Origin of the sequence: Citrobacter sp. Cpo045 (assembly GCF_030332875.1) — a bacterium.
In the GTDB taxonomy this organism is placed as follows: Bacteria; Pseudomonadota; Gammaproteobacteria; order Enterobacterales; family Enterobacteriaceae; genus Citrobacter; species Citrobacter portucalensis.
On sequence record NZ_JAOWGZ010000103.1, the window covers coordinates 115,344 to 171,446 of the forward strand.

At 51.6% G+C, this 56,103-nt stretch carries 63 protein-coding genes (2 of these 63 running past the window's edge); 18 read left to right on the plus strand and 45 right to left on the minus strand.

What is annotated here, in order from left to right; translation table 11 throughout:
* The 4 genes from fadD to yoaA all read right to left on the minus strand — a co-directional run.
* Nucleotides 1-358, minus strand: the 5' portion of a protein-coding gene (gene fadD / locus OGY13_RS16420) for a long-chain-fatty-acid--CoA ligase FadD (RefSeq protein WP_213752354.1). It extends 1,328 nt beyond the left edge of the window; the window shows 358 of its 1,686 coding nt (coding positions 1-358); the start codon lies at nucleotides 356-358; its stop codon lies off the left edge, out of view.
* A 204-nt stretch (nucleotides 359-562) separates the two neighbouring features.
* Nucleotides 563-1,147 (minus strand): Slp family lipoprotein, encoded by a 585-nt coding sequence (locus OGY13_RS16425; RefSeq protein WP_003020975.1) that lies wholly within the window; start codon nucleotides 1,145-1,147, stop codon nucleotides 563-565.
* A gap of 94 nt (nucleotides 1,148-1,241) precedes the next feature.
* On the minus strand, nucleotides 1,242-1,937 hold the full coding sequence (gene tsaB / locus OGY13_RS16430; protein WP_032943756.1) for a tRNA (adenosine(37)-N6)-threonylcarbamoyltransferase complex dimerization subunit type 1 TsaB: 696 nt from the start codon (nucleotides 1,935-1,937) through the stop codon (nucleotides 1,242-1,244).
* Between the two features lie 58 nt (nucleotides 1,938-1,995).
* Complete coding sequence (gene yoaA, locus OGY13_RS16435) at nucleotides 1,996-3,906, minus strand: DNA repair helicase YoaA (protein WP_003020980.1); 1,911 nt, start codon at nucleotides 3,904-3,906, stop codon at nucleotides 1,996-1,998.
* Nucleotides 3,907-4,047: 141 nt separating this feature from the next.
* Between yoaA and OGY13_RS16440 the strand changes: the two genes are divergently transcribed.
* Complete coding sequence (locus OGY13_RS16440; RefSeq protein ID WP_003020984.1) at nucleotides 4,048-4,392, plus strand: RidA family protein; 345 nt, start codon at nucleotides 4,048-4,050, stop codon at nucleotides 4,390-4,392.
* Between the two features lie 6 nt (nucleotides 4,393-4,398).
* On the opposite strand, the gene OGY13_RS16445 is transcribed toward OGY13_RS16440, so the two are convergent.
* Complete coding sequence (locus OGY13_RS16445; protein WP_003020986.1) at nucleotides 4,399-4,578, minus strand: YoaH family protein; 180 nt, start codon at nucleotides 4,576-4,578, stop codon at nucleotides 4,399-4,401.
* A gap of 83 nt (nucleotides 4,579-4,661) precedes the next feature.
* Here OGY13_RS16445 and pabB point away from each other — a divergent pair, with 83 nt between their 5' ends.
* From pabB to pdeD, 4 genes are all read left to right on the plus strand, one after another.
* Nucleotides 4,662-6,023: an aminodeoxychorismate synthase component 1 gene (gene pabB / locus OGY13_RS16450; RefSeq protein ID WP_213752355.1), complete on the plus strand. Its 1,362-nt coding sequence runs from the start codon at nucleotides 4,662-4,664 to the stop codon at nucleotides 6,021-6,023.
* Between the two features lie 3 nt (nucleotides 6,024-6,026).
* Entirely contained in the window at nucleotides 6,027-6,605 is a 579-nt protein-coding gene (locus tag OGY13_RS16455) for a CoA pyrophosphatase (RefSeq protein WP_213752356.1), read from the plus strand.
* A gap of 183 nt (nucleotides 6,606-6,788) precedes the next feature.
* A complete protein-coding gene (gene sdaA / locus OGY13_RS16460; RefSeq protein ID WP_003833765.1) occupies nucleotides 6,789-8,153 on the plus strand; it encodes an L-serine ammonia-lyase in 1,365 nt (454 codons plus the stop codon).
* Nucleotides 8,154-8,283: 130 nt separating this feature from the next.
* The gene (gene pdeD / locus OGY13_RS16465; RefSeq protein WP_008785025.1) at nucleotides 8,284-9,885 is read left to right on the plus strand and encodes a cyclic di-3',5'-guanosine monophosphate phosphodiesterase PdeD; all 1,602 of its coding nucleotides are present in this window, start codon (nucleotides 8,284-8,286) and stop codon (nucleotides 9,883-9,885) included.
* 6 nt (nucleotides 9,886-9,891) lie between these two features.
* Here the strand turns inward: pdeD and yoaE are convergent, their stop codons facing one another.
* Both yoaE and OGY13_RS25165 read right to left on the minus strand, forming a co-directional pair.
* Nucleotides 9,892-11,451 (minus strand): CNNM family cation transport protein YoaE, encoded by a 1,560-nt coding sequence (gene yoaE / locus OGY13_RS16470; RefSeq protein ID WP_008785026.1) that lies wholly within the window; start codon nucleotides 11,449-11,451, stop codon nucleotides 9,892-9,894.
* Nucleotides 11,439-11,648 carry a protein YoaL gene (locus tag OGY13_RS25165; RefSeq protein ID WP_008785027.1) on the minus strand — a complete coding sequence of 70 codons (210 nt, stop codon included), beginning with the start codon at nucleotides 11,646-11,648 and terminating at the stop codon, nucleotides 11,439-11,441. The genes yoaE and OGY13_RS25165 overlap by 13 nt, the downstream gene beginning before the upstream one ends.
* A gap of 262 nt (nucleotides 11,649-11,910) precedes the next feature.
* Here OGY13_RS25165 and manX point away from each other — a divergent pair, with 262 nt between their 5' ends.
* The 5 genes from manX (at nucleotide 11,911) to mntP (ending at nucleotide 16,114) form a co-directional block, all read left to right on the plus strand.
* Nucleotides 11,911-12,873: a PTS mannose transporter subunit IIAB gene (gene manX, locus OGY13_RS16475; RefSeq protein ID WP_003833768.1), complete on the plus strand. Its 963-nt coding sequence runs from the start codon at nucleotides 11,911-11,913 to the stop codon at nucleotides 12,871-12,873.
* A gap of 58 nt (nucleotides 12,874-12,931) precedes the next feature.
* Nucleotides 12,932-13,732 (plus strand): PTS mannose/fructose/sorbose transporter subunit IIC, encoded by an 801-nt coding sequence (locus tag OGY13_RS16480; RefSeq protein WP_003021004.1) that lies wholly within the window; start codon nucleotides 12,932-12,934, stop codon nucleotides 13,730-13,732.
* A gap of 12 nt (nucleotides 13,733-13,744) precedes the next feature.
* Nucleotides 13,745-14,596, plus strand: a complete 852-nt coding sequence (locus tag OGY13_RS16485) for a PTS mannose transporter subunit IID (RefSeq protein WP_003833769.1) — start codon at nucleotides 13,745-13,747, stop codon at nucleotides 14,594-14,596.
* 60 nt (nucleotides 14,597-14,656) lie between these two features.
* On the plus strand, nucleotides 14,657-15,115 hold the full coding sequence (locus tag OGY13_RS16490; protein WP_032943762.1) for a DUF986 family protein: 459 nt from the start codon (nucleotides 14,657-14,659) through the stop codon (nucleotides 15,113-15,115).
* 432 nt (nucleotides 15,116-15,547) lie between these two features.
* Nucleotides 15,548-16,114 (plus strand): manganese efflux pump MntP, encoded by a 567-nt coding sequence (gene mntP / locus OGY13_RS16495; protein ID WP_020996621.1) that lies wholly within the window; start codon nucleotides 15,548-15,550, stop codon nucleotides 16,112-16,114.
* Here mntP and rlmA read toward each other — a convergent pair.
* From rlmA to mgrB, 6 genes are all read right to left on the minus strand, one after another.
* Entirely contained in the window at nucleotides 16,111-16,920 is an 810-nt protein-coding gene (gene rlmA / locus OGY13_RS16500; protein ID WP_008785031.1) for a 23S rRNA (guanine(745)-N(1))-methyltransferase, read from the minus strand. The two genes, mntP and rlmA, sit on opposite strands and share 4 nt — an antisense overlap.
* A 63-nt stretch (nucleotides 16,921-16,983) precedes the next feature.
* Entirely contained in the window at nucleotides 16,984-18,729 is a 1,746-nt protein-coding gene (ftsI2, locus tag OGY13_RS16505; RefSeq protein ID WP_003833773.1) for a peptidoglycan DD-transpeptidase FtsI2/PBP3(PARA), read from the minus strand.
* A 219-nt stretch (nucleotides 18,730-18,948) separates the two neighbouring features.
* Nucleotides 18,949-19,158, minus strand: coding sequence for a transcription antiterminator/RNA stability regulator CspE (cspE, locus tag OGY13_RS16510; protein ID WP_001062678.1), 210 nt, complete (start codon nucleotides 19,156-19,158; stop codon nucleotides 18,949-18,951).
* Between the two features lie 12 nt (nucleotides 19,159-19,170).
* Entirely contained in the window at nucleotides 19,171-19,314 is a 144-nt protein-coding gene (locus tag OGY13_RS16515; protein ID WP_003034983.1) for a DUF2627 domain-containing protein, read from the minus strand.
* A gap of 636 nt (nucleotides 19,315-19,950) precedes the next feature.
* The gene (locus OGY13_RS16520; RefSeq protein ID WP_003833774.1) at nucleotides 19,951-20,235 is read right to left on the minus strand and encodes a YebO family protein; all 285 of its coding nucleotides are present in this window, start codon (nucleotides 20,233-20,235) and stop codon (nucleotides 19,951-19,953) included.
* 74 nt (nucleotides 20,236-20,309) lie between these two features.
* Complete coding sequence (gene mgrB, locus OGY13_RS16525; RefSeq protein WP_003034977.1) at nucleotides 20,310-20,453, minus strand: PhoP/PhoQ regulatory lipoprotein MgrB; 144 nt, start codon at nucleotides 20,451-20,453, stop codon at nucleotides 20,310-20,312.
* 164 nt (nucleotides 20,454-20,617) lie between these two features.
* Here mgrB and OGY13_RS16530 point away from each other — a divergent pair, with 164 nt between their 5' ends.
* On the plus strand, nucleotides 20,618-20,857 hold the full coding sequence (locus OGY13_RS16530) for a YobH family protein (protein WP_003034975.1): 240 nt from the start codon (nucleotides 20,618-20,620) through the stop codon (nucleotides 20,855-20,857).
* Nucleotides 20,858-20,971: 114 nt separating this feature from the next.
* On the opposite strand, the gene kdgR is transcribed toward OGY13_RS16530, so the two are convergent.
* Nucleotides 20,972-21,763, minus strand: a complete 792-nt coding sequence (gene kdgR, locus OGY13_RS16535; RefSeq protein ID WP_003833778.1) for a DNA-binding transcriptional regulator KdgR — start codon at nucleotides 21,761-21,763, stop codon at nucleotides 20,972-20,974.
* A 174-nt stretch (nucleotides 21,764-21,937) separates the two neighbouring features.
* Here kdgR and OGY13_RS16540 point away from each other — a divergent pair, with 174 nt between their 5' ends.
* Nucleotides 21,938-23,311, plus strand: a complete 1,374-nt coding sequence (locus tag OGY13_RS16540) for an MFS transporter (protein WP_148361872.1) — start codon at nucleotides 21,938-21,940, stop codon at nucleotides 23,309-23,311.
* 47 nt (nucleotides 23,312-23,358) lie between these two features.
* On the opposite strand, the gene htpX is transcribed toward OGY13_RS16540, so the two are convergent.
* From htpX to msrC, 4 genes are all read right to left on the minus strand, one after another.
* Nucleotides 23,359-24,240 (minus strand): protease HtpX, encoded by an 882-nt coding sequence (gene htpX, locus OGY13_RS16545; RefSeq protein WP_003034964.1) that lies wholly within the window; start codon nucleotides 24,238-24,240, stop codon nucleotides 23,359-23,361.
* A 192-nt stretch (nucleotides 24,241-24,432) separates the two neighbouring features.
* A complete protein-coding gene (prc, locus tag OGY13_RS16550; RefSeq protein ID WP_048235216.1) occupies nucleotides 24,433-26,481 on the minus strand; it encodes a carboxy terminal-processing peptidase in 2,049 nt (682 codons plus the stop codon).
* A 19-nt stretch (nucleotides 26,482-26,500) separates the two neighbouring features.
* Nucleotides 26,501-27,187, minus strand: coding sequence for an RNA chaperone ProQ (proQ, locus tag OGY13_RS16555; protein WP_003833781.1), 687 nt, complete (start codon nucleotides 27,185-27,187; stop codon nucleotides 26,501-26,503).
* 96 nt (nucleotides 27,188-27,283) lie between these two features.
* Entirely contained in the window at nucleotides 27,284-27,781 is a 498-nt protein-coding gene (msrC, locus tag OGY13_RS16560) for a free L-methionine (R)-S-oxide reductase MsrC (RefSeq protein WP_003833782.1), read from the minus strand.
* A gap of 128 nt (nucleotides 27,782-27,909) precedes the next feature.
* On the opposite strand from msrC, the gene yebS reads away from it, so the two are divergent.
* From yebS to OGY13_RS16585, 5 genes are all read left to right on the plus strand, one after another.
* Entirely contained in the window at nucleotides 27,910-29,193 is a 1,284-nt protein-coding gene (gene yebS / locus OGY13_RS16565) for a membrane integrity lipid transport subunit YebS (protein WP_048216185.1), read from the plus strand.
* A complete protein-coding gene (locus tag OGY13_RS16570; protein WP_048216184.1) occupies nucleotides 29,162-31,795 on the plus strand; it encodes a PqiB family protein in 2,634 nt (877 codons plus the stop codon). Before yebS ends, OGY13_RS16570 begins: the two co-directional genes overlap by 32 nt.
* A 79-nt stretch (nucleotides 31,796-31,874) precedes the next feature.
* Complete coding sequence (gene rsmF / locus OGY13_RS16575) at nucleotides 31,875-33,296, plus strand: 16S rRNA (cytosine(1407)-C(5))-methyltransferase RsmF (RefSeq protein WP_286593564.1); 1,422 nt, start codon at nucleotides 31,875-31,877, stop codon at nucleotides 33,294-33,296.
* A 100-nt stretch (nucleotides 33,297-33,396) separates the two neighbouring features.
* The gene (locus OGY13_RS16580) at nucleotides 33,397-33,633 is read left to right on the plus strand and encodes a YebV family protein (protein WP_165612495.1); all 237 of its coding nucleotides are present in this window, start codon (nucleotides 33,397-33,399) and stop codon (nucleotides 33,631-33,633) included.
* A gap of 102 nt (nucleotides 33,634-33,735) precedes the next feature.
* Nucleotides 33,736-33,927: a YdfD/YebW family protein gene (locus OGY13_RS16585; RefSeq protein ID WP_003034941.1), complete on the plus strand. Its 192-nt coding sequence runs from the start codon at nucleotides 33,736-33,738 to the stop codon at nucleotides 33,925-33,927.
* On the opposite strand, the gene pphA is transcribed toward OGY13_RS16585, so the two are convergent.
* A complete protein-coding gene (gene pphA, locus OGY13_RS16590; protein ID WP_213752357.1) occupies nucleotides 33,928-34,569 on the minus strand; it encodes a protein-serine/threonine phosphatase in 642 nt (213 codons plus the stop codon). It abuts the gene before it with no gap.
* 484 nt (nucleotides 34,570-35,053) lie between these two features.
* On the opposite strand from pphA, the gene OGY13_RS16595 reads away from it, so the two are divergent.
* The gene (locus OGY13_RS16595; protein WP_213752358.1) at nucleotides 35,054-35,722 is read left to right on the plus strand and encodes an SOS response-associated peptidase; all 669 of its coding nucleotides are present in this window, start codon (nucleotides 35,054-35,056) and stop codon (nucleotides 35,720-35,722) included.
* 29 nt (nucleotides 35,723-35,751) lie between these two features.
* Here OGY13_RS16595 and OGY13_RS16600 read toward each other — a convergent pair whose 3' ends face one another.
* The 26 genes from OGY13_RS16600 to OGY13_RS16725 form a co-directional block, all read right to left on the minus strand.
* Nucleotides 35,752-36,330 (minus strand): tail fiber assembly protein, encoded by a 579-nt coding sequence (locus OGY13_RS16600; protein ID WP_286637720.1) that lies wholly within the window; start codon nucleotides 36,328-36,330, stop codon nucleotides 35,752-35,754.
* Nucleotides 36,330-37,592: a hypothetical protein gene (locus tag OGY13_RS16605; RefSeq protein ID WP_286637722.1), complete on the minus strand. Its 1,263-nt coding sequence runs from the start codon at nucleotides 37,590-37,592 to the stop codon at nucleotides 36,330-36,332. Before OGY13_RS16605 ends, OGY13_RS16600 begins: the two co-directional genes overlap by 1 nt.
* Before the next feature lies 1 nt (nucleotide 37,593).
* Nucleotides 37,594-38,247, minus strand: coding sequence for a baseplate wedge 1 family protein (locus tag OGY13_RS16610; protein ID WP_286593571.1), 654 nt, complete (start codon nucleotides 38,245-38,247; stop codon nucleotides 37,594-37,596).
* Nucleotides 38,244-39,452 carry a baseplate J/gp47 family protein gene (locus tag OGY13_RS16615; RefSeq protein WP_286593573.1) on the minus strand — a complete coding sequence of 403 codons (1,209 nt, stop codon included), beginning with the start codon at nucleotides 39,450-39,452 and terminating at the stop codon, nucleotides 38,244-38,246. Before OGY13_RS16615 ends, OGY13_RS16610 begins: the two co-directional genes overlap by 4 nt.
* Nucleotides 39,439-39,789: a contractile injection system sheath initiator gene (locus tag OGY13_RS16620; RefSeq protein WP_286593575.1), complete on the minus strand. Its 351-nt coding sequence runs from the start codon at nucleotides 39,787-39,789 to the stop codon at nucleotides 39,439-39,441. The genes OGY13_RS16615 and OGY13_RS16620 overlap by 14 nt, the downstream gene beginning before the upstream one ends.
* On the minus strand, nucleotides 39,786-40,436 hold the full coding sequence (locus OGY13_RS16625) for a Gp138 family membrane-puncturing spike protein (RefSeq protein WP_286593577.1): 651 nt from the start codon (nucleotides 40,434-40,436) through the stop codon (nucleotides 39,786-39,788). Before OGY13_RS16625 ends, OGY13_RS16620 begins: the two co-directional genes overlap by 4 nt.
* Complete coding sequence (locus tag OGY13_RS16630) at nucleotides 40,396-41,295, minus strand: baseplate hub protein (protein ID WP_286593579.1); 900 nt, start codon at nucleotides 41,293-41,295, stop codon at nucleotides 40,396-40,398. The genes OGY13_RS16625 and OGY13_RS16630 overlap by 41 nt, the downstream gene beginning before the upstream one ends.
* A complete protein-coding gene (locus tag OGY13_RS16635; RefSeq protein ID WP_286593581.1) occupies nucleotides 41,288-41,590 on the minus strand; it encodes a phage baseplate plug family protein in 303 nt (100 codons plus the stop codon). Before OGY13_RS16635 ends, OGY13_RS16630 begins: the two co-directional genes overlap by 8 nt.
* Entirely contained in the window at nucleotides 41,590-42,219 is a 630-nt protein-coding gene (locus OGY13_RS16640) for a phage baseplate protein (RefSeq protein WP_286593583.1), read from the minus strand. Before OGY13_RS16640 ends, OGY13_RS16635 begins: the two co-directional genes overlap by 1 nt.
* The gene (locus tag OGY13_RS16645) at nucleotides 42,219-43,937 is read right to left on the minus strand and encodes a phage tail tape measure protein (protein ID WP_286637724.1); all 1,719 of its coding nucleotides are present in this window, start codon (nucleotides 43,935-43,937) and stop codon (nucleotides 42,219-42,221) included. Before OGY13_RS16645 ends, OGY13_RS16640 begins: the two co-directional genes overlap by 1 nt.
* A 55-nt stretch (nucleotides 43,938-43,992) precedes the next feature.
* Nucleotides 43,993-44,508, minus strand: coding sequence for a hypothetical protein (locus tag OGY13_RS16650; RefSeq protein ID WP_286637727.1), 516 nt, complete (start codon nucleotides 44,506-44,508; stop codon nucleotides 43,993-43,995).
* A complete protein-coding gene (locus OGY13_RS16655) occupies nucleotides 44,505-44,966 on the minus strand; it encodes a hypothetical protein (protein WP_193134082.1) in 462 nt (153 codons plus the stop codon). Before OGY13_RS16655 ends, OGY13_RS16650 begins: the two co-directional genes overlap by 4 nt.
* A gap of 190 nt (nucleotides 44,967-45,156) precedes the next feature.
* The gene (locus tag OGY13_RS16660; RefSeq protein WP_286637731.1) at nucleotides 45,157-45,609 is read right to left on the minus strand and encodes a hypothetical protein; all 453 of its coding nucleotides are present in this window, start codon (nucleotides 45,607-45,609) and stop codon (nucleotides 45,157-45,159) included.
* A 1-nt stretch (nucleotide 45,610) separates the two neighbouring features.
* The gene (locus OGY13_RS16665; protein ID WP_107164427.1) at nucleotides 45,611-46,060 is read right to left on the minus strand and encodes a phage tail fiber protein; all 450 of its coding nucleotides are present in this window, start codon (nucleotides 46,058-46,060) and stop codon (nucleotides 45,611-45,613) included.
* 48 nt (nucleotides 46,061-46,108) lie between these two features.
* Complete coding sequence (locus OGY13_RS16670) at nucleotides 46,109-47,635, minus strand: DUF3383 family protein (protein ID WP_286637733.1); 1,527 nt, start codon at nucleotides 47,633-47,635, stop codon at nucleotides 46,109-46,111.
* Between the two features lie 12 nt (nucleotides 47,636-47,647).
* The gene (locus OGY13_RS16675; RefSeq protein WP_286593594.1) at nucleotides 47,648-48,181 is read right to left on the minus strand and encodes a phage gateway protein; all 534 of its coding nucleotides are present in this window, start codon (nucleotides 48,179-48,181) and stop codon (nucleotides 47,648-47,650) included.
* On the minus strand, nucleotides 48,178-48,549 hold the full coding sequence (locus tag OGY13_RS16680; RefSeq protein ID WP_286593596.1) for a phage collar protein: 372 nt from the start codon (nucleotides 48,547-48,549) through the stop codon (nucleotides 48,178-48,180). The genes OGY13_RS16675 and OGY13_RS16680 overlap by 4 nt, the downstream gene beginning before the upstream one ends.
* Nucleotides 48,546-49,001, minus strand: coding sequence for a hypothetical protein (locus OGY13_RS16685; protein ID WP_286593597.1), 456 nt, complete (start codon nucleotides 48,999-49,001; stop codon nucleotides 48,546-48,548). Before OGY13_RS16685 ends, OGY13_RS16680 begins: the two co-directional genes overlap by 4 nt.
* Nucleotides 49,001-49,432, minus strand: coding sequence for a DUF4054 domain-containing protein (locus OGY13_RS16690; RefSeq protein ID WP_107164422.1), 432 nt, complete (start codon nucleotides 49,430-49,432; stop codon nucleotides 49,001-49,003). Before OGY13_RS16690 ends, OGY13_RS16685 begins: the two co-directional genes overlap by 1 nt.
* 3 nt (nucleotides 49,433-49,435) lie before the next feature.
* Nucleotides 49,436-49,801 (minus strand): hypothetical protein, encoded by a 366-nt coding sequence (locus tag OGY13_RS16695; protein ID WP_165407734.1) that lies wholly within the window; start codon nucleotides 49,799-49,801, stop codon nucleotides 49,436-49,438.
* 40 nt (nucleotides 49,802-49,841) lie between these two features.
* A complete protein-coding gene (locus OGY13_RS16700) occupies nucleotides 49,842-50,981 on the minus strand; it encodes a major capsid family protein (RefSeq protein WP_107164420.1) in 1,140 nt (379 codons plus the stop codon).
* Nucleotides 50,982-50,997: 16 nt separating this feature from the next.
* On the minus strand, nucleotides 50,998-51,519 hold the full coding sequence (locus OGY13_RS16705; protein ID WP_165407735.1) for a structural cement protein Gp24: 522 nt from the start codon (nucleotides 51,517-51,519) through the stop codon (nucleotides 50,998-51,000).
* 10 nt (nucleotides 51,520-51,529) lie between these two features.
* The gene (locus OGY13_RS16710; RefSeq protein ID WP_286593601.1) at nucleotides 51,530-52,699 is read right to left on the minus strand and encodes a DUF2213 domain-containing protein; all 1,170 of its coding nucleotides are present in this window, start codon (nucleotides 52,697-52,699) and stop codon (nucleotides 51,530-51,532) included.
* Nucleotides 52,696-53,334, minus strand: a complete 639-nt coding sequence (locus OGY13_RS16715) for a phage minor head protein (RefSeq protein WP_286593603.1) — start codon at nucleotides 53,332-53,334, stop codon at nucleotides 52,696-52,698. The genes OGY13_RS16710 and OGY13_RS16715 overlap by 4 nt, the downstream gene beginning before the upstream one ends.
* Nucleotides 53,315-54,880, minus strand: a complete 1,566-nt coding sequence (locus OGY13_RS16720; RefSeq protein WP_286637736.1) for a phage portal protein — start codon at nucleotides 54,878-54,880, stop codon at nucleotides 53,315-53,317. Before OGY13_RS16720 ends, OGY13_RS16715 begins: the two co-directional genes overlap by 20 nt.
* A protein-coding gene (locus tag OGY13_RS16725; protein WP_286637738.1) for a PBSX family phage terminase large subunit crosses the window boundary here: on the minus strand, nucleotides 54,877-56,103 show its 3' portion. It continues 66 nt past the right edge of the window; the window shows 1,227 of its 1,293 coding nt (coding positions 67-1,293); its start codon lies off the right edge, out of view; its stop codon occupies nucleotides 54,877-54,879. Before OGY13_RS16725 ends, OGY13_RS16720 begins: the two co-directional genes overlap by 4 nt.

Genomic DNA, 56,103 nt, shown 5'->3' on the forward strand with positions numbered 1-56,103 from the left:
TGTCGTTGAGCTGATGTTCCAGCTCGCGAGGCGTATACAACGGGTTCACGTTCACGACGATCATGCCGGCACGTAAAATCCCAAACAGTGCGACCGGATATTGCAGCAGATTCGGCATCATCAGCGCGACGCGATCGCCCTTTTTCAGCCCGAGTCCCTGTTGCAAATAAGCGGCAAACGCACGGCTACGCTCTTCAAGCTTGCGGAAGGTCATCACCTCCCCCATGTTTACAAACGCGGGCTGATCGGCATAGCGTCTTACTGAGTGTTCAAAGAGTTCCACCAGGGATTGATAACGGTCAGGATTGATCTCCGCAGGAACACCAGCGGGATAACGGTTAAGCCAAACCTTTTTCAATACATCACCTCTAAAATGCGTATTCGTCGTCATCACAACCCCAGGCAATAAACAAACTGTTAACATAATATTAACTCAGCGTACCAGTTTGTTTATTACACAACGACAAGGTTGCGAAGCACGTCACTATTTATTTTTCTTATATCCACGTTAATGCAGAAACAGCGGACGAGCCGCTGTTTCTTTTACCAATAAAACAAAGAGTTACTCTGTTACTATGGTCTGAACCTGTGCCGGGCCGGGATTGTACCAGCCCCATCCGCCGTAGCCACCGTAAGGCCAGCCACGCGCACCGTAGAACCAGGGGTCGATAGGCTGAGGCGGCATGACAATCTGCTGAGTAATATGCCAGCGTTTATAACCAGTTACCTGCATCAGCATGAATTTATACGGCGTATTACCGATTTTTCCGTCCACTGTACCGCTTATCGGGCCGACGACAGTGACCAGTTGCCCGCGAAAGTCCACCGGGTCAAGGAAGCCATTTACATCAGCATATATCCGCCCACGAGAGGCTTCACCCAGCACGGGGCGTGCACCGCTATCGAGCGGAACGGTGGCAATTTCCAGACGGGATTTTCCCTGCTGGTTCTGAATATCCACCACTTTGCCGCCGAAACGCGCTTCCTGTCCGACATACAGCTGCGGCGCATTCATCACCCGCACCAGATCCTGCTGCGGCATCGGGCTCGAACCTTTAATCGCATCCGGGATGGTGACGCAGCCGCTAAGCATTAACGCTAAGGCCCCCGCCAACACACCTTTCAATAACTGCTTTTGCACCGCCATATTGTGACTCCCTTTTCTTAGCTTCTGCCCCGGCCTGTTCACAATGCTGTGCACTGACGACTGTACGTCTTAGCCGGGGTTCTACTACTAAGATTCATTCTTTACCGGGAAGTTTCTTCCACGCCACGGTGTTACGTAAATAAACCGGTTCAGCGTGTTCGACCGCTACGGTCTCACCCGCAGCCAGCATTTGCGTGGCGACGGGCAGCATGTCTTCAGCCGCTGGAAGCAGCACGTCACCATCGCTGAGCGTCAGCCCGCTGTCTTTACCAAGCTCAGGCCATGCCGGCCAGCCCGTCCCGACCGTCACCCAGTCGCCAGACAGCTGCAATAAACGCTCATGTACCTGCTCGGGGGTTAACACCGCTTCGGTTTCTTCACCGTGCCAGTTACCGTTGTCATCACGCTGGTATTCGGCCCAGTAGACTTCGCCCATTCGCGCGTCAATCGCCGCCAGCACGCGAGTCGCGCCCGACTTACGCCAGGCGCCCTGCGCCATGGTAGCCAGGGTGGAGACGCCGATCATCGGTAAGTTTGCGCCTAACGCCAGCCCCTGAGCAATGCCAATACCGATACGCACGCCGGTGAAACTGCCGGGACCGCGACCAAACGCCAGGGCGTCGATATCGGTTAACGTGAGATCGCCAGCGGCCAGGATTTCCTGAACCATCGGTAAAATTCGTTGGGTGTGTTCTCGTGGGCAAAGCTCAAAGTGAGCCTTGATAGTACCGTCATTCCACAGGGCAACAGAGCACGCCTCTGTGGCGGTATCGATAGCCAGAATTCGCATGGGTGTTTGTGATCAGATCAATAAATTTGGCGCGCATCTTACCACACTCCGTAACAAATTACTCAGTCGTTGGTATGGCAAGAAAGCGAACCGCGCGAGCGATGTCACGCGTCCGCGGCGCAGGAGGAAGACTCGCCAGGAAGGTGGCGCCGTATGGCCGCATAACCAGACGATTGTCGCAAATCACCAGCACGCCGCGATCGTCAGCATCACGTATCAGACGCCCTACCCCCTGCTTCAGGGTGATTACCGCATCCGGCAACTGGACGTCTTCAAACGGATCGCCGCCGCGCAGTCGACAATCCTCCATTCGGGCTTTTAACAGCGGGTCGTCCGGCGAGGTAAACGGCAGTTTATCGATTATTACCAGCGACAGGGTATCACCGCGCACGTCCACGCCTTCCCAGAAGCTGCTGGTGGCAACCAGTAGCGCATTACCTGCGCTGACAAACTGCTGTAGCAGTTGTCCTTTGCTGGTTTCGCCCTGCAGCAGTACGGGAAGCGTCATAGTAGCGCGGAATTGTTCCGCCAGATCGCGCATCATCGCGTGCGAAGTGCACAGCATAAAACAGCGACCGTTGTTCGCTTCGATAATAGGTCGCAGCATGGATGCCAGCTGACGCGCAGCCCCCGGCTGGTTGGTTTGCGGGAGATTACGCGGTACGCACAGCAGCGCCTGACGCGTGTAATCAAATGGGCTTGGCAGCAGCATCGACTCGGCATCTTCAATACCCAGTCGTGCAGTGAAATGATGAAGGTCATCGTTTACCGACAGCGTCGCGGAAGTAAAAATCCAGCAGCCCGGCTTTTGTTCCATCACTTCTTTGAATTTATCCGCCACCGTAAGCGGCGTCAGCGCGAGGGTGAAATGGCGGGAGGTGCATTCATACCAGTAGCTGAAGCCTGGCTGGTTGATCTCTTTCAGGCGCTTCAGACGCGCACGATAAAGCGTGGCGCGCTCAAACGCGGCATCCAGCAATGCCGAACGTCCGAGAGACAGCTTCGCCACGTCATAACACAGCTCCAGCGTGTCATCGAGCAGCAAAAACGCGCGCTGTACGCGCTGGTCGGCCAGCAGTTCCCGCAGGTTTCCGCGATAGCCCGGCTCACCAAGCTGCAAGCGGAAGTCCTGAGCGCTTTGTGCAAGGCGATCGGCGCACTTTTGCAGCTGCTGAGTGTCTTTCAGCTCGGTGCGATAGGCAATGGTGATGTCTTTCGCCAGGTCTAACAGCTGGCGACTGGAGAGCGATTGACCAAAGTACTGGCTGGCGATATCCGGTAACTGATGCGCTTCATCGAAGATCATCACATCAGCTTCCGGGATCAGTTCGCCAAACCCGCTCTCTTTTACCACCATATCGGCGAGAAACAGATGATGGTTAACCACGACGACATCCGCATCCATCGCTTTTTTACGCGCTTTAACGACAAAACACTCTTTATACAGCGGGCAGTCGCTGCCCAGACAGTTGTCATTAGTGCTGGTCACCAGCGGCCAGGCCTGAGAGTCTTCCGCCACGCTGACGCAGGTGCTGATGTCCCCATCAAGGGTTTGATTTGACCAGGAGCGCAGCAGAATGACGTCGCTTAACGTTTGTACCGGCAAGTCGCCACCCGCCAGCGCCTGCTGTTCGAGACGCTCAAGGCACAGATAGTTTGAACGCCCTTTCAGCAGCGCCAGTTTACCGGTGAACTTCAGTGCTTTCGCGACGGTCGGGAGGTCGCGGCTGTATAGCTGATCCTGCAACGCCTTCGAGCCCGTGGAGACAATGACCTTCTTTCCGGCACGCAGCGCTGGGGCAAGATAAGCGTAGGTTTTACCCGTTCCGGTTCCGGCTTCTACCACCAGCGGTTGTGATTTTTCGATGGCATGACTGACAGCGATGGCCATCTGCCGCTGTGGTTCTCGCGGTTTAAAACCCGGTATCGCTTTAGCCAACTGACCGTCTGCTGCAAAATCGTCCGTCACACTGCCCCCTGTTCATTTGAACAGGGATTATGTCAGGCCAGCGGGTCTTTCGCCAGTTGAAGAGGTGACGTGGGCACAACATTATGGCAGTCTTGGCGCAACCCAAAGCTATTATGAAAAAACGTAAACGAGGAATGATTTATGACGATTGTGCGCATTGATGCCGAAGCGCGTTGGTCCGACGTGGTAATCCACAACAACACGCTGTATTACACCGGCGTGCCGGAAAATCTGGATGCAGACGCCTTTGAGCAGACGGCAAATACGCTGGCGCAAATTGATGCGGTGCTGGAAAAACAAGGCAGCAACAAGTCACGTATTCTTGATGCCACCCTGTTTTTGGCAGACAAAAACGATTTTGCCGCCATGAACAAAGCCTGGGACGCGTGGGTCGTTGCTGGCCACGCGCCGGTACGTTGTACCGTTCAGGCCGGATTGATGAACCCGAAATACAAAGTTGAGATTAAGATAATCGCTGCAGTTTAAGCGGCGTTATTCGTCTTCATCTTCAAAACGCGCCACGATCCGCTCGCCGGTATGACTGGCGCGTAACTCTTCAGCAACCAGAGCAATGGCTTGTCCGCTGCTCATCCCCTGCGACATCAGCTCCTGAATACGCTCTACCGCTTTTTGCTGCTGCTCATGACTGAGTGAAGGTAAACCTGCAAACATTGTTAACTCCTGCTAAATTGTCTGCGCTAATTATTTCATGCTACCGGGCAGTTAGCCAGTAGAGTAGCAACGAGTCAGGACTGATGAAGACGTTATCTCCCGCAGTAATCACATTACCCTGGCGTCAGGACGCCGCTGAACGCTATTTTTCGACATTAAGCCATCTGCCCTGGGCGATGCTGCTGCATTCAGGTCAAGCCGACCATCCGCATAACCGCTTTGATATTCTGGTGGCGGATCCCGTCACCACGTTGGTTACACGTGCTGAAGAGACCGTAGTGCAGGACGGGCACGCAATCACGCGCTCGCTTGATGATCCAATGACGGTATTACATTCCGCGCTAGCTGCACACAAGATTCACCCCGACTATCACCCGGATCTGCCGTTTCAGGGCGGCGCGTTAGGTCTGTTTGGCTACGACCTTGGCCGACGCTTTGAATCTCTGCCGACTATTGCTGAGCGCGATATTACGCTACCGGATATGGCCGTTGGCATTTACGACTGGGCGCTGATTGTTGACCACCAGTTGCAGACCGTATCGCTGCTCAGCCATACCGATGTCGAGGCTCGCCTGAAATGGCTCGACGCGCAACAACCGCCAACGCGTGAGCCGTTTACATTGACCTCGGCGTGGCAGTCCAATATGAGCCGCGCCCGGTATGGCGAAAAATTCCGCCAGGTACAGGGCTATCTGCACAGCGGCGATTGTTACCAGGTCAACCTCGCGCAGCGTTTTCAAGCGCATTACGAGGGGGATGAGTGGCAGGCATTTGTCAAACTCAATCACGCTAACCGCGCCCCGTTCAGCGCGTTTATTCGTCTTGAGGAAGGCGTTATCCTCAGCCTTTCGCCAGAACGTTTTATTCTGCTGGAGAACCAGCATATCCAGACCCGTCCTATTAAAGGTACGTTGCCCAGGCTTGAAGATGCCGATGCCGATCGTGAGCAGGCCCGGCGGCTGGCGAATTCGCCGAAGGATCGTGCGGAGAACCTGATGATCGTCGATTTGATGCGTAATGATATTGGCCGCGTTGCCGTACCGGGTTCGGTACAGGTTCCGGAGCTGTTTGTCGTCGAACCGTTCCCTGCCGTTCATCATTTGGTCAGCACCATTACCGCACGTCTGCCAGAGTCATTACACGCCACCGATCTGCTACGCGCAGCCTTCCCCGGCGGCTCTATTACCGGTGCGCCGAAAGTGCGGGCGATGGAAATTATTGACGAACTGGAGCCACAAAGACGTAATGCCTGGTGCGGCAGCATCGGTTATCTGAGTTTCTGCGGCAATATGGATACCAGCATCACCATTCGCACACTGACAGCCACAAACGGACAAATTTATTGTTCCGCTGGCGGCGGCATAGTGGCGGACAGTCAGGAAGAAGCTGAATATCAGGAAACATTTGATAAAGTGAATCGTATTTTGCACCAACTGGAGAACTGAGACGTGGAATACAGCAGCCTGACGCTTGATGATTTTTTATCGCGCTTTCAACTCCTGCGCCCGCAGGTCAATCATGCCGCGTTAAACCAGCGCCAGGCCGCCGTACTGATCCCCGTCGTGCGTCGTCCACAGCCCGGGTTGTTGTTAACCCAGCGTTCCGTTCACCTGCGCAAGCACGCCGGACAGGTCGCCTTCCCCGGTGGGGCGGTGGATAGCAGTGATGCCTCGTTAATTGCCGCCGCCCTTCGCGAGGCACGGGAAGAGGTAGCGATCCCACCTTCATGCGTAGAAGTGATCGGCGTTCTGCCGCCGGTCGACAGCGTGACCGGTTTCCAGGTCACCCCAGTGGTAGGCATTATCCCGCCTAATCTGCCGTATCGCGCCAGTGAAGATGAAGTTTCAGCAGTGTTCGAAATGCCGCTGGCCCAGGCCCTGCATTTAGGTCGTTACCACCCGTTGGATATTTACCGTCGTGGCGATTCACATCGCGTATGGCTTTCCTGGTATGAGCAATATTTCGTCTGGGGAATGACTGCCGGAATAATTCGTGAGCTGGCGCTGCAAATTGGCGTCAAGGCCTGACTATACTTATCTTTACGCGCGCCATAGACAACTTGAAACTCAGGTCACAACATTAGTAAAACCGCGGTTATCTATTAGTTTAATTCATGTGAATAGTTAAGCCGATCGCCGCGTTCCCTCTTACACTATGCGCAGTTATAACATCGTTACTGGAAAGCCCAGTCGCCCTGTAGGAGTATTATCGTGATTAGTCTATTCGACATGTTTAAGGTGGGGATTGGTCCCTCATCTTCCCATACCGTAGGGCCTATGAAGGCGGGTAAACAGTTCGTCGATGACCTGGTCGAAAAAGGATTACTGGACAGCGTTACTCGTGTCGCCGTCGACGTGTATGGTTCACTGTCGCTCACGGGTAAAGGTCACCACACCGATATCGCCATTATTATGGGTCTGGCGGGCAATGAGCCTGCTACCGTGGATATTGATAGCATCCCCGGATTTATCCGCGACGTAGAAACGCGTGGACGCCTGCTGCTTGCACAGGGTCAGCACGAAGTGGATTTCCCGCAGAATGACGGGATGCGTTTTCACAACGGCAACCTGCCGCTGCATGAAAACGGAATGCAGATCCATGCGTACAATGGCGAAACCGTCATTTATAGCAAAACCTACTACTCAATCGGCGGTGGATTCATCGTTGATGAAGAACATTTTGGTCAGGATGCCGCGGGCGAGGTCAGCGTGCCTTATCCGTTCAAATCCGCGACTGAAATGCTGGAGTACTGCAACAGCACCGGCCTGTCTCTCTCTGGCATGGCGATGCAGAACGAACTTGCTCTGCACAGCAAAAAAGAGATTGAAGAGTACTTTGGCCACGTCTGGCAAACCATGCAGGCCTGTATCGATCGTGGCATGAACACCGAAGGTGTGTTGCCGGGTCCGCTGCGCGTTCCTCGTCGTGCTTCAGCTCTGCGTCGTATGCTGGTTTCCAGCGATAAGCTGTCCAACGATCCGATGAACGTGATCGACTGGGTGAACATGTTCGCGCTGGCCGTTAACGAAGAAAACGCCGCGGGCGGTCGCGTGGTGACAGCGCCAACCAACGGTGCCTGCGGTATCGTGCCTGCGGTACTGGCCTATTACGATCATTTCATCGAGTCCGTCAGCCCGGATATCTATACCCGCTATTTCCTGGCGGCCGGTGCAATTGGCGCGTTGTACAAAATGAACGCCTCAATCTCTGGTGCAGAAGTAGGTTGTCAGGGTGAAGTGGGCGTAGCCTGCTCCATGGCTGCCGCTGGTCTGGCTGAACTGTTGGGCGCGAGCCCTGAGCAGGTGTGTGTTGCTGCCGAAATCGGCATGGAACATAACCTCGGCTTAACCTGCGATCCGGTTGCCGGTCAGGTACAGGTTCCGTGCATTGAGCGTAACGCCATTGCTTCAGTGAAGGCGATCAACGCTGCGCGTATGGCAATGCGCCGTACCAGCGCGCCGCGCGTCTCGCTGGATAAAGTCATTGAGACCATGTACGAAACAGGTAAAGACATGAACGCCAAATACCGCGAAACGTCACGCGGTGGCCTGGCAATCAAAGTTCAATGTGACTAATACTTAATTTTCGCCCATCTGCGACGGATGGGCGAATTTGCCCCCTCTCCCTCGTCTACTGTAATTTTCCCCACTACACTTGCTCTGTTGCTGTTGGCTTCTGTGACCAACGGCTTATCGGGCGGCCCGCATGCAAACAGCACAACGGATCATTAAAAATTATCGCCGGAATCGCTTAATCGTCTGCACAGTATGTGCACTACTGACGCTCATCCTCACATTAACTGTTCGATTTATTTCGGAGCGTAATTTAAATCACCGAAATATCGTCACCTTTGCCAACCATGCTGTAGAAGAACTGGATGACGTGCTTTTACCCTTGCAGACCGGACGTGATGTATTGCTGCCGTTAATTGGCCTCCCCTGCTCAGTGGCACGTTTACCGTTAAGCAAACATGCCGCAAGACTGCAAACGGTGCGTTCTATTAATCTGATTCAAAGCGGGATCCTCTATTGCTCCAGCATTTTTGGGTATCGCAATGTCCCCATTCGTCAACTACAGCCCGAATTACCCAGCCGGGAACCGCAACTGCTGCTGTCTACTGACCATTCGCTGATTAAAGGCAGCCCGATTCTGACGCAATGGTACCCGTCCTCTGCCGATGGTGAAGATGGCGTGCTGGAAATCGTCAATATTGATTTATTGTCGTCTATGTTGCTTGAACCCCAGCCGCCGCAGATCACCGATGCCAGCTTAACCGTTGGTAATCGGCATCTACTGTATGATCAAGGTGTGGTCGATACTCTGCCTAAGCTAAATGATGAAAAACGCTACCAGCTGTCATCTCAACATTTCCCGTTTACCATTAGCGTCACCGGCCCCGGTCCCAGTGAACTGGCGATTAAACATCTGCCAACACAGCTGCCGCTGGCGGTGATCCTAAGTTTATTAGTAGGTTACCTGGCATGGCTGGCGACTGCCAGCAGAATGAGTTTTTCCTGGGAGATTAATCTGGCCCTTGCTGCTCGGGAATTCGAGCTGTTTTGCCAGCCGCTGCTTAATGCGCAAACCCAGCAATGCATGGGCGTGGAGATTCTTCTACGCTGGAATAACCCACGCCAGGGTTGGATCTCTCCGGAAGTGTTTATTCCCATCGCTGAGGAGCACAACCTGATTGTGCCGCTAACCCGTCATGTCATCGCAGAAACCATTCAGCAAAGACACGTTTTCCCGATGAGCAGTCAGTTTCATATTGGGATTAATGTCGCCGCCAGCCATTTTCGTAACGGCACGCTGCTAAAAGATCTTAATCAGTACTGGTTCAGTCAGCACCCAATCCAGCAGTTGGTTATCGAACTGACCGAACGAGATGCGTTACTGGATGTGGATTATCGGGTCGTACGCGAATTAAATCGTCTTGGCGTAAAACTGGCAATTGATGATTTCGGTACCGGTAACAGCTCGCTCTCCTGGCTGGAAAAACTCCGCCCGGATGTGCTGAAGATCGATAAATCATTTACTTCGGCAATAGGAACAGACGCCGTGAACTCAACCGTCACAGACATCATTATCGCTTTGGGGAAAAAATTGAATATAGAACTGGTGGCGGAAGGCGTTGAAACCCAAGCGCAGGCTCAGCATTTGCGCCGACACGGCGTACATTTGTTGCAAGGTTTTTTGTACGCAAAGCCAATGCCGCTGCGTGATTTCCCAAAATGGCTGGCGGGCAGCACGCCGCCGCCCACCCGACATAACGGGCGACACAGTATGCCCGTCATGCCGTTTCGCTAAACCCAGTTACTCATCTTCGTCGTGAGCGGGTTGTTCTTTAACAATGCGAACTAAATCCACACGATAGTCATTCGCTTCGACAATCGTAATGCTCAGCGGTGCAACCTCGATAACATCACCTACGCGTGGAATATGGCCGTTAGCCGCAATGACTAAACCTGCCACCGTGGCGATATCTTCGTCTTCATTCACTAACGTATCCACGTCCAGCGCCTGTTGCAACGCATGCAGATCGGTACCGCCTTTGACCAACCAACCACCTGCATCAGCAATAATTTCAGGTGTTTCATCGGCATCAGGGAATTCACCGGCAATGGCTTCTAATACGTCCAGCGGCGTGACCAGACCCTGTACTACGCCAAACTCGTTAGTGACGATAACGAAGCTACCGCGGGCACGACGCAGTACGCCTAACAGATTGATCGGGTCCAGCGTCTCCGGAACAACAATAGCCGGAGAAGCAGAGGCAATCGCCGCCACATCCACACCGTCTTCCAGCGCCACCAGCAGCTCTTTAGCACGCACGATACCGATGATTTCATCCAGTTCCCCACGACACACCGGGAACAGGCTGTGAGGTGATGAGAGCAACTGCTCGCGAATTTCTGCCACGCTCAGGTCGGCATCAACCCAGCTGATTTCACCACGAGGCGTCATAATGCCGCGTAACGAACGCGACGCCAGGGAGAGGACGCCGTTGATCATATAGCGTTCTTCTTCCACAAACGCGCCTTCCGGGACAGGAACCGGCACCGGGTTATCGGATTCCATCTGCACGCTGGCCTGACGTTTACCGCCCATCAGACGCAGGATTGCATCGGCAGTACGTGCACGCAGCGGCAGCGTCGACTGGTGGCGAATAAAGTTACGACGGGCAATCTGGTTAAACAACTCGATGATGATCGAGAAACCAATCGCCGCATACAGATAACCTTTCGGAATATGGAAGCCAAACCCTTCGGCAACCAGGCTCAGACCAATCATCAACAGGAAGCTCAGACACAGCACCACCACCGTCGGGTGTTGGTTCACAAATCGTGTCAGCGGCTTAGAGGCCAGCAGCATCACGGCCATGGCAATCACTACTGCCGCCATCATCACTGGCAGATGGTTGACCATACCGACCGCTGTAATCACGGCATCCAGCGAGAACACCGCGTCGAGGATGACAATCTGCGTTACGACAACCCAAAAGCTCGCATACCCTTTCGTCTGCCCGGTATCATGTTCACGGTTTTCCAGCCGCTCATGCAGCTCTGTCGTAGCCTTGAACAAGAGGAAGATACCCCCCAGCAGCATAATCAGATCGCGCCCCGAGAACGCATAGTCCATTACCGTGAACAGCGGCTTTGTCAGCGTCACCATCCACGAAATCACGGACAACAAGCCCAGACGCATAATCAGTGCCAGTGACAAACCGATTAAACGCGCTTTATCACGCTGTTTCGGCGGCAGCTTATCAGCCAGGATCGCAATGAAGACCAGGTTATCAATACCCAGAACAATTTCGAGAACGACAAGCGTGAGCAAACCCACCCAAATCTGCGGGTCCATTAATAATTCCATGACAAGCTCCTGCTTAAGGAATGACCAAACTGCGCGCTGAGGATCTCAGGCGTTAAAGCGATATGCAGAGAAAATTTGTGGCAAAAAGTGCCAATCTGACAGGCTTGATACGGCCTGAAGGTGAAATGACGTCGGTGACGATCCATATGGTGGGCTACTGCCCTATACTCCTGAGTAATTAAACAGATGCTAAACATAACAGAGAGAAGCTGTTTTTAGCAAAGATTTACCTTCCTTTGCAATAAGTTGTTTCGGAGATATTTTACCCTTCGAAATTTCTTTTTATCGGAAGTTAAATTACGGATCTTCATCACATAAAATATTTTTTTCGATATCTAAAATAATTCACGAAAATCATAGGTTTTTCTTTGTAACCCTTATCTGAATCGATTCGATTGCGGACGACGATTCAAATACATCTTCACGTTGATGTGTTAACGATAATAAAGGAGGTAGCAAGTGACCATTGCTATTGTAATAGGCACACATGGTTGGGCTGCAGAGCAGTTACTTAAGACGGCAGAGATGCTGTTAGGCGAGCAGGAAAACGTCGGCTGGATCGATTTCGTTCCAGGCGAAAATGCTGAAACGCTGATCGAAAAGTACAACGCTCAGTTGGCAAAACTCGATACCAGTAAAGGCGTGCTGTTTCTCGTTGACACATGGGGAGGCAGCCCGTTTAACGCTGCGAGCCGCATTGTCGTCGATAAAGAGCATTACGAAGTAATCGCCGGTGTGAACATTCCCATGCTGGTTGAGACCTTCATGGCGCGTGATGACAACCCAAGCTTTGATGAATTAGTGGCACTGGCCGTTGAAACCGGTAGCGAAGGCGTGAAAGCGCTGAAAGCAAAACCGGTGGAAAAAGCCGCTCCTGCCCCCGTCGCGGCACCGAAAGCAGCAACCCCCGCGAAACCGATGGGTCCGAACGATTATATGCAGATCGGCCTGGCGCGTATTGATGACCGCTTAATCCATGGTCAGGTGGCAACTCGCTGGACCAAAGAAACCAACGTAACGCGCATTATCGTCGTCAGTGATGAAGTTGCCGCCGATACCGTGCGTAAAACGCTGCTGACTCAGGTAGCACCTCCGGGTGTGACGGCGCATGTGGTTGATGTCGCGAAAATGATCCGCGTCTACAACAACCCGAAATATGCAGGTGAGCGTGTGATGCTGTTGTTCACCAACCCAACCGACGTAGAACGTATCGTTGAAGGTGGTGTGAAAATTACCTCCGTGAACATTGGCGGTATGGCTTTCCGTCAGGGTAAAACGCAGGTAAACAACGCAATTTCTGTCGATGACAAAGACATCGAAGCCTTCAAGAAACTCAACGAACGCGGTATTGAGCTTGAGGCCCGTAAGGTTTCTACCGATCAGAAACTGAAAATGATGGATTTGATTGCCAAGGTGAAATAATTCCCTGGCATTTACTTAGTTTTCACACTTAAGTCTGTATAGCAATAGGAGAAGTACAATGGAGATTACCACTCTTCAGATTGTGCTGGTGTTCATCGTCGCATGTATCGCGGGTATGGAGTCGGTACTCGATGAATTTCAGTTCCACCGTCCGTTGGTGGCCTGTACGCTGATTGGTGCCGTTCTTGGGGATATGAAAACCGGTATTATCATCGGTGGTACCCTGGAAATGATCGCCCTGGGCTGGATGAACATCGGTGCTGCGGTTGCACCAGATGCCGCACTGGCCTCAATTATCTCTACCGTTCTGGTTATCGCGGGTCATCAAAGCATTGGTGCCGGTATCGCGCTGGCTATCCCACTGGCAGCAGCAGGCCAGGTACTGACCATTATCGTTCGTACAATCACCGTAGCATTCCAGCACGCAGCGGATAAGGCAGCCGAAAACGGTAACCTGACTGCGCTCTCCTGGCTGCACGTATCCTCGCTGTTCCTGCAGGCTATGCGTATCGCTATCCCGGCGGTAATCGTAGCGATTTCTGTTGGTACCAGTGAAGTTCAGAGCATGCTTAACGCCATTCCGGAAGTCGTAACCGGTGGTCTGAACATCGCAGGCGGTATGATCGTAGTGGTTGGTTATGCGATGGTCATCAACATGATGCGCGCAGGCTATCTGATGCCATTCTTCTACCTCGGCTTCGTCACCGCGGCATTTACTAACTTCAACCTGGTTGCTCTGGGTGTGATTGGCGCAGTCATGGCCATCCTCTACATTCAGCTGAGCCCGAAATATAACCGCGTAGCCGGTGCACCTGCTGCGGCGGCTGGCAATAACGATCTCGATAACGAACTGGACTAGCAGGTGAGCGAAATGGTTGATATGACTAAAACTACCACCGAGAAAAAACTCACTCCGAGTGACATTCGTGGCGTGTTCATTCGTTCTAACCTGTTTCAGGGTTCATGGAACTTCGAACGTATGCAGGCGCTGGGTTTCTGTTTCTCCATGGTACCGGCTATCCGCCGCTTGTACCCGGAAAACAACGATGCACGTAAGCAAGCGATTAAGCGTCACCTGGAATTCTTTAACACCCATCCGTACGTAGCGGCTCCAGTACTGGGCGTTACGCTGGCAATGGAAGAACAGCGTGCAAACGGCGCAGAGATTGACGATGGTGCCATCAACGGTATCAAAGTTGGTCTGATGGGTCCGCTGGCAGGCGTCGGTGACCCGATCTTCTGGGGTACCGTACGTCCGGTCTTCGCCGCACTCGGCGCAGGTATCGCGATGAGCGGCAGCCTGCTGGGGCCACTGCTGTTCTTCATCCTGTTTAACCTGGTTCGTCTGGCAACCCGTTATTACGGTGTGGCATATGGCTACCGTAAAGGTGTCGATATCGTTAAAGATATGGGCGGCGGCTTCCTGCAGAAACTGACCGAGGGGGCGTCAATCCTCGGCCTGTTTGTCATGGGGGCATTGGTTAACAAGTGGACGCACGTAAACATCCCGCTGGTGGTTTCCACTATCACCGGTCAGGATGGCCAGACTCGTGTTACCACCGTGCAGACTATCCTTGACCAGCTGATGCCGGGTCTGGTTCCTCTGCTGCTGACATTCGCCTGTATGTGGCTGCTGCGTAAGAAAGTGAACCCGCTGTGGATCATCGTTGGCTTCTTCGTCATCGGTATCGCGGGCTACGCTGTCGGACTGCTCGGCCTGTAAGACTGTTGTACATCACCGGGGGCTTGCCCCCGGTTTTTCTATTTAGAGGGTTGAGGATTCATGACTATCACGGACCTGGTGCTGGTTCTATTTATCTTTTCGCTGCTGGCGTATGCCATTTACGATCAGTTCATCATGCCCCGCCGTAATGGCCCTACTCTGCTTACTGTCTCCCTGCTTCCCCGCAGCAGAGTTGACAGCGTTATCTTCCTTGGCTTGGTAGCTATTCTTATCTACAACAACATCACCAGCCACGGCGCGCAATTTACCACATGGTTATTATGTGCACTGGTATTGATGGGGTTGTATCTGTTCTGGATCCGTACGCCAAAAATCATCTTCAAGCAGAAAGGTTTTTTCTTCGCCAACGTCTGGATTGAATATAACCGCATTAAAGAGATGAATTTATCTGAAGACGGTGTATTAGTGATGCAATTAGAACATCGAAGATTGTTGATCCGCGTACGAAATATAGACGATCTTGAGAAGATATATAAACTTTTAATTTCAAATCAATAGTTTATAAATATAGCCTGAACTATGTTTTTTATATATCAGTATAAAACCAACATAGCCAAGGCTATATTTAACTGTCCACAATGTTATTTATTTTAACGTTTTATTTATAAATAAATCTAAATGAAAATCGTTTTCAATTAGAAGTCAAATATTATTTCTGCGTTTCTTGTTTTATATTCTCAAAATATGTTAAGGTTGCGCCCGTCGTTGGGGAGTAGCCGATTTCCAGACTCCGGAAATGTACGTGTCAACATACTCGTTGAAAAACGTGGCGCGTACGGACTGAATTTACAGGTTCAGTCAGGCGAGACCATAGGCACATCAACTGCAATGCATATCTGAATGGCGCTGTATTTACAGTGATTCCGGCCTGTATGCATGGTTACTGGGGGCAGTGATGTGTTTTATGGATACCCCGGTCAGGACGCTGTTATGAATCTCACCGCTACCGTTCTTCTCGCTTTTGGCATGTCGATGGATGCTTTCGCTGCATCAATTGGCAAAGGTGCCACCCTGCATAAACCCAAATTTTCTGAAGCATTGCGCACAGGTCTGATATTCGGCGCAGTTGAAACGCTTACGCCGCTGATTGGTTGGGGCATGGGTATGTTGGCCAGCAAATTCGTGCTGGAGTGGAACCACTGGATCGCCTTCATTCTGCTGATCTTTTTAGGCGGGCGAATGATAATCGAAGGTTTTCGCGATAACGGTGATGAGGATGAAGAACCGCAGCGCCGTCATGGTTTCTGGCTGCTGGTTACCACCGCCATTGCCACCAGTCTCGACGCAATGGCCGTCGGGGTAGGTCTGGCTTTCCTGCAGGTCAATATTATTGCCACTGCGCTGGCCATCGGCTGCGCCACATTGATTATGTCCACGCTCGGCATGATGATTGGTCGTTTCATTGGCCCGATGCTGGGCAAACGAGCAGAAATTTTGGGTGGGGTGGTGCTGATTGGTATCGGTGCCCAGATCCTCTGGGCACACTTCCACGGTTAATTCAGACGCTGCCAGACATGAATACTAAAGTCGGTCTGGCAGTCAAACGTCTTTTTCTCCGCTAACGTTTCCCACACCTCCGGCTTTGCCCGCCAGGCGAACGGCGTCATTTGCAGTAACGCAACGGCCTCGCTGCCCTGAAGCTGCATCTGATACCCCAGCGCAATACTCTGTTGCAGAACAAAACCGTCCAGTTGCTCTGTGTGCGGCGCATGCAAACGCACCTCATCATAAATAAGCCCTTTCAGTTCCATTAAATGACGCGGTCCCGGCGTGGCGGTGATAACCCATCCCCCCGGTTTAACCACGCGTGCCAGCTCTTGCGCTTTACAGGGCGCGTAGATCCTGATGATGGCATCCATTGACTCATCTGCGAACGGCAGACGATGGCTGGAGGCAACGCAAAAGGTCACCTGCGGATAGCGTCTGGCTGCAGCTTTAATTGCCACTTTGGAGACGTCAAGACCAAAGGTTGTACAACCCGTCAGCGCGTCGGCAAACGCATGGGTGTAATACCCTTCCCCACAGCCAATATCCAGGATCGCTGCATCTTCTGAAGTCGACTTCTCTTTCAGCACATTCACAATCGCATCACGCAACGGTTGATAGTGCCCGGCATCAAGAAATGCCCGTCGCGCCTGCATCATCTCAGCGCTGTCACCCGGATCGCGCGATCGTTTATGCTGAACCGGCAGTAAGTTGACATACCCTTCTTTCGCCACGTCAAACTGGTGCCGCCCGGGGCAGACAAAACTGTTATTCGCTTGAGTAAGAGGCTGGTGGCAAAGAGGACAGGAAAACGACATGACAACTCCGGCAGGTGACTTAAGGGCGCAAGTGTAACGCGAATTGCGCCCTGGGAAAATAACTTACAACGACGGCGAGGATACGTTGCTGCCGTGCATCACCAGCAGATGATCGGAGTCAGCAGGCATACCATCCGGTTTAACGTTCTCCAGACGCAGGACATCACCCATTATCTGGCTGAAGACAGGCGCAGAGACAGCCCCACCATAATAAGCACCGTTTTGCGGATTATTGATGACGACCACCAGTGCAAATTTCGGGTCGCTCGCTGGCGCAACGCCTGCCGTGTAGGCCACGTATTTATCGACATACTTACCGTCATCACCAATTTTCTTTGCCGTTCCTGTTTTAACCGCCACGCGATAATCCCTGACCGCGGCTTTAGTTCCCCCACCACCGGGTAACGCAACGCTTTCCATCATATGTTCAACCTGGTGAACCAGCGCCTCCGGCATCACTCGGGTACCGATTACCGGCGGGTCAATACGGGTAATCGAAAGGGGCCGATAGATACCAAAACTACCAATGGTTGCATATACGTGCGCCAACTGCAGCGGCGTTACCATTAACCCATAACCAAATGCAAAGGTCGCGCGATCCAAATCGCTCCAGTAGCGGCGCTGAGGCATCAAACCGCTGCTTTCACCGGTTAATCCCAGTCCGGTTGGATCGCCAAAACCAAAGCTTTTATAGGTATCCAGCAATTTTTGGACAGGCATAGCCAATGAAAGGTGCGACACGCCGGTATCGCTCGATTTCTGTAAAATCCCGGTCAGCGACAGTTCCGGGTAAAATCCGACGTCGCGAATACGATGCCCATCAAGGTAAAAAGGATGGGTATCAATCACGCTGTCGGGTTGTACTATCCCCTGCTGGAGTGCAGTCATAATCACCAGCGGTTTAACGGTTGAACCGGGTTCAAACGTATCGCTAATTGCACGGTTACGAAAATCATCCAGTACCGCGCCATCACGATTATTGGGGTTGAAGTCAGGAAAGCTCGCCATGGACAGTATTTCACCGGTAGCAATGTTAACCAGCACTGCGGCTCCTGATTCTGCTTTATTCCACGTAACGGCATTGTCCAACGCATCTTCGGTGACCGTCTGCAGACGCTCGTCGATGCTGAGCTGTAATTCGTGTGCAGGTACAGGCGTAACTTCGGTGATATTTTCGATGACATGGCCAAATTTGTCTTTACGTACCAGACGGGAGCCAGGTTTACCCATCAGCTGGTTATTAAAGCTCTTTTCCAGCCCTTCAATGCCTTGTCCATCAATGTTGGTAAAACCAATGAGATTCGCCGCTACGTGGCCTGCGGGATAGAACCGGCGGGATTCCTCGCGCAGGTTGATGCCCGGGAGATTAAGATCATCGACCCACTCAGCCTGCTGAGGGGAAATTTGTCGTGCCAGATAAATAAAACGTCCGCCAGGATTACTGTTAACGCGTTCCGCCAGCGTACTCAGTGACAAATGCAGAGTCCTTGCCAGAGCCTGCCAGCGTTCGTTGTAACCCACGCCTCCCTTGCTGATGATGGTCTTAGGATCGGCCCATACGGCGTTAACCGGAACACTTACCGCCAGCGGTCGCCCTTCTCTGTCGGTAATCATCCCGCGCGGCGAGGCAATAGTTACCTCACGTAACGAACGCATGTCTTCCTGTTTCACCAGACTCGTCGGCGTGACAATTTGCAGCCACGCAACCCGACCCAGCAGCAATCCCAGACTCAATAATATTGCCACACAAAGCAGGGCAAAACGTACGGGAGTAAAATTGCGCGCGTCGCCGTCGTTTTTCTTTTTCACCTGGTCTCCAGCAAGATAGTTTTTCAGGTGTCTGATTTAACGAGAAATGTCGTAAGAAAGCGGGGAAAACTATGCTACGAACATCACGCCTTTGCAACAAAGCGCTAATGGAAGGGCATTTAGAAATATTTAGACGTATTTTGAATTAAAAAGCCCCGCATAGGCGAGGCTTTATATCTGAGATGGTTGCGCATATGCGCTTCAAATCAGTGGTGTCGATCAGATAGCTGTTACGTTAACAGCAGCCGGACCTTTCTGGCCGTCCTGAATTTCGAACTCAACGTTCTGGCCTTCAGCCAGAGTTTTGAAGCCGTTACCCTGGATAGCGGAGAAGTGTACGAACACGTCTTTGCTGCCATCAGCCGGAGTAATGAAACCAAAACCTTTAGACTCGTTGAACCACTTAACTTGACCTTTAATCTTTGCCATTTGCAAAATTCCTTAGAGTATTTTCTTCGCCCGCAGGCATAACATAGATAAAACTGAGACATTACTGCTTGAGGCACTAATATAAGGTTCGGCAGAGAAGCGGTATTCAACGTCAACGTGTTTACTCAGGACTTCTTTACTGAAAATGCCACACATAAACAGAACTGTACCTCGTTTAACCCAAAACGTGTTATCACATACAACGTTAATAATGGCAAGCCATTTTTAAACGTGTCTCGATCGGTCGCACAAATCCCGTCGTTCATCTAACAGCAACTGCACAGTTATGCGCCACACCGAGTAGTGTTATATTCCCGCCGCTCGCCCCATCCCCCGCCTGGCTTGCACCATAGCCGGGACATTTCTACCATAGCTCAATAGCTTCGGTTGTTCCAGATTAGCTGTTACAGGGTGTGCCGGATATCATTTTTTATGCTTAGTAATGCATAAAATGTCACAAGCGTAAAAATGAGATCCGCCTTCTGCTTTTGCACCAAAATAATGAAAGAATGATGACAATGCACAAAAAAAGTAAGAGAAACGTTTCGCTGTTAATAAAACGATCGCTATCACAAAAATGACATAATCATATTTTTATCGTATGGGAAATTATATTTATATCAGACCGGGGATAAGATATTAATTGGTTGGAGCATCTGAAAATACTGAGTTTACACGCGTATCAGAGTGCTAATTACACGACATGTACAGAAGAAAATAATCTGGCACGTTGGTGACAGGATGAAACATCTGAGAACAAAAGCAACAGATCCTCACCCTGTCATACCGTTTTTACCGCTCAGCTACCAGGCGGATGATGTCATCATCTTCATCCTTCGCTGTGACCGCAGCAGGCTCTGCTGCTTTTTCAGGTTCGTTAGCTTCGCAAAGGCGACGGAGCAATGCGTTCTGTCTTTTTTGCTGATCTAACAATGCTTCAAGCAGCTCAATCTGCTCATTAGTACGCGAACTTGCCCGATTGACGAAAAACCACAGTACAAGCCCGACAACCAGAATCACCACCGATACAGCCAAAGACGCCAAACTCAACGCGCCAGAATTCAAAACTTCGTTCATTTCACCACCTCAATGTAGACAGCGTAGTTTACCACTGCCGCACAAGAAGGTAATCAACTGTGGCAAAAATGCGCTTACCAGGGAATAAATTTATTGATGGCACAAATACCGCTGAAAAATTGTACATCCTGATCGCACATGATGTTGAACACTTGCGCCCACATCAGTATGCATACCAGCACGACAACTATCAGCACTACCCAGCGAATTTTTTTCACTCCAGCTCCACTCTTCGAATCTACATCTTATGTCTATAAATTATCATGCGTTACCTAAACCCAGCGTTAACTGTATCGGCATTCAATCTTTTTAGGAATGATTCACTTGTTTCATCCCATGTACAGGCTAATCTAATAATAACGAGAAAAGATAAGAGGTTGTAATGCGTCTGATAATCCGCGCTATTGTGTTGTTAGCTCTGGTTTGGATCGGTTTATTACTGAGCGGCTACGGAATTTTGATTGGAAGTAAGGAGAATGCAGCGGGTCTGGGCTTACAATGCCAATATCTGACCGCCCGCGGAACCAGCACCGCACAATACGTCCACACAAACAGCGGTATCATTGGCCTGTCGGATTGCCCTTTGCTAAGAAAAAGTACGGTCATTATTGATAACGGTTAATATAGCAACAATACATACGCTACGTTATTTGCACCAACTAACGTTATGACTGTTCATAAAAAACCCCAGATACAAAAATACCTGGGGTTTTTAAGTTGACGCTATTACGCCAGATTAGAACGGATAGTCGTTATAACCCATTTGTTCTGAAATTTTACGCGCAGCCGTATGCAGCATCGCCACATACTCGTGCAAACGTTCCTCTGAGAAACGCAGCGTCGGGAATGAAATACTCAAGCCTGCAATCACCACACCGAAACGGTCAAACACTGGCACACCGATGCAGCGCAGACCTTCTTCCTGTTCTTCGTTGTCTTCACCGTAGCCCTGCTCACGGACTTTATCCAGCAGTACCAGCAATTCATCAGTATTGGTAATAGTACGGTCGGTACTGCGTTTGTACTCAATACCATCCAGAATTTGCTTCACTTCATCGCGGTCACGCCATGCCAGCAGAACTTTACCGATAGCCGTGCTGTACAGTGGATTACGGCGACCTACGCGAGAATACATGCGCAGATTGTACATGGAGTCGATTTTATGAATGTAGACGATGCTGTCTTCATCCAGTGCGCCAAGGTGTACTGTCTCTTTGGTCAGGCGCGAAAGTTCGCGCATTTGAATATCAGCGCTACGGATAAGATCGACGTTTTGTAACGCGCGAGCACCCAGTTCGAATAGTTTCAGGGTCAGTGAGTATTTCTCAGACTCCCCTTCTTGTGCCACATAGCCCAGTGTTTTCATGGTCTGCAAAAAGCGATAAACGGTGCTTTTCGACATCATGACGCGTTGCGACAACTCGGTAATACCAATTTCGCGCTCTTCACCCAGCGCCTGCAGGATGCCAAAAACCTTCAGCACGGAAGATACAGAATCGGGTTGTTTATCCAGATCTGCGATTGCCATTTATCACCCCTTTCGAGTGTTTTATAAAAATCAGAACCGGTTTTTATTATAATTTCACGTATCAGCCCTCGCAATCGCTCTTTGCTTACTTAGTTACAAATCTGCGACCTAACGCCTGAATATCAATGCTAAAATTATTATTCTCATCATAAATTCCGACAATATTGACTTCCTATGGAAAAAACTCAGACCGATGGTCTGCCATTGCCTCAGCGATACGGCGCAATTTTAACCATTGTTATTGGCATCTCTATGGCAGTACTCGACGGCGCAATAGCGAACGTTGCCCTCCCCACTATCGCCACCGATCTTCAGGCCTCACCCGCCAGCTCAATCTGGATTGTGAACGCCTACCAAATTGCGATCGTTGTTTCGCTGTTATCGCTCTCTTTTTTAGGTGATATGTTTGGCTACCGACGCATTTATAAGTGTGGTCTGGTCGTGTTTCTGTTGGCGTCGCTGTTTTGTGCATTATCAGACTCGCTGCATATGCTGACGTTAGCGCGCGTGGCTCAGGGGTTTGGCGGCGCGGCGCTGATGAGCGTTAATACGGCATTGATCCGACTCATTTATCCTCAGCGCCAGCTTGGCCGCGGAATGGGTATTAACTCCTTTATCGTGGCTGTATCCTCGGCAGCGGGTCCGACTATTGCGGCGGCAATTCTTTCTATTGCCTCGTGGAAATGGCTATTTCTGATTAACGTTCCACTGGGGATCATCGCCCTGCTACTGGCTATGCGTTTTTTGCCACCCAATTCATCACGTGGCAATAAACCGCGCTTCGATCTGCCCAGCGCAGTGATGAACGCCTTAACATTCGGTTTGTTAATCACGGCACTCAGCGGATTTGCACAGGGACAGTCGCTAAAACTGATTGGTGCTGAACTTGTGGGGCTTCTTGTGGTAGGGTTTTTCTTTATCCGCCGCCAACTCGCATTGCCAGTGCCGTTATTACCGGTTGATCTGCTACGCATTCCGCTGTTTTCACTCTCAATTTGTACCTCAATCTGTTCATTCAGCGCGCAAATGCTGGCAATGGTTTCCCTGCCCTTTTTCATGCAAACGGTTCTCGGGCGCAGCGAGGTTGAAACGGGCCTGCTGCTGACGCCGTGGCCGCTGGCAACCATGGTAATGGCCCCACTGGCGGGATATTTGATTGAACGTGTTCATGCGGGTCTGCTGGGCGCGCTGGGCATGGCAGTAATGGCGTGTGGGCTGTTTTCGCTGGTGTTGCTGCCCGCATCACCTTCTGATTTTAATATCATCTGGCCAATGATTTTGTGCGGTGCGGGTTTTGGCTTGTTCCAGTCACCGAATAATCACACCATCATCACCTCCGCGCCGCGTGATCGTAGCGGAGGCGCGAGCGGTATGCTTGGAACGGCGCGTTTACTGGGCCAGAGTACCGGGGCCGCACTGGTTGCGCTGATGCTAAATCAGTTTGGCGACAGCGGAACACACGTTTCGCTGATAACAGCGGGTATTCTGGCTTCGCTGGCCGCAATCGTGAGTGGCTTACGTATCACACAACCGCGAGTTCAGGCATAAAAAAAGCGCGTCTGTCGACGCGCTTTTTATTTTAAGTCTGCTGCCAATTATTTCAGGTATTCACCGCTGCGCAGCGCTTCAATACGTTTGTCCAACGGCGGGTGAGTCATAAACAGCTCACTCAACGATTTGGATTTACCGTTGATGCAGAACGCCATCATGCTGGTCGCTTCCTGCGGCTCATAGCTGGTTTTCAGGCGCTGTAGCGCGGCGATCATTTTTTCACGACCCACCAGTTTCGCTGAGCCTGCATCCGCATGGAATTCACGATGACGTGAGAACCACATCGTAATAATGCTCGCCAAAATACCAAATACCAGCTCCAGTACCGTCGCTACCGCAAAGTAGATTAACGGGTTACCGTTGCTACCCTCTCCCTCATCGCGGTTGCCGCCCATAAACCCAGCGGCAATCTGCGCCAGAATACGTGAGATAAAGATAACGAAAGTGTTCACCACACCCTGAATTAACGTCATGGTAACCATATCGCCATTAGCAATGTGGCTGATCTCATGCGCGATAACCGCTTCGGCTTCATCCGGACTCATGTTTTGCAACAGGCCAGTACTTACAGCCACCAGCGAGGCATCCCGGCGCGCACCGGTAGCAAACGCGTTAATATCTGGCGCATGGTAGATTGCAACCTGCGGCATAGCGATCCCGGCCTGGCGGGCCTGGTTCGCGACTGTATTCATCAGCCAGCGTTCTCTTTCATTGCGAGGCTGTTCGATCACTTCCCCGCCAACGGACTTTAACGCCATCCATTTGGACATCAGCAGCGAAATGAAGGAACCACCAAAACCAAACAGCAGTGCCATGATCAACAAGCCTTGAACGCTGCTTGACTGAATCCCTGTCAGGCTCAATACCAGCCCGAAAACGACCATCACAGCCAGGTTCGTCAGCAGGAAGAGCGCGATTCGCATCATAATTTTCTTTTAACCTCAATTTAACAAAACGCACTATGCGATTACCCATATCGTATGGGTCTTATGACTATTTTCAAGCATCCATAGGTGCTAAGTCACCAGAAAGACACAACTTTACATTTTATCGTATCAGACTGACGTCTTCATGCACTTGTTAAAAAAACAGGCACAATTTCTTGTGCCTGTTCGAGGTTATTGACTGGTTGCGGGCTGTTCCGCTGGCTTTTCTTTTTCAAGATGCGCCAGGTCGAGCGCGATTTTTACCGTTTCATCCAGGTATGGATCCGGTTCCTGGTAATCCTTCGGTAGATCGTCCAGTTTCTTCAGCAGCGGTTTGCCTTCACGCTTGAACCGATCGTTAATACGCGCCAGACGCATTGCGTCATCTTCGTTATTCTCTTTTTCACGCTGAGCGTAATTCAGAGAAGCGATGTTGCGCTTATCCTTCATCGCATTGAAACGCGCAATGTCCTTCATGATGTACTGGAACTCAGGATCGTTCGCAATACGTGCATTGTGCTCTTTCAGCAATTCAGGTCCGAACGGCGTCAGATTATCTGACTTGGTGTAGGTCGCAGCATCAATGCTGTCCCACGGCAGCGCGTTATCTTCAAACTTCTCGCCGGTTTCAGTTTCTTCATTACCTGTCGGCATGATGATATCTGGCGTAACACCCTTACGCTGCGTGCTGCCACCGTTTACGCGGTAGAATTTCTGGATCGTGTACTGAACAGAACCCAGCGCTGGCCATTCCGGACGCAGCATTTGATCGTAAATACGGTTCAGGGAGCGATACTGCTGAACGGTGCCTTTACCGAAGGTTGGTTCACCAACGATCAGCGCTCGGCCATAATCCTGCATTGCCGCAGCGAAAATCTCTGATGCTGAGGCGCTGAAGCGATCGACCAATACCACCAGCGGGCCTTTGTAGTACACAACGCCGTCGGTATCGCTGTCTTCACGCACTTTACCGTTATTGTCACGAACCTGAACCACCGGGCCGGATGGAATGAACAGACCGGAAAGCGAAACCGCTTCAGTCAGTGCTCCACCGCCGTTGGTACGCAGATCGATGATGATGCTGCTGACGTTCTGTTTTTCCAGTTTCTGCAGTTGGACTTTGACATCATCAGTCAGGCCAACATAGAAACCAGGAATATCCAGTACGCCGACTTTTTCTTTGCCAACGGTTTTCACGGACATTTTAACGGCACGGTCTTCGAGACGGATACGTTCACGCGTTAGCGTCACGGTGCGCGTCTTGGTACCTTTACCGGCAGGCAGAATTTCAAGGCGCACCTTGCTGCCTTTAGGTCCTTTGATCAGTGCTACGACATCATCCAGACGCCAGCCAATCACATCGACCATGCCCTTGCCCGTCTGCCCGACGCCGACAATACGATCGCCAACACTGATCGCTTTGCTCTTGGCTGCCGGACCACCTGCCACCATGGAGTTAATGACGGTGTAGTCATCATCCATCTGCAGAACCGCGCCAATACCTTCCAAAGACAAGCTCATTTCAGTATTGAACTGCTCGGTATTGCGCGGAGAGAGATAGTTAGTATGCGGGTCGATTTCACGGGCGAACGCTGTCATCGCCAGTGAGAACACATCTTCGCTGTTGGTCTGCGCCAGACGGCGAATCGCAAATTTGTAGCGGCGCGTCAGCGTTTCGCGGATTTCCGCATCGGTTTTACCGGTCAGCTTCAGGCTGAGTTCGTCAAATTTAACCTTGCCGTCCCACAGCGCATTAAGCTCTGCTTCGCTCTTCGGCCACGGCGCTTTGCTTCGGTCGAGGTTAAAGGTGTCGTTACCGGTGAAATCCATTGGACGTGCCAGTACGCTTAATGCGTACTGATAACGTTCAAATCGGCGTTTTTGCGCCAGATTATAGAGATCGTAAAAGACATCCAGCTTGCCGGTGCGCAGTTCATCGCCGAGGACCGTTTTCTTTTTTGCATACTGTTCGATATCGCTCGCCAGCAGCACGTTGTGGCTGTAGTCGAGCAAATTCAAATAGCGGTCAAAAATTTTTGCCGAAAACGCCTGATCCAGATCGAACTGGCGATAGTGTGATCGCGTAAAACGCGACGTCACACGTTCGCTTACCGTCGCATGCTGGGTTTCTTCCTTTAAAACGGGGATTTGATCGGCACGCGTGATGTCTTCCACAGCAAGTGCCTGGCCTGCTAATGCAAGCAGACCAGCTAACGCAGTAAGCCTAAAAAAAGTGTTCATGCCAGGCCTGGCCTCCGTTTCAGAACACCAGGTGTTCTGCGCGTACAATCAAAGACATACCCGAATTCAGCTGTACACGGACGCCATCTTTGGTGATTTCTAATACGGTGGCATCCATCGCATTATTTCCTGCTTTCACCTTCAGAGACTGCCCTACCGTCAGTACTGAAATATCAGATACCGGGGTATGCTGTTCTTCGCGAGGAGCACGCGGTGCTTTTGCTGCTGGTTTTTCAGCGCGAGGTTTACGCTCAGCACCTTCTTTACGACGCGGTGCAGGACGCGGCTTACGCTCGCGACGCGGGGCGTCTTCTTTTTCACCGGCGGCAGCGGCCGCTTCGCGTTTTTTCGCCTGTTGCTCTGCGCGTTGCGCCTGAACACGGGCTTTAGCTTCTTCCAGCTGTTTGCGAGCATGTTCAACATGTTGTTCATCCAGCTCACCACAAGGGTTGCCGTCGAGATCAACACGCGTTGCGCCCAATTTAACGCCATACAGATAGCGCCAGCTTGAAGTATAGAGACGTAAGGCAGAACGGAGCTGCGTCTTGCTGAGGTTCATTTCACCCTCAACACGCTCTACCAGATCCTGAAAAATGCCAATTTTCAGTGGGCGCGCTTCGCCTTCCGCACTAAAACACTGCGGGAAGCGTTCGGCCAGAAACGCGATGACTTCTTTACTGCTATTCAACTTAGGTTGATTTTCCATGAAATTTCCTGATTACAACGGACGTAGCCAACAAGCGCAGGCATGAACAGGCGACATTATAATGACGTCATCAGTAATTGCTACGTTATCCGTTGATTATCCTGCGACGCGCGCAAAGAATTTTTTGTAATCCGTCGTTGCAAGCACGGTTTCAAGCTGTGCCACAAGCGTACGCAGACCTTGTTCATCTTCTTCAGTAAAGCGGCCAAATGCCGTGCTATCAATATCCAGCACGCCGATTATCTGATTGTCGACAGCAATCGGCAGGACGATTTCAGCGTTGCTAGCGGCATCACAGGCGATGTGCCCATCAAAAGCATGTACGTCCTCAATACGCTGAACCTGGTTCTGCGCCACTGCGGTACCGCACACACCGCGCCCTACCGGGATCCGCACGCAGGCAATTTTGCCCTGGAAGGGACCAAGCACCAGCGTATCGTCCTCAAGCAGGTAAAAACCGGCCCAATTCACTTCTGCAAGACGCTCGTACAACAATGCGCTGGTATTCGCCAGCGTTGCCAGAAAACTGGTTTCACCTGCCATCAATGCCTGAAAATCACGGTTCAGATCCGTGTATAGCTCTATTTTGTTCATTATATAATCACTTAGTTGTCTTACTTAAAACTGCAGCCTACTAAAATAAACATTAAATGCGTTAATGCTCAAGATCATTCCCGTCATGAGTTAAGATAACATTACTTCAACAATTTGATTCGCGATACATGGCCTTAACGACACCACGCATCACGCCAACTAAAAAAATAGCCATCAGGTCCATCGGTGAGGCACTACCTCGTGCACATTATCATCGCTGCCCTGAATGTGACCTGATATTTAGCTTGCCTAAAATGCGTTCGCACCAAAGTGCCTTTTGCCCACGCTGCCAGGCAAAAATTCGTGACGGACGCGACTGGTCGTTAACGCGACTGGCGGCAATGGCTTTCACCATGTTGCTGCTGATGCCCTTTGCCTGGGGAGAGCCACTCCTGCACATCTATTTATTAGGTGTGCGCATTGATGCCAATGTGATGCAAGGCATCTGGCAAATGACCCGACAAGGTGATCCCCTCACCGCCTCCTTCGTGCTTTTTTGCGTCGCTGGTGCGCCACTAATTCTCGTGACCTCAATCGCTTATCTGTGGTTTGGTAATATTCTCGGGATGAACCTGCGCCCGGTGCTGCTGATGCTGGAAAGGCTCAAAGAGTGGGTGATGCTCGATATTTACCTGGTGGGTATCGGCGTCGCATCAATCAAGGTTCAGGACTATGCTTTTTTGCAGCCTGGCGTGGGGCTGTTTGCTTTTATTGCGCTGGTGATCCTGAGTATTTTGACGCTGTCGCATCTTAACGTTGAGCAGCTTTGGGACCGTTTCTACCCGCAAAGACCGGCTCGTCGGCCCGATGAAAAGCTCCGCGTCTGCCTCGGCTGCCATTTTACAGGTTATCCGGATGCTCGCGGTCGCTGCCCTCGCTGCCATATCCCGTTGCGCTGGCGCAGAAATCAAAGTATCCAAAAGTGTTGGGCGGCACTGCTGGCCTCGATTGTCCTGCTTTTGCCCGCTAACCTGCTGCCCATCTCGATAATTTATGTCAACGGCGGCCGGCAGGAAGACACAATCCTGTCAGGCATAATGTCTTTGGCAAACAGTAATGTCGGCGTAGCGGCGATCGTGTTTATCGCCAGTATATTAGTGCCATTCACCAAAGTGATTGTGATGTTTACGTTGCTATTCAGCATCCACTTTAATTGTGAACAAGGGTTGCGCACCCGTATAAAACTACTGCGTATGGTGACCTGGATTGGCCGCTGGTCGATGCTCGATCTCTTTGTTATCGCGTTAACCATGTCGCTGATAAATCGCGATCAGATACTTGCTTTTACTATGGGACCGGCTGCGTTTTATTTCGGCGCAGCGGTAATATTGACTATTCTTGCTGTGGAATGGCTGGACAGCCGCTTACTTTGGGATGCACATGAGTCAGGAAACGCCCGCTTCGCAGACTGAAGCGCAGATTAAAACAAAACGCCGTATCTCCCCGTTCTGGCTGCTGCCGTTCATCGCGCTGATGATCGCAGGATGGCTTATCTGGGGAAGCTATGAAGATCGCGGCAATACCGTGACCATCGACTTTATGTCTGCTGACGGCATTGTGCCAGGCCGTACTCCCGTTCGTTATCAGGGCGTTGAAGTGGGCACGGTGCAGGATATCAACCTCAGCAAAGATCTACGCAAAATTGAAGTCCGTGTCAGCATCAAATCGAGCATGAAAGATGCTCTGCGCAAAGATACCCAGTTCTGGCTGGTCACGCCGAAGGCGTCGCTGGCTGGGGTTTCTGGTCTGGATGCGCTGGTTGGCGGCAACTATATCGGCATGATGCCCGGTACTGGCGAGGCCGAGGATCATTTCGTCGCCCTCGACACCCAGCCCAAGTATCGTCTGGATAATGGCGATTTAATGCTGCATCTGCGCGCCCCTGATCTCGGATCGCTTAATAGCGGTTCGCTGGTTTATTTCCGTAAGATTCCGGTGGGCAGGGTCTATGACTACACCATCAACCCGAACCATCAGGGCGTAACCATCGATGTATTGATTGAACGTCGCTTCACCAATCTGGTGAAAAAAGGCAGCCGCTTCTGGAACGTCTCCGGTGTAAATGCGGATGTCAGCCTTAGCGGTGCGAAGGTAAAACTGGAGAGTCTGGCGGCGCTGGTCAACGGTGCCATTGCTTTTGATTCACCCGAAGACTCAAAACCTGCTGCTGCAGACGACACGTTTGGTCTATATCAGGATCTCGCGCACAGCCAGCGCGGAGTAATCGTCAAGCTTGATTTACCCAACGGAGATGGACTCAAAGCAGGCTCAACATCGCTGATGTATCAAGGATTAGAAGTCGGTCAGCTCACAAAACTGGATTTAAACCCAGGCGGCAAAGTCACCGGCGAAATGACGGTCGATCCCAGCGTCGTAACGCTGCTGCGTGACAATACACGAATTGAGTTACACAGTCCTAAATTATCGTTAAGCGATGTGAATCTCAGTTCGCTGCTGACAGGTAAAACTTTCGAGCTGGTACCTGGCGAAGGCGAGCCGCGTAACCAGTTTGTCGTTATTCCCGCTGAGAAGTCGTTGTTACACGACCCAGGCGTCATGACGTTTACGCTGACCGCGCCGGAGAGTTACGGTATTGATGCTGGCCAGCCGCTAATTCTTCACGGCGTACAGGTCGGTCAGGTGATTGAGCGTACGCTTTCCAGCAAAGGCGTCTCATTTACCGTTGCTGTTGAACCACAGCATCGTGACCTGGTGCAAGGTGACAGTAAGTTCGTGGTGAACAGCCGCGTGGATGTCAAAGTTGGACTTGATGGCGTGGAGTTCCTTGGCGCCAGCGCCAGTGAGTGGCTCAGCGGCGGCATTCGTATTTTGCCCGGAACCAAGGGCGAAATGAAAAAAAGCTACCCGCTTTACGCTAACCTGGAGAAAGCGATTGAAAATAGCCTGAGCGATCTGCCAACCACCACGGTCAGCCTGAGCGCCGAAACGCTACCTGATGTGCAGGCCGGTTCGGTGGTGCTTTACCGCAAATTCGAGGTCGGTGAAGTGATTAGCGTTCGTCCTCGCGCCGATGCGTTTGATATCGATCTGCATATCAAACCGGAATATCGCAACCTGTTGACCAGCAACAGCGTGTTCTGGGCCGAAGGCGGAGCAAAAGTTCAGCTTAACGGCAGCGGATTAACCGTACAGGCATCTCCCCTTTCACGCGCGCTTAAAGGGGCGATTAGCTTCGATAATTTAAGCGGTGCCAGCGCCAGCCAACGTAAAGGCGACAAGCGTATTCTGTATGCTTCGGAAACCGCCGCGCGTGCGGTCGGCGGCCAGATAACGCTGCATGCGTTCGATGCCGGTAAACTCGCTGCAGGCATGCCGATTCGCTACCTGGGAATCGATATCGGACAGATCCAGACGCTTGAGCTGATCACCGCCCGTAACGAAGTTCAGGCAAAAGCGGTTCTGTACCCGGAATACGTGCAGACCTTCGCGCGAAGCGGTACCCGTTTCTCCGTGATCACCCCGCAAATCTCAGCCGCGGGCGTGGAGCATCTGGATACAATCCTGCAGCCGTATATCAACGTTGAACCAGGACGCGGTAATCCGCGCCGTGATTTTGAGCTGCAGGAAGCCACCATTACCGACTCTCGTTACCTCGATGGTCTGAGTATTGTGGTTGAAGCACCAGAAGCAGGTTCGCTGAATATCGGAACCCCGGTTTTGTTCAGAGGTATTGAAGTGGGGACCGTCACCGGGCTGACGCTGGGCTCGCTTTCCGATCGTGTGATGGTTGCCATGCGCATTAGCCAACGCTATCAGCATCTGGTACGCAACAACTCCGTGTTCTGGCTGGCATCCGGCTACAATCTCGACTTCGGCCTGACCGGCGGTGTCGTGAAGACCGGTACCTTCAATCAGTTCATCCGCGGCGGCATCGCCTTCGCGACTCCACCGGGTACACCGTTGGCTCCGAAAGCGCAGGCAGGTAAACACTTCCTGTTGCTGGAAAGTGAACCTAAAGAGTGGCGTGAATGGGGAACCGCCCTGCCACGTTAACCTCTCCACTTGCTCCGGCGTACTCGCGCCGGAGCACTTATGCTACACTGCGCACCTGTTTTTTTGCCGGTGGTACCAAGTGGCTTATTTTCCCGACGCCTTTCTGACTCAAATGCGTGAAGCAATGCCTTCCACGCTCTCATTCGATGAATTTCTCGCTGCCTGTCAGCGCCCGTTGCGCCGCAGCATTCGCGTCAATACGCTGAAAATCTCCGTTGCCGATTTCCTCGCGCTGACAGCACCTTACAACTGGTCTCTCACCCCGGTTCCCTGGTGTGCTGAAGGCTTTTGGATCGAGCGCGATGATGAAGAGTCAGTGCCGCTCGGCAGCACCGCAGAACATTTAAGCGGCCTGTTTTATATTCAGGAAGCCAGTTCAATGCTGCCAGTCGCATCACTGTTCGCCGAAGGCAATACCCCGGAACGCGTAATGGATGTTGCGGCAGCCCCCGGCTCCAAAACCACGCAAATTGCCGCAAAAATGAATAATCGAGGCGCCATTCTGGCGAATGAGTTTTCTGCCAGTCGCGTCAAAGTCCTGCATGCCAATATCAGCCGTTGCGGGATAGCCAACGTCGCCCTGACCCATTTTGACGGACGCGTATTTGGCGCTGCGTTGCCGGAGTCATTTGATGCCATATTGCTCGACGCACCGTGTTCCGGTGAAGGTGTGGTGCGTAAAGACCCCGATGCGCTAAAAAACTGGTCTGTAGAAAGTAATCTGGAAATTGCCGCGACCCAGCGCGAATTACTCGACAGCGCCTTCCACGCCCTGCGTCCCGGTGGCACATTGGTTTACTCGACCTGTACGCTTAATCGTGACGAAAATGAAAATATCATGCAGTGGTTGATTGAGACCTACCCTGATGCCGTCGAGTTTTTACCTCTGGGCGATTTATTTCCGCAGGCCGAACGCGCCCTGACGCCGGAAGGATTCCTGCATGTATTCCCGCAGATTTACGATTGCGAAGGTTTCTTCGTTGCGCGTTTGCGCAAAATAGCTGCAATCCCTGCACTACCTGCGCCGAAGTACAAAGTCGGTAACTTCCCGTTTAGCCCGCTTAAAGGGCGCGAGTCTGCGCTTGTCACGCAAGCCGCGAGCGCTTGTGGACTGCAGTGGGAAGATAATTTGCGCCTGTGGCAGCGCGATAAAGAGATCTGGCTGTTCCCGACTGAAATTGAACCTCTGATTGGCAAGGTTCGCTTTTCTCGACTTGGGATCAAACTGGCCGAAACCCACAATAAAGGGTATCGCTGGCAGCATGAGGCCGTTATCGCCCTCGCCGACCCGAACCACAGCCATGCATTCGAACTGACCCTTGCCGAAGCGGAAGAGTGGTATCGCGGTAGAGATGTTTACCCGCAAACCGCACCGACGACTGATGACGTACTGGTTACGTTCCAGCATCAGCCGATCGGTCTGGCAAAACGCATTGGATCGCGACTGAAGAATAGCTACCCGCGCGATCTTGTCCGGGATGGCAAACTCTTTACGGGATAACGCACGTTTTTACTGGCGCTTTTGCTAACGTTGACTACGCTGAAAAATGGACGCCCTAACTGGTCGTACCACAACCAGCAAATTAACGGAGAGCACGATGATGAAAACCAGTGTGCGCATTGGCGCTTTTGAAATCGACGACGCCGAGTTACATGGCGAATCGCCGGGGGACCGAACGTTAACCATTCCGTGTAAATCCGATCCGGATTTATGTATGCAACTGGATGCCTGGGATGCCGAAACCAGCGTCCCGGCCCTGTTGAACGGAGAACATTCAGTACTATTTCGCGAACACTACGATCGTAAGTCAGATGCCTGGATCATGCGCCTTGCCTGATTCAAAAAGAACCCGTCGCCAGACGGGTTATTTCTTGGTTAATTTCCCTCATCTATCAACATCTTCTACACTACAGGTATGGCTTTACCATTTGAGGATGGAATGTTCACGCTGGTTCTTTTTGTGTGCTATCTGGATGGCGGTTGTGAAGATATCGTGGTTGATGTCTACAAAACTGAGCAGCAGTGCCTGATATCGATGGACGATCAACGTATTCGTAACGGCGGATGTTTACCTGCGGACGACTACATCGACAGTTTCTGGCATCCGGCCCAGGAATACAGCGATTTTTGATTATTGCAGTTGTACCAGCGTTAACTCGCCGCCGAATACAGCACCGGTATCAATATAGTGTAGATTCTCGCGATCCAGCCGATGGCGCAACGGCGTGTGACCAAACCAGAAGTGATCCGCGCCGTGAATCGCACAACCACTGTTCATCAGTCTCGAGCGGTCCCACAGCACGCGCTGTAAATCGATCTCTTTTAGCCACTGATAATCATCATCCGGGTAATCGGCATGAGCAATAACGTGTATACCGTTCTGACAATGCAGCTCCAGAATCCAGGGTAACTGCCAACACGCTTCAAGAGCAAATTTCGCTGCCGGTTGCTCCGCCTGCTCGAACCACGAGCCTCCATTCATAAACCACATGAATTGATCCCCCGTCGCCAGCGCGTCCAGCGCCATCTGTTCATGGTTCCCCCTGACCGCGACAATCCAGCGTTTACGCAGTAGTTTCAGACAACGCAAACTGTCTGGTCCACGGTCGATAACATCCCCCACTGAAACCAGCAAATCCTGCCAGGGTTCAAAACGGTACTGGCGAAGTTTAGCCATCAGCATCGAGAAGCATCCGTGGATATCCCCAACCACCCAAACGTGGCGCCACTGCGTACCGTCGATTCGTTGATAGATATTGCCAGGTCGTCCCATGTCGCCTCCAGAATACAAGGGTACCTGGTTATAATTTTAGCAATGATGGCAAAAAAGCCTGGACGATCGTGGGCAGGAGTATGGTATGGTTTATGGAGAATGTAGCATGCGATACGCCGTGTTTTGCCCTGGATGGCATCGCATTCGCCACATAAAAAGAGACCGAATACGATTCCTGTTTACAACTCAAAACGTAATAATCTATAAACTTCAATAAGTTAACACCAAAAACCCACTAAAAAACACCTCCTGATACTTACTATTGCACCCATTCAAGATCAATCAGTTGCTATTGGTTTCGTGGCGTCGTCGGGAAAAGTTCGGGATCGCATTGTTCCAGCGTCTACCCATTTTTAAGAATTCATCAATTCACAAAATCATCATTCCGGATTACCTTACAAGCTCCTTTTTAAATCATTACCGGTGCGCACCACTTTTTCTTCCTGCCCTATACTTTCAGTCTGACATATAGCTGGAGGTTTCTATGTGTGGACGTTTTTCACAGTCGATGACGCGTGAAGACTATCTCGCCCTTCTCGCTGAAGAAGTCGAACGAGACATTCCATATGACCCGGAACCGATCGGGCGTTTTAACGTGGCGCCAGGCACCAAAGTTCTGCTTCTGAGCGAACGTGACGAGAAACTCCATCTTGATCCAGTTATATGGGGATACGCCCCCGGATGGTGGGATAAACCACCGCTAATTAACGCACGCTCTGAAACTGCGGCCACCAGCAGAATGTTTAAACCACTCTGGCAGCATGGTCGTGCAATTTGCTTTGCTGATGGGTGGTATGAATGGAAAAAGGAAGGTGACAAAAAGCAGCCCTACTTCATTCATCGAGCCGATGGCCAGCCGATATTCATGGCGGCGATCGGCAGCACGCCATTCGAACGTGGAGATGAAGCAGAAGGATTCCTGATAGTGACGGCTGCTTCAGACAAAGGACTGGTAGATATTCACGACAGGCGGCCACTGGTACTGTCACCAGATGCTGCTCGCGAATGGATGAGGCAGGACGTTGGAGGGAAAGAGGCTGAGGAAATTGCGGCCGATGGTTCCGTACCGGCTGATAAATTTATATGGCACGCCGTGACGCGTGCCGTTGGGAATGTGAAAAATCAGGGAGCTGAGCTAATACAACCGAGATGACTGCATGTGGCCCATTCCATCAAGGATTCCTATTCTGGCTTACCTGGCCAGACAGGTTTGGATGGATCGACTTTCGTCAAGGCGTAACGATATTTTTGCCACGCCGTCAGTGCCGGGATATCCGCATCATCAATATAACCTCCTTCTTTTGCATCAGCGAGCGGAGCGATGAATTGCGCTGCCTCATATATCAGAGCCGTTTTTTTTGCTTCATTTGATGCTGTATCGACTGCATGCTGAGAATCAATGTCAGTAACCCACTTCTCACCATCCCACTTGTCGTATGGGGTTGTCGGTTCAATTTCTGTAAATCCATCTCGAATTACCCCGATATAATCTACCGTGGCAGCCATACCGTCAGCAGTCGCCCAGACTGTTTTACCACGATGATCTTCCTGTCGCGTCCATCCGCCACCGGTGAATACAGAAACCTCGCCTGTCACCTCATCGCCAGGGTCAATATCAGTTGAATACCCCGGCATGCTGACGCCATAGTGAATAAATTCATCAGACCATCCTGTATATTCAGAAGTTAATGAATCGAAGTAAAAACACCTGATCTCTCCTGGCTCTGTTGCCAGTCCGTTTTCATCAAATACAGGTTTCATTATTTTGCTCTCACCAGTAGGTTGAACGCCACGTTGCGGGGGCGATTTTCAGATGCAGTTGGAACATTTGATGACGACACATCAAGTGTGGCATATGCGTATGACCCAGACCCAGAAACACTGTTAACACGATTAGTATTGGATACTGGACCGGGTTTAAAAGCCCCGTTAACAAAGGTAAACAAGCCGTCAGCTGCAAACCCGATACTCCCGGTTATGTTACGAATAGCATCACCCTGGGCACTTAATAATGCTCTCCCGCTGTCTACTCCGCGACCGTCATCCCAGATACGCAGAAATTCACCGCGACAGTCAGTTAATTTAAGACCGGGCCACACAAGAGCAAGCTTTGGATATGTGGATGCTGAAAATGTAGCGTCATTCATTTTTAGGAAAACATTAGACGACCATTCTGGGACAACTGTGTTGGGCATTGCTGACACGGGCCAGAAAAATGGAATACCAATAGGCGGTGGTGCTGACTGAACTGAGTTACTGACATCATCCAGAAGAGCCATTGTTCCAGCTTTTGTAGGTATCTGGATTGCGTTGTTATATTTTCCATCTATATAGACGATTAGTTCGTAGCCAGTCTCAGATACGAACAGGTTTACTCTCCTGTTCCCGTCGCTGGATGCTGCCGATACTCCTTTTTTAGACGCGACCACTCCGTTGAACATTTGTTCATTCGAGCTGTTTTTATCTGCGAAATTAGTCAAACCAAGGTATTGGAGAACCGCAGCAATATCCGTTTTTCCGATAATGTCCCGGCCTACCGATGTCAGGTCTGTCAGTGTCGCGGTGTCAGTACCGTTAAAGTATGGGAGTTTATTGGCGGCACCAACAAGACCAGCAAGAGCTGTTAAGGTCGCGTCGAGAGGCTGTATTTTCTCTGGCAATGCTGCCCAGTTCGCGCTAGGTGGAGTGCTTGTATTTCTCGCCACCAAAGACTGATAAACCACACCGCCCAACGAAACTAAAGCACCTTTACCATAAGAGAAAGCAGATCCACCATTATCTGCACTGGTGATAAAAGGCGCTACGCCAGTTGACTGAATTTCATTAATTGCCTGAGTTATTCTGTTGAATAACCAGTTCATCTTGTCGCGTTCAATCCGCTTTGCTGATGGGTCAGTAGCCGGATCCAGAGAGTAAGCCTGACCATACCCCTGAGTCATATTAACGCCGCCGCCAGCATCGGTATCTGGCACTGCTACTTTGTCCCCTGATGAAGCGAAGGGAACCTTAATAAATGAAGTCATATTAACTCCCAAATTGTGAATTAGTCTGATCGAAGTTGAGGTTATAGTCAGCAAAACCAAAGGAATCTCGCGGTTTAACAAGATGATTGAATTTGACGCCTGATGGTCTGGGTATAAGGTCGAAATACTGAAGTAGCCTCATCATGATATCTGGAAGGATAACCTGATAAATAACGGTTATCGTCATATCCTGCCCATCAAGTGCGTAGACATCTTTCCCGAACACGTCATATAAAGCATGATTTATGGAAGGCATTGAACCATCGGAAGTTATCTGCCACCAACGCATGCGAAGCAATTGTCTTTTTTGCTCTACCGTAAGTTTATTTACTGAGTCAACATCAACAGCGAAGTTACTTTTGCCGAAATTCAGGCCAAAATCTGCAAACCCAAACGCTGGATAATTTGTGGGGCTCGCTTTTGACTCGGTGTATAGAGGTAGGTTAAGGATGATTGCCCAGACATTTAGCCCGAAATCATTCGCAGTAAACAGATTGAATACATCTCTTTCCCACGAGGTCCAGAAACCCTGATGATTATCGTCATACCATTTTTGCTTCAGGTTAAAAATATTGGATAGGTTCGGTGACTGGTCATACTCCCACTTTAAAACCTTCATCAAATCCAGAGAGAAGTCGAACCGTTGAATATTCATGTTGTCACCACAAGAATATCATCAACCTGAATAGTAGCCTTTTCGTTTAACCCTATCGCAATATCATCTTTTGACCAGGTCGGAGTAGTCGCTTTATTCGCTATCTCAACACTTTTAATAAATATTTGAGGTGAGGCGGTGTTAGCTGCGGCTGACAATTCGAATGGAGATACATCCGTTCCGAGAGTAAATCCTTCTTCGCCATTATCGAGTTGCCCGTTTGCATATTTCACGATGGTATCTTTGATAAGCGAAGTTGGATCGCCTGTGCCAACACCTTTAGATACAACCGTAAATTTCGCCATTACCGGTTTGGCTGTAGGTCTGTCAAACTTGACCGTTGATTTCTGCCCAGACCAGGTATCTGTTACATCAACACTGACTGCTCCATTCCACGCAGATCCGCCTGTTTTTGAATGGTAGAGTGCCGCAGCAACAGCTGCATCTTCCCCACCATCGACGCATGCCCAGACTGAATGGCCAATAAGGCTAATCCCGTCAATCGTTTTGGTTGTGCTGTCTACGTTTTCTCGAAACGACAGCGAATTAACCCCAGCGACCGCCCTGACATTTGAATAGACAGCCTCTCCAATGGATCGACCTTGAATGGCCAGAGTCTGTCGCCGTTCTTTCCTGGCTGACAGATCTGACTGCTCTTCAGTACCCATTGTCCCAGCAACCGGATTATCCGATGTTTCCCAGCCTACAGACGTGTACCCAACGACAGGATCTTTTAGCGTATGAGCAGGGCAAGGTATTGCTCCTGACTCCAGAGCCTGAAAGATACCGGTTCCTTTCCCCGAGTTATCCAGCTCGACGGTAGAAAGCAGCTCAAACATATTTCCATTTGATGATCGCCTCGAACCGGACGGTATCACCACGCCAGGTACGCCAGTTAGCAAGACACCATCAACAAGCGTATATGTTGATTCCCGGCGCTTCCCTCCAGTTAACGCCCAGATATCATCCAGGAACAGGCCGCCTGCATAGTTAGGGTTTATCTGGTTTGCTACAGCGGCATTATTTGCCACTACCTCAGAGCGAACCGCAACGTCACTGGCGATGATCATGCCCTGCGGCGTGTCAGGCGTAACATCCAGATCGCTACCAAAAGTGGCTTTCCACTCATTCTCTGTATCAGTCAGGATTTGCGATGTATCCGGGACGATTACACCTTCTGGCGAGAGGTATTTATATGATTCCACTTGCGCTCTCCGTTCCGTAAATCGTTCTTATCTGGGCGGTGTAACTCAGCGTATCGCCGTCTTTTGCGAAATTTATGTTCCCTACCCCTTCAACACCCGGAACGGTCTTGTAGACCTTTCGCAGGAACATGTCGTACAAGCTAACGTCTGGTTGGGACCCCAGTGCAATATCGAAGAACGGGATACCGCGTGACTGCGCGTACGGCAACTCAGTTAGCCTTGTCCTGGCTACGTGTTCGCACGTCTGAATTACTGCCTGCAGGCCAGTGGCTATTGCGAGGTTTCTGGAGTTATCCAGGTAGATATCAAAGTCATTGTTGGTGGCTAATGTCTTCATGGGTTCTTCATCGGCCCTACGTTGCCGCCCTCCGGATTGGTATGGACGTGACCAAACGTATTGATGGCGCCGTCAGTGAATTGCGGTGCTTTGATCAGCTTATTTGACTCAATGCCACTTTCAGTTATCGACACGACAGTGGAGCCAGCTGTCAGCACAATGCTTCCCGGCTTAACGGCTACTGATGTCGTACCATCGATAGTCTGTAGCGTGGCAGCTGCACTATCACTGACAACAAAGTCCTTCATTACATCCGGTATAAAGACGCCGTCCTCAAAACAGTGAAGCCGGGTTGTATTGCCCGGCTCCGCTTCATAACTCTGCAGGAATAACGACATATCCCTGTCACTGGCTTTTATCCATCCCAGGTCGCCTGTCTTTATCGGAAACGTAAGGCACATTCCACCGCCACCGATTGTCAGAGCCGGAACCTCTGCAGGCGCCATGAGTGGATTTAAAGAGCCATCCGTCATGGTGACTTTGTAGAGGATGTCGATCTGAGCGCGGTTAGTATTTCTGTCATACGACACAATGCGTGCGGGAAGCATGTCATCGACGTCGAGCAAAAACTTTCTCAGCACCAGGTCCATAGAACCTGAAAGGCTGTCACTTTGTCCCGGCTTTTGGCTTGGATTTGGATTTGGCATCAGCTTTCTTCTGCGCCTCGCGCTTCTCAGCTATTGATTTGATGTTGTCGTTGTTGCAGGACAGGTCGAGATACCAGTCGTTTTCGTGCGTAGCCAGGCTGGCAGCCCAGTTGTAAATCACGTACTGGCCATTTGCGGCTTTGTTGACCGAAGACTGGATTTCTATCTGCTGCCCCAGTTTTATGGACGGGTCGAACAGCATGCGCACCTTAACGCCTTTGTCATCCAGAACCGGGTTGCCAATCATTCCGGTCGCCGACGAGATTACCCTCACCTCGCCCTTCATACCTTTCCCAAGGTCTTTAACCACCAGGAAGTCATCATCAATAAAGCAGTCAACGTCACCCACCTGCTCAAGCTTTTGTATCTGCTTGCCGACGGGCCCGTTATAGACGTAGTTGGCCACGGTCTTGTCTTTGGCCTCAAACCGAAGAGTCAGGTCGTAGTCTTTCGCCACACCCTTACACAATTCGGAGAGCTGGGTTGTCTTTGGAGACGAACGCGACGCCCATTTATACTTCGCCCCGTTCTGGGTTAGAGCCTTCATGGTGAGCCGGCGATCAGGCGGCATGCTGGGCTCGGCCAAGACAACATCACCGCTATAGATATTCTCTACACCGGTTGACTGGCGACCGGCCATCACGGTAATCAACTTAGGTTTCTGATTTGGGTTCCACGGAGATGTTTCGGTAACGAGATAATAAATAGTTTCAAGAAGGAGGTTGTCGAGTGTTATCTGGCAGCTGTTCTGTTTTCCGTCTGAAGTTTTAACGATCTTCGCCGTAGCGGCTGCGCCTTCGTAAAACTTCATCTGCCCGTTAATCTCAATGCCAATTTTTAGCACACGGCCATCAAGCACTGTCGATCTCCTCATTCGTCATCCAGACAAAAACATTGCCACCTTCAAAAGCGGTGTAGTACGGCAGATCGTCATTGTCGGTGATGATGAAAAAATTACCGTCATTGAGGTAACGTGACGGGATGATTGGCGCACCCGCAACCGCCCGGCGATTGTTGACGATTACCGCGCCATCACGGGTGACTGAGACAGCCATGATGCCGTTGCACTCTTTGAGGGATAGCTCATACAAATCGCCCTCGAGGACAACGGAAAGTGACTGTCTGGGGAAAACCTTCAATGGGATTTGCTTCATCAGAACCAGTCCTTAATATCCTTCGCCACAGAGCTGGATTTTGTTTGGGTGGCTGGAGAAGCCTCGGATGAGCGCTTCTGCCCCTGCTTCACAGTGTCGGCATCAGGTTTGGCCGTGCCGCCAGTTTTCGCAGACTTGCTGGACACTGCAACCTCTTTGGCAGGCATCGTTTCAACGGTCGATGTGAACCACTGAACCTCTTTTAGGGTTAGTGTTACAGCTACCGTGTCACCAAGGTCTGGCGCCTCATCGTGCGGCATGTCGGTGATAACCATATCCGCATAAGACGATGCGCGGGTCTGTACGATCAGCGATGTACTGTTGACATAAGCCTGCTCAATGTCGCTATACACCGAACCATACGCATCGGCAGGGATAAACATCGTGAGCTGCGCGACGTTAGGTTTGATGATTTTAAAGTCAGCAATGGTGTTGCCGGTTTCCAGCGGATGCTCACACAGATCGGAAGAACGATTCACAGCGGCACGCATAGCCCGGCACTCAGTGAACATCTGCGCGCCGAACTCATCCGTAATCCGTACGACATCCACAGCGAACGAAGACATCACCATGTTGTACGATGACAGGGATCCGGATGCGGTATTCATCAGGTCAGAGAATGAAGACATTAATGGCTCCTTCCGTCGTCATACTGATTGGTCAGCTGCTGGACGTGGTCGTTCATCCCATCACTCACTGCTGTTCTGATTTGCTGTGGATCACCGGATCCGGTCTGAATATTCACATTCTCAATTTTTTGAGTCGCCGTAACGCTTCCTTTTCCACCTGCGCCTGCAACGGCAGCAGGATTGGCTGGTATGGTTGGAGCTGCCGCAGCCCCAGCAATTGCATTATTAGCAGCACCTGCGTATGCAGCGCCTTCAAGAAGCGGGTTATTGCCAGGGATCATCATGGAAGCACCGCCAGGAGAGTTTTGCTGGCCCGCGGGCTTGGTATCCATGCCGACCCATCCCTTCACCGTGTTAATAGCGCCAGTAGCAGCATTACTCACACTATCGGATATGAACGAGCCAATATTTGAAAAGATGTTGGTTATCCAGTTGAGCAGATCAGTAAATACCTGCTTCGTATCGCTGGATATCTTTTCCCATGCAGCGCCAAGTGCTTCACCAATAGCATCACCGGCATCGACTACACCCTGAACGATTTCATCCCAGCTGGCCTGCAGTTCTGAAACCAGCACATCCATGAATTGCGACGGATCGGAAAATAGGAGTTTCAACGCCTCCCATGCCCCAAGAAAGCTTTCTTTCACATTCTCTAAGACACCGGCTAGCGCAGGAAATTTCTGCACCAGATCTCCTATAACTGATTCGCCACCGTTGAAATACTGCCAGAGATCTTCCACTACCAGACCCAGAGCAGCGGCCACGGCGATGAATGGAATAAATGGCGCCATCGCGCCCCATGCGGCAGCCGCCATTCGCCATAGCGACGCGGTCAATGCCGGAATAGCTACGGTGGCAAGCGCCCCAAAGAAGGTGAAGAGGAAGGCTTTATGCTCCCTTCCCCATGCTATTACTTTTTGGGTTGTCTCGATGACCAAATCCAGAGCAGGAACGACAGCCATAGCTAGTTGATCGGCAAAACGTGAGAATATTGTGGAAAGTTCGTTTTGTGCCTGCTTGAATCGCTTGAGCTGTTCAACATCTTTCTCATTCAGAACACCAAGGTCTTTCTGAAGTTGAATCTGCCTTTCCAGCGCCTTCTGCCCGTTAAGCATTGCAGCTATGACTGCGTTATCGGTGATGCCGAGCTGCTTGATCTGGAAGGTGGCTTGCTGCTTATCCATCTTCTCCATGGAGCCAGCTAGTTCAATAAGCGCCTGGTCAGCAGACTTAATATTCCCCTGTGCATCTTTCAGGCTAATGCCAAAGGTTTTGAATGATTCGGCTTTACCTGATTTAGCGTCCGATGCCGCTTCGCCCATGGCCTCGTTGAGGTCGATCATGGAGTCTCGGAAGCCATCTGCATCCACGCCAAGCGACTGGAATGTTTTGGACAGGGCGTCGTACTGTCCGATATCAATACCAACTGTTTCCGCCGCCTGCACCTTACCAAGCATTTCGGCCGTGTGATCAAGCACCGCATTAAGAGACAAGCCAGCCCCGGCAATACCCAACGCGCTTACCGCGAGCTCTTTAAACCCATCAGTGGTTATCCCTGCTTTTTGGAGAACACCATCGAACATGCCGAGCATTGACTTATGTGCACTTTTTGAACCATCCTCTACATCGTCAAGCGCGTTATCTGCATCACGTAAACCTTTCAGTGCGTCGCGATTGTCCGTTTCAAGCAGGAATACAAATGTGTCGAGAATGCCCATGCTGGCTCCAATAAAAAACCCCGCATAGCGGGGTTGTTAACCTGTGGAATATTGGCTATCCACCAAACCATCTGGAGAAAAAGCCTTTTTTAGGTGGTGGGGTTTCTTCCTCTTCGTCGAGGAAACTAATCACCGGTTTAAAGGAGCAGCGGCAATCCCATTCTCGCCCAGGAAAAATATTGCCATCTTTGAAAAATGCGCCATCCGAGAGTTTGAATTTTTTCGATGACAGGCCTGAATGACCACACACGACACCGCTATAAATCCATTCACCGGTTTTGATGCCAGCCTTAAGAGATTTATTGATTTTTTCATATGATGCATATTTGCAAAAGAATCTAGTTGCAATGAAGCCCTTCGCTTTAGCTCCAATATCTGGATATCTTTCCGTCAGATACACGGATAGCTCCTGCAAATTGCCGCCTGACTTTAGCACTGCCAGTTCAAGATCCGACATTTCAACCTGAAACTTATCAAAATCCATACCCAGAAAATCTGCGGCTATTTTGTCAGCGAGAGCGCTATCAATACCGTGTTTTTCTACCAAGTCTGAGACGATTTTTTCCATCATGCGCGCTTCCCATTAATGGAAACTGACATCAATACAGCCTTCTCTTTTGACTCCAGCAATGGCTTGTTATCTGAACCAAGCTTACTGAACTTGCATATTGCAGAGCCAGGAACCAATGCCCCAAAAGAATTTTTGGCGCGAAAAACCATCTCAACTTTGTAGCCGTCGGTAGTGCTGCTTGAGATTGTGTTCGCCCTGTCTACTTCAAAGCTTCCCGGATCCTTGGCCCTATCCTTGACCTCGGTAGTGCACATTGAAATCATCATGTCGGAGATGTATTGATTATCTCTTGGCTGATTAGAGCAAGATCTCACAAACCAGAGAGCCACCAAGATAAGGAAAGTTGTGGACCCGTAGTAAACAATCTTTTGCCCTAAAGTACGCTCTACTTTACCGCCATTTTTAATGTAATCACGACGCTGCCGATATGGCATCTTTTTGAAATCAGAATATTTCACACCCACCCTCACCAATATCACTAATACTTCGATAAAAGTAACACAGGCTACGGCATGGACATGAATTTTCGATATCAACTGTGTCGTTTATTGATCTGCTCCATTGCCCACCACTCGTTAAACCGGGTGGTCATGACAATTTCCCAAAGGCTAAAGGCCTCCTCCAGCGTGACGGAGGTCTTCAGTTCTGTCAGGGTTGCTTGTCCTGCCGAGAGGATTGTTGCAATGAACTGGTCAGCGTTGACGAAATCAACTTGATCATATTCTGCACGATACCGCCGGAGGAAATGGAGCGGGTGAACTTTTCGAAGAAAGAGAAGTTGTACTCGAGCAACTCTTTCTCAAGACGCATCAGCGCTTCACCGTCTGGAACGTGGTTATCGACCAGGGCGGCGGTACTCAAACGGATGGTAGAACCATCGTCCAGGATGCGCTCAACGAATGTCATCGCCTTGAGCATGATCTTCTCACTCTCAGCATACTGGTTCTCTTCCCACTGCTTCGCCAGTGCCGCAATCGATGTTGGGTACTTCGCCGCAATCTCGCGCGCGGCAATGGCCGGGAACTTGCCGATGATGAATGGCACATCGTTACCTGCCCGGTCTTTAACCGTGACGTTTTTCGCTTCCAGTAGTTCAGCCACGTTACACCTCTACCCGGCTCATGCCTTCAAAGCGGAAGTTATAGACCTTCGATTTCATACGTCCAGCTGACGCCACCGCGTTACCCGGGAGACCATCAAAAATAATACCCGGCGTCAGCGTAATGGTGGAGCCGTTTGGATACGTACCAACGATGGTGATGGTATCTTTGGCGGGGCGCTTACCGCGCGCAGCACGGTTGGCTTCAAATACGACGGCTAGATTCTTGTCATCTTCACCGCCGGGGATCACCGCAATTGCCAGAGGAATTGGGTTAGCCTTAGACCAGTGAACCATATCGCCGTTGAGTCCCATAGCTGCATCGTTGATCTGCAAGGTGGGCAGGTCGAACGGGTCAGCGTCATCAGCGAACTCTGTGATAGTGAACCCGGAAGGATACGTCTTGCTCGCAATTACGCGAACCTGTAGGCCAAAGCCTGCGATGTCTTGCATCTGTTATCTCCAGAAAAAAGGCTGCGCACGGCAGCCTTATCAGGTTCGTTAAATCAGGATATCCCGACCGGTTATTTTGTTTATCGCGTCGGCCTTCGAGTAGACCAGCAGATAGTCGATAACGTATTTGATAGTGCCGTTCGTCTGCGACTCCTGCTGCACGGAGGCATCAAGCCAGTAGCCAATCGACTGCACCTGGTGCCATGCCAGCGGGTCACCAGTAATTTGGGTGACGTAAGCCTTCTGCGTAACCGTCAAATCCTTCTCGGCCTTAATAGTGCCGTTGAACTGCGCACGTGGGATTGGCGCATCATCACCGCCGTTAAGCAGGCTGATCACGATAGCGCGCCCTTCTTCAGTTGCCGGGATGATTGGCAACGACAGAAGACCAGACATCAACACAGCGGTCGCAGCCGACTTAAACCACATCTCATTGGCGTATACGTTCATCTGCAACGGATCAGTGCTAGTTCCGCATAGATAGCCGTTCTGGTAGAAGTCGATAGCTTGACCGGCATTCTTCGTGCGACCGTAGTAGTTCACGCGGGTGTCAGTGTCGATCGCATTGGCGTCAGTATTACTATCTACCTTCGGAGTGATTCCTGGCACCTGCTGGAACATGTAGTTCTGGCTGGCGTTGCGCTGTTTGTAATCGGTAGCGCCAAGGATAATGCCAGGGATTTGCTCATCAAACTCAGTGTTGGCGTCGTTGACGATGGTCATCGCGCAGCCGCTATAGGTTTGCAGCGTTCCATACCATGTGCCGTAATCAGCCATGGTCACCGGCACCAGGTACATGTATTTAACGTTCTGCGTTGCATTCCACGCAGCGATACTCTGCACGATATCATGAGTAAGCGCGGTACCGCAGAAAGCGAATGAGCCGTAATTGTCGCTGATTTCATCCGCCTCGATCACGTAATCGAGGACGGTCGTGGCATTTGACCCCGGAGAGGTAACCATACCTTTCGCGACGGTCCAGCCAAGGTTGTCGGCGATATCAACACCGGTCCCCGCAGCAATCACGTTTACAGCAGCAGGAACATCATGACCGACAAACGACGCGTTGAACTTCTGCGCCAGAGAGTCGTAAGTAACCGTCGCGCCGCCGAGAATGCCCCGGAGTTTGGTCTGGATAGCAGTTGCCACATCAGCCAGAGCCGCGGCAGAAGAGAAGTCGAGATCGTCCAGCAGGTAATCAGACTGTCCAACCGTGATACGAACAGAGCCGTCAGTGATGGCCTGCCAGGTCGCGATGGTGGTCATCGGAGTACCGCCGACAATCCCCGGCGCTGCCGCAGAAGAAGCATCACTGTAATGCGCGAAGGAGATTTTCTTTGCCTTGGTGATGATCTTCGACACAAAGCCAAAATACAACGCGGCTCGTTTGTACTCCTCAGACGCGGTACCAAAGGTCGTGGCCACATCGTTAACGTCGGTAAATTCCATCACTACGCCAGCAGGAACCTTCGTGTCCTTCGTGAACAGGCGAAGGATAAGCTCGCGCTCTTTAACGGCCGCGCTGCCTCCTACGCCGGACGTAACGTCCACGTATTTCTTGATAGAGATGCTCATCAGCAATCCTCGTTAAACGCGGTATATCCCGCTGGTGATTTGCTCAACCTTGCCCACGTCATGGGTTAGTGTGAGTTTGTGACAGATGATCAGATCGAAGCTCGGGACGTTCTCCCACTGCTCGGCCTCGTTCTGAATGTAATTGGAGGTTATGGGCTTCACTACCTGCATACCCATGCCCGCGGCTTTTAGCGCGGTGAGCATCGAATGACTTTGAAGAATCAGCGACGCGGTTGTCAGCACACCCTGGACTGTAGGTGTATCGACGGTTTCGTCTTCTGGCTTCACGAACGGCATCACCGCGTTAAACTGAATGGTCTCAGCAACGTTCTGGTGCTCAATTATTTCCGGTTTGCCGCTCGTAACCCTGGGCTTTCGGGACTGCCAGCCGACACGCTCACTGGTAATGTGGTGCATGATGATAGCAGGAACAGCCGGCGGCCCGGTCGACACGCCTGAATAGCTCTGCATCACCCGTACCGTCATCCCCTGCCCGGCAAATCCAGCGATAAGCACTTCGCGAATGAGTTTATAAATCTCGTTCATTGCTTCACCGCCACCAGTTGGGTCCACCCATCCTGAACCTTCCAGTTTGTTGGCTGAATGATTTCCCACTCAGCGGCATTCCAGAGGATCACGTCTGCCGCCGCTCCACGATATGCAGAGTTGGCGCCAGTCTGGATCCACACAGTGATGTACTCGCGCCCGGTACTCAGGCCAAACTGCTGGATATCACGAAATGAAAGCGGCTGAACGGATGCGCCATAAAGCGCCTCAGGTGCGCTGTAAGCGTTGATGGTTTTACCGAAGTCGTTCTCTTGCTGTCCGAGGAAGCGCTTAATCTGAACGCCAGCGGTTGGGTTAATTGCGGACATCGCCATGCCGAGAATGTTTGAGCCAGGAACAAACATCATTTCTCCTTAACGATTGAAGTGCATGATGCGCGCATTTCCCCAGTTTCCTGTAGCGGTTTGCTTGGCTCAAAGCCTTTAGCTGCACGCGCTTTCTGCGTAGACTCTTTCAGTGCTGGGGAATTCACTTGGGTAATTGTCATGCGAACATCACCGGCTGCAAGCTCACCCACAGCCTGGAGAACATCGACAGGGGTACGCAAACCATTGGCAACGGCCTTAACGCCACGTCCCATTTCCCTTGACCAATTCGCCCCTTCTTCCGCTATAGTCGGCCTGACAAATGGGCGCGGAGGAATGCGCTGGGTTGGGCTACCAAACTCATGCGTCTGAGCAACCAGTGCCACAGGAACTCCGGTATCCAAATACTTGGCGGTATCTTGCCAGCCGACCTCAGCCTTCAGTCGCCCCATCTCCTGCACGCGCTTAACCAGCTCATCCAGACCTCTGCCCATCAGAACCTCCCGCCAACCTTTCTGAATGCACGACGCTCCGGAGCGCCACCAATATAGCCAAGGCCAATCGACAGCCGAGCCAGCAATGCTGCCAGTTGTTCCCCATAAGGCGTCTTGCCAAGCCAGGCCATGAACGCGCCTTTGCTCGACGCTGCATTAGTGAAACCGACACTTACAGAGCCAACCGTTGCATTACTGATGATTCCGGTTGCGCCGCTAGCTGGTGCAGCCGGTGTGCCGTTAATCATCAAGAGGTGGGCAGTGAGAAGTTCGGTCATTAATTCCTGACACTTCACGCATCGGAACCAGCGATTACCAACGTCGATGTAGCAATCCACCATGTCGGCCATCAGCAGGATACTGTCAGTTGGGTACAGCACTGGATTGGCGAACGCCGGGAATTTTTCACGGAACTCTGCGACGTCGATCATGGGTTACTTCTCCTCTTTGGGAGCCTTCTTGCCCATCTTTTTATAGTCTTCTGCGGTATCCTGGGCAGACTTGTCTTTGTCCATCTCGGCTCCGCGCTCTTCGGCATCATGCCCGTGTTTAGCCTTCTCGTCGAAGGACATGAAGCCACGCTCAACGAAGCCCATGAATGCTGGATCAGCTTTGAGCTGCTCGAGTTCTTCGGTAGTGACTACTGTCGCCACGCCGCGTGGGGTGATCATGGTGCGCTTGTCTTGCGAGTTGGCACCGCCTTTAATCAGGACGCCCTTGTCGTAGGTGTCCTTACGCGCATGGCCTTTCCAGACCGGGAAAAAGTTGTCAGAGGTACAGGACGAATAAACTGCTGGCATGGTTATCTCCAGAAAGAATCGGGGCCGAAGCCCCTTAAAATCAAATTCCGCTTGCGCGATAGACAGCGAATGGACGTTTCACCAGAGCACCGGAGGTGGCGTTAGTGAAGTCTTCGGTTACCAGCTTGCAGGATGTATCAACACCCAGCGCGCGGAAACGGGACGGTACGATCTGGTCGATTACACCGCCACCGTCGGTACCGGAGTCACCAACCGTTTCTGCGTACAGGTAGAACACGTCAGCACCGCCGTTAGCGTCATCCAGCTCAATGGCTGATTTGACGGTTACGTTCGGGTAGTTCTCACGCAGCCAGTCGTACGGCGTTTCGCCCAGGTCGTTTGGCGTCGACAGGTAGTCAACTTTTTCCGATGCCACAGCCAGGATGATTGGCGTAGCGGTTGGGTCGATGACTTCTTTCGACTGAACGCGCAACGCCGCCAAACCGGTCAACAGGTCACGCACGATTTCCGCATAGGTCTTTTTGTCCCAGGTTGTTCCGCCAGTGCCAGCAGACACGGTGATATATGCCGGGAGGTTCGGATCGTTCAGGTAGCCGTAAATCGGGCGGGTGTCAGGATGCGTCGCATAGCCGAAGAAGGCCACACGGTTACGTGAAATTTCCAGCGCCAGGGAGGCGGCGTTACGCTTGGTTTCAGAGGCGTTGATGCCAATGCGACCGGAGCGCAGACCTTCAAGCTCACCAACCTGCAGACCTTCTTCAAAACGCACTACGCCGCGCTTCTCATAGGTCAGGTTCCAGCTGGACAGCGGGATGTTGCCGTAGTCGGTGTAAGGCTGGGCCACGCCAACCAGTTCCAGAATTTCCTGGATGACTTCTTCGTCTTCCCACGCGCCAGCGGTCACCACGCCCATCAGCTCATCAGCTTTACGGGCGGCGGTGATCACCTGCACCTGGCCAGGCAGCCACGCCTGCAGGAATTGCATGTAAGGACTGTTACCCTGGGAGGCGTTGACGGTCAGGCCGGGAATGCTGACGGCGGCGTCCATGCCATACGCCTGAGCGTAGGACTGAGCGGCGAAATCAGATACGTGGATCCCCACCTTTGCGAGGGAGCGGACGTTATCCGCTGAATCCATCGCAATGCCGCGCAGCTTGCTTTGCAGCAATTTTGCGGCAGCAGGAGACAGGCGCTTATGCACCTTTGAGATTTTAGGCATTTGTTATTTCCTTGGATTAAGGTGCTACGGCCGGAGTCGGCAGTTGCTGCAGGGCTACGATTGCAATGCCGGTAGTCACGTTGTAACGCACGACGCGGGAGCCAGGGATCAGAGTAGAACTGGCGGGGGCAGCGGATAACGGAGCAGCAACCAGGGAACCATCAGATTTATATGCGATCGCATCACCAACACTCGCGGCAGTGGTCAACTCCATAAACATACCAGGAGTCTGCGAAGTCGCTTCCAGTTGAGCGCCAGCTTCAATGCCTGCTGCATCGCCACCAAGCGCGGTATAAGCAGCCCACTGCTTTGGAGAGGACAGGATGCCGATGTAGGTGCCAGTGCCACCGATGGTCACCAGGCCGTTATCACCAGCAGCCTGAGTCAGAGCTACAGCACCAAACGGAACGCGTTTCCCAGAAGTGCCGTCGAATTTAGTTTTAAGCTGCACAGGCTCTGCTCGAACGTCTCCAGCAAGCGCGTGCTCACCGGGGATGCCCCATGCCAGATCGCTGGCTACAGTTTTTTGAAAGGTCATTCTGTTCCCCTTAAAGAGCATCGATTGCGGAAGATACAGCGTTGTCTTTGGTCGGCGCTGCGTCCTGACCGAATGCAACGATGGTGCGTGGAGTTGCGGCTTTCATCGCCAGCGCAGCATTCAGCGCTGAAACTTCATGCCCGGCGGCAATGCCTTTGATGCCGAGCTTCTCCAGCCCGTACTTAGCCACTGCAATGGTATCCATTGAGTCGCAGGCAAACGCGCCAATGTGTTGAGTCAGGCGGCTAGCCAGTTCGTTACGCTTACCGAGCTCTTTCAGCAGCGCGCCGGTATCCTGAGCTTTAACCTGATTGGTCAGAGTTCTTACCTGCTTGGTCAGTGCGGCGATTTTGGCGTCCTGAGCCTTAGTCTCTTCGGTAGTGTCTTCGTCCTGAGCCTGCTCGGTAGTAGTGTCATCATCCTGAGCGGTGGTTTCTTCTGAGGTATCCTCATCCGTCGCCATAGTAGTGTCGGTTGTGTCCTCGTCGGTTACCACGTCTGTAGTCGCTTCGGGCTGGTTCATCTGCTGAAGTGCAGCCATGACAGCGGCAATTGAAGGCGCGTCCAACTTACCGAGCGCAGCGATCAGTTCCTCTAAAGTCATTGTTTTATCTCCGTCGGAGTTTTGGTTAATGGCCTGATCCATCACTGCGACGTCAGGTCCTGTTCTGCCCTCATCAACTCGGGCGAGATGGTTTCCGCAACGCAGATTGCGCTGCACGTACTGATATGGTTGGCCCTCGAATACTCCGGGAGCATGCTCGACGTCGTATTTGTAGGCCGGGGAAAGTTGTGTGCGGCCTGACTCCAGCTCCTGCTTCATCTCGTCGGAAAAAACGCGCAGATTGGCTTTCAGGTATGGGTAATCGAAATAGACCTTCTCACCAACGATCCCATCAACTCCAACATCGCCAGGGTTAGCGCCTTCCACGCCGAGCCAGGTGTGATTGTTGATGAAGGGGATGAGCTTGAAGGATTCCAGCGTCTCAGGCCTGCTTAGCTCTTCTGCTGGTCGGTACACCTGGTAAATCTTGTTCGGGTCTGGCGCTCCTGGTATCTCGCTTCCGAGGTAGTCGAACACACCGACCTTACTAATTGGGTTTCCCTCAACGTTGATCCACCCGTTGTCATCGACAACACGAGCAGACCGGTCTTGGGCTTTAGCTCCGGTTGTCATCATTTCACTCCAAAGTCGACCACCAATTTGAATGTGCAGCGACAGTTGATTTCCTCACCCGGGATAACGTTCTGACCATCATCACCAACAGGTAGTCCAACGGCGAGATCAAACTCTTTCCCGTTAGCCTTCACATGCTTCGGCCTTGAATGCTTGGGACCTCGGTGCGAGTGAATCCAGATGCCTTTGGTCGCTCCGGTTGCCTGAGCCTTCATCATCGCCGTGTCGTTGTACGCCTTGCGGGTCTGGTCGAGTGCGATATTGCGGCTGCGCCGATCAAGCTTCCCGTTGGCGTCGGACAGAATGTCTTTCAGCGATGAAAGGTCACCAGGCGACTCAGCAACAGCGTTGCGAATTCGCTCGATGTGCTCAGTTGGCAGAGTAGATATCAACTGCGCGTTCTTTTGCGCCGCATCCCGGAAGTAACCACGCACCTGATCTGCGTTGACTGCATCATCCAGGTTCAGCGCGGTAAATTGCCGCTGAGTGGACTTATCAGCACCTTCGAGCACAGGGTTGAACATCGTGGGTGCGTAATCGCGAAAGAGCGTTGCATAGCGGTTAGAGAGGGTTGTGAGCTTCGATTCGAGTGATGGGCCGCCTGTTGCCAGCAACTCATCAGACAGGTTGCCCTTCATCCAGTTGACTAGCCGTCTCAGTCTGCGCTGGTACTGCTGCTCCAGATACAGGGGGCTGAAGAACGGCCGCGATTGCTCTTGCAAGTCCGTCGTCTTCTTCTCCGCCATCGTCGTCTTCCTCAAACTCATAGCCGCTGGACTCGTCATCCTTCAGCTTCTGCTGGTTCATCTGCTGGCTAACAACGCCAAGGTCCTGCCAGATCTGACCGGTTTGCGCTTTATTCAGACCAATTTCTGATTGCTCAAGCTCTGTTGGCTCATCGAGAGGGTTCCACACCACTTCAATGTCCAGGCTTTCTCCAAACTCTGATTTGGTAAGCAACTGGTAATGGCGGTTAAGGAAAGGTGTGCAACTGTGCTCCTGAATGCCGGCCAACGTCTCGCGGTAGGCTGACATCTCGAAATCACCGGTTGGGTTGAATCCTTTTGGCGAGGTGCCAAGGAGTTTTGTTGCTGGCATCTCAGCGACTGACGCGACAAGCTGATACTCGGTCATGATTACTGAGTCGACGTCACCAAGGGAGGTTTCGTGCTGCTCGTAGCCGTCACTGTCACCAATGGGCATCACGCCGAAGTTGTCACGACGCTCGACGAATTCCTGAATCTTTTGGATGAAGTTGTCAGGGTCAGACATGGCCTGTTCGAGGTCGGTCTTAACGACGTTAAGACGCTTTGACATCAGCAGTTGCGGCCCTTCGTTAGCCGACCTCTCAGCACCGTAGACGCGCTCCCAGATAAGCTGAGGAAGCGGTAGACCACCGAACTGATATGTCGGTTTAAGGACATCGGCTACATCGGAGTAGCGAATGATGACCAGATGCGATCGGTGATAGCGCTTGTTCGCGATACGCCAGTACGTAGGCTCGTAGAAGTTACGCGACGACGGGTCGGTGACATCAACGCCTTCAAGCTCTGGTGCGCACCAGTACGGGTCTACCTGGCTGATGCCGCGATAGCTCCCTTCTTTCACGCCATCGATATTGAATGGCTTCTCGTAGTATTCCGGGTCGTCGCTGTCCACGCAGAAGATGGCGATTCGGATCCCGAATACGCGGTTAAACCGGGCGTACTCCTGCACCTTGCTTTTGATGCCGCGCTTACGGTCGATTTTCTCCAGTTGCTGAACCTTCTCAGGGTCAACACCGGTAATCTTCCAGCCGTTACGAGTGGCATCCTCTGGCGGGATTTTGCACGCCCGGTTAACCAGCCACTGCTGAGCCATGACGGCGCATAGCTGATGACCGATGAAACCCTGTGACAGGAACCATCCCACCACGTTATCCGGCACGCCGCCGATAGTTGAGAAGCGATACCCAGCAGACGGTGATTGAGCGCATAACTCATCCATTGCTTTACCGGATGCGTCAACAGGACGTGCAGCCCTGACGGGGAATGCAGTGCGCTCAATATCATCCAGGCTGAATGAGGCATGTTGCTTGTGCGTTGAGAAGGTGCCTGCTCGTTTCTTCTTTTCCGGCTCAGGCTTCGCCTCTTCAACAATTACTGCTGCTTTTGGTCGAAACCACTTAAGCCAGTTCCAGTTCATGAGAAAATGCCCTTCCCTTTTCTGCGGATCAATCCATCCAGTGAATACCGGACGGCGTCCCAACAGTGGTTGTTTTTATCTTCGATAATCGGCAGCACCTCGCTGGTGACGCGATCCGTTTTGTAAGAATAGAGCCGGGCTTCTTTTGCCGTCTCTTTGCAGCGCGGGTGAATGATGATTTTCTTAAACCCGCGCAGATAGGTAATTCCATCCTCGACGCTACCCTGCCACTTCTTAGCCGCTGAGATATTGAATCCCTGCGCTTTAATATGGCTGATGGTTTCAGGGCGCGAGTTATCAGCCTTGATAGGCCATTTGCGCGCTTCTGGGATGCCAGGGAATTTAGCGTCGTCCGTAACTTTCCATTCTTCGAGTTGGCGAGGCTTCGCCCCATCCTTCCCAGCGTAGAACTTCCACATGTCGTCGAGCTCTACGTGCTTACCGTAGGCCTCGTATTCGATATACAGGCAGTTATCGAGAATGAAGTTGCGAACCAGTGTTGACGGATCTTCGGCGAAACCGAAGTCACCGCCGAACAACAGGCGATCTGCTTTTTGCCACAGGTCATCAGGGAAGCTTTGCACCACGTAGCGATTCGCCAGTACCTGCTTGTTGGAGTTCTCGAGGTAAGCGCCTTCCCAGATCCACGCGTAGTCTGCGTAGTCCAGGGTAGCGAGGTCATCCTGTCGCTCCTCTTCCAGTACGGAAGGGAACCACGGGTTATCGTTGTAGTTCATCTCAACGATGATGGAATTCTTCGGTGGTGTCTTTCTGAAGCGCTTGTCAGTGGCACTGCCGTCTTTCTCCGGGTTCCACGTCACCCAGATTTCAGATCCTTCTTCGCGCACTGTCGGGCGAAGTTTTTTCCATGCGACATCAGACACCGATTCGGCTTCGTCCACCCATGCTAGCAGGATGCGCGCCTTCGACTTGATGCTGTCGAGGTTATGCCGCAGGCCACAGAACACGTAACTGACGCGACGGTTCTTCGTGCGGATGTACTTTTCGCCAATGTCGAAGTAATCATTGAGCCACGGCACGGAGCGTATTGCCTGCTTCACTTCCTCCATACTCGACTCTTCGAGGGAGTTCATGTATTCGCGGCCACAAACAATCACGCCGCTTATTCCGGCTTCTGCCTTCTCGTAAGCGCGCACAGCACTCATCAGAGCAAAGGTGCGCGTCTTAGCCGAACCACGGCCACCATAAGCGCAGCGGTAACG

Excerpts from the sequence above, each read along its gene's own strand:
- OGY13_RS16425 (WP_003020975.1), bottom strand. The coding sequence starts at position 1,147 with ATGGCGGTGCAAAAGCAGTTATTGAAAGGTGTGTTGGCGGGGGCCTTA.
- tsaB (WP_032943756.1), bottom strand. The coding sequence starts at position 1,937 with ATGCGAATTCTGGCTATCGATACCGCCACAGAGGCGTGCTCTGTTGCC.
- OGY13_RS16440 (WP_003020984.1), top strand. The coding sequence starts at position 4,048 with ATGACGATTGTGCGCATTGATGCCGAAGCGCGTTGGTCCGACGTGGTA.
- OGY13_RS16445 (WP_003020986.1), bottom strand. The coding sequence starts at position 4,578 with ATGTTTGCAGGTTTACCTTCACTCAGTCATGAGCAGCAGCAAAAAGCG.
- pabB (WP_213752355.1), top strand. The coding sequence starts at position 4,662 with ATGAAGACGTTATCTCCCGCAGTAATCACATTACCCTGGCGTCAGGAC.
- pdeD (WP_008785025.1), top strand. The coding sequence starts at position 8,284 with ATGCAAACAGCACAACGGATCATTAAAAATTATCGCCGGAATCGCTTA.
- yoaE (WP_008785026.1), bottom strand. The coding sequence starts at position 11,451 with ATGGAATTATTAATGGACCCGCAGATTTGGGTGGGTTTGCTCACGCTT.
- OGY13_RS25165 (WP_008785027.1), bottom strand. The coding sequence starts at position 11,648 with ATGTTTAGCATCTGTTTAATTACTCAGGAGTATAGGGCAGTAGCCCAC.
- OGY13_RS16480 (WP_003021004.1), top strand. The coding sequence starts at position 12,932 with ATGGAGATTACCACTCTTCAGATTGTGCTGGTGTTCATCGTCGCATGT.
- OGY13_RS16485 (WP_003833769.1), top strand. The coding sequence starts at position 13,745 with ATGGTTGATATGACTAAAACTACCACCGAGAAAAAACTCACTCCGAGT.
- OGY13_RS16490 (WP_032943762.1), top strand. The coding sequence starts at position 14,657 with ATGACTATCACGGACCTGGTGCTGGTTCTATTTATCTTTTCGCTGCTG.
- mntP (WP_020996621.1), top strand. The coding sequence starts at position 15,548 with ATGAATCTCACCGCTACCGTTCTTCTCGCTTTTGGCATGTCGATGGAT.
- rlmA (WP_008785031.1), bottom strand. The coding sequence starts at position 16,920 with ATGTCGTTTTCCTGTCCTCTTTGCCACCAGCCTCTTACTCAAGCGAAT.
- cspE (WP_001062678.1), bottom strand. The coding sequence starts at position 19,158 with ATGGCAAAGATTAAAGGTCAAGTTAAGTGGTTCAACGAGTCTAAAGGT.
- OGY13_RS16515 (WP_003034983.1), bottom strand. The coding sequence starts at position 19,314 with ATGTGTGGCATTTTCAGTAAAGAAGTCCTGAGTAAACACGTTGACGTT.
- OGY13_RS16520 (WP_003833774.1), bottom strand. The coding sequence starts at position 20,235 with ATGAACGAAGTTTTGAATTCTGGCGCGTTGAGTTTGGCGTCTTTGGCT.
- OGY13_RS16530 (WP_003034975.1), top strand. The coding sequence starts at position 20,618 with ATGCGTCTGATAATCCGCGCTATTGTGTTGTTAGCTCTGGTTTGGATC.
- kdgR (WP_003833778.1), bottom strand. The coding sequence starts at position 21,763 with ATGGCAATCGCAGATCTGGATAAACAACCCGATTCTGTATCTTCCGTG.
- OGY13_RS16540 (WP_148361872.1), top strand. The coding sequence starts at position 21,938 with ATGGAAAAAACTCAGACCGATGGTCTGCCATTGCCTCAGCGATACGGC.
- htpX (WP_003034964.1), bottom strand. The coding sequence starts at position 24,240 with ATGATGCGAATCGCGCTCTTCCTGCTGACGAACCTGGCTGTGATGGTC.
- prc (WP_048235216.1), bottom strand. The coding sequence starts at position 26,481 with ATGAACACTTTTTTTAGGCTTACTGCGTTAGCTGGTCTGCTTGCATTA.
- proQ (WP_003833781.1), bottom strand. The coding sequence starts at position 27,187 with ATGGAAAATCAACCTAAGTTGAATAGCAGTAAAGAAGTCATCGCGTTT.
- msrC (WP_003833782.1), bottom strand. The coding sequence starts at position 27,781 with ATGAACAAAATAGAGCTATACACGGATCTGAACCGTGATTTTCAGGCA.
- yebS (WP_048216185.1), top strand. The coding sequence starts at position 27,910 with ATGGCCTTAACGACACCACGCATCACGCCAACTAAAAAAATAGCCATC.
- OGY13_RS16570 (WP_048216184.1), top strand. The coding sequence starts at position 29,162 with ATGAGTCAGGAAACGCCCGCTTCGCAGACTGAAGCGCAGATTAAAACA.
- OGY13_RS16580 (WP_165612495.1), top strand. The coding sequence starts at position 33,397 with ATGAAAACCAGTGTGCGCATTGGCGCTTTTGAAATCGACGACGCCGAG.
- OGY13_RS16585 (WP_003034941.1), top strand. The coding sequence starts at position 33,736 with ATGTTCACGCTGGTTCTTTTTGTGTGCTATCTGGATGGCGGTTGTGAA.
- pphA (WP_213752357.1), bottom strand. The coding sequence starts at position 34,569 with ATGGGACGACCTGGCAATATCTATCAACGAATCGACGGTACGCAGTGG.
- OGY13_RS16595 (WP_213752358.1), top strand. The coding sequence starts at position 35,054 with ATGTGTGGACGTTTTTCACAGTCGATGACGCGTGAAGACTATCTCGCC.
- OGY13_RS16600 (WP_286637720.1), bottom strand. The coding sequence starts at position 36,330 with ATGAAACCTGTATTTGATGAAAACGGACTGGCAACAGAGCCAGGAGAG.
- OGY13_RS16605 (WP_286637722.1), bottom strand. The coding sequence starts at position 37,592 with ATGACTTCATTTATTAAGGTTCCCTTCGCTTCATCAGGGGACAAAGTA.
- OGY13_RS16610 (WP_286593571.1), bottom strand. The coding sequence starts at position 38,247 with ATGAATATTCAACGGTTCGACTTCTCTCTGGATTTGATGAAGGTTTTA.
- OGY13_RS16620 (WP_286593575.1), bottom strand. The coding sequence starts at position 39,789 with ATGAAGACATTAGCCACCAACAATGACTTTGATATCTACCTGGATAAC.
- OGY13_RS16625 (WP_286593577.1), bottom strand. The coding sequence starts at position 40,436 with ATGCCAAATCCAAATCCAAGCCAAAAGCCGGGACAAAGTGACAGCCTT.
- OGY13_RS16635 (WP_286593581.1), bottom strand. The coding sequence starts at position 41,590 with ATGAAGCAAATCCCATTGAAGGTTTTCCCCAGACAGTCACTTTCCGTT.
- OGY13_RS16640 (WP_286593583.1), bottom strand. The coding sequence starts at position 42,219 with ATGTCTTCATTCTCTGACCTGATGAATACCGCATCCGGATCCCTGTCA.
- OGY13_RS16645 (WP_286637724.1), bottom strand. The coding sequence starts at position 43,937 with ATGGGCATTCTCGACACATTTGTATTCCTGCTTGAAACGGACAATCGC.
- OGY13_RS16650 (WP_286637727.1), bottom strand. The coding sequence starts at position 44,508 with ATGATGGAAAAAATCGTCTCAGACTTGGTAGAAAAACACGGTATTGAT.
- OGY13_RS16665 (WP_107164427.1), bottom strand. The coding sequence starts at position 46,060 with ATGCAAGACATCGCAGGCTTTGGCCTACAGGTTCGCGTAATTGCGAGC.
- OGY13_RS16670 (WP_286637733.1), bottom strand. The coding sequence starts at position 47,635 with ATGAGCATCTCTATCAAGAAATACGTGGACGTTACGTCCGGCGTAGGA.
- OGY13_RS16675 (WP_286593594.1), bottom strand. The coding sequence starts at position 48,181 with ATGAACGAGATTTATAAACTCATTCGCGAAGTGCTTATCGCTGGATTT.
- OGY13_RS16680 (WP_286593596.1), bottom strand. The coding sequence starts at position 48,549 with ATGATGTTTGTTCCTGGCTCAAACATTCTCGGCATGGCGATGTCCGCA.
- OGY13_RS16685 (WP_286593597.1), bottom strand. The coding sequence starts at position 49,001 with ATGGGCAGAGGTCTGGATGAGCTGGTTAAGCGCGTGCAGGAGATGGGG.
- OGY13_RS16690 (WP_107164422.1), bottom strand. The coding sequence starts at position 49,432 with ATGATCGACGTCGCAGAGTTCCGTGAAAAATTCCCGGCGTTCGCCAAT.
- OGY13_RS16695 (WP_165407734.1), bottom strand. The coding sequence starts at position 49,801 with ATGCCAGCAGTTTATTCGTCCTGTACCTCTGACAACTTTTTCCCGGTC.
- OGY13_RS16700 (WP_107164420.1), bottom strand. The coding sequence starts at position 50,981 with ATGCCTAAAATCTCAAAGGTGCATAAGCGCCTGTCTCCTGCTGCCGCA.
- OGY13_RS16705 (WP_165407735.1), bottom strand. The coding sequence starts at position 51,519 with ATGACCTTTCAAAAAACTGTAGCCAGCGATCTGGCATGGGGCATCCCC.
- OGY13_RS16710 (WP_286593601.1), bottom strand. The coding sequence starts at position 52,699 with ATGATGACAACCGGAGCTAAAGCCCAAGACCGGTCTGCTCGTGTTGTC.
- OGY13_RS16715 (WP_286593603.1), bottom strand. The coding sequence starts at position 53,334 with ATGAAGGGCAACCTGTCTGATGAGTTGCTGGCAACAGGCGGCCCATCA.
- OGY13_RS16720 (WP_286637736.1), bottom strand. The coding sequence starts at position 54,880 with ATGAACTGGAACTGGCTTAAGTGGTTTCGACCAAAAGCAGCAGTAATT.